The organism is Alloacidobacterium sp. (assembly GCF_035631355.1).
In the GTDB taxonomy this organism is placed as follows: Bacteria; Acidobacteriota; Terriglobia; order Terriglobales; family Acidobacteriaceae; genus Alloacidobacterium.
Window position 1 is genome coordinate 1 of the sequence record NZ_DASQIX010000003.1, and the last position, 57,671, is coordinate 57,671.

The 57,671-nt window shown below is 54.8% G+C and carries 50 protein-coding genes (1 of these 50 running past the window's edge); 22 read left to right on the top strand and 28 right to left on the bottom strand.

Annotated features, from left to right (window positions below; genetic code table 11):
• Positions 1-801: 801 nt before the first annotated feature.
• From VEV40_RS00580 to VEV40_RS00595, 4 genes are all read left to right on the top strand, one after another.
• Positions 802-1,203, top strand: a complete 402-nt coding sequence (locus VEV40_RS00580) for a plasmid mobilization protein (protein WP_324829425.1) — start codon at positions 802-804, stop codon at positions 1,201-1,203.
• A 13-nt stretch (positions 1,204-1,216) separates the two neighbouring features.
• A complete protein-coding gene (locus VEV40_RS00585; protein WP_324829426.1) occupies positions 1,217-2,053 on the top strand; it encodes a hypothetical protein in 837 nt (278 codons plus the stop codon).
• Between the two features lie 420 nt (positions 2,054-2,473).
• Complete coding sequence (mobF, locus tag VEV40_RS00590; RefSeq protein ID WP_324829427.1) at positions 2,474-5,218, top strand: MobF family relaxase; 2,745 nt, start codon at positions 2,474-2,476, stop codon at positions 5,216-5,218.
• Between the two features lie 33 nt (positions 5,219-5,251).
• Positions 5,252-5,494: a helix-turn-helix domain-containing protein gene (locus VEV40_RS00595; protein WP_324829428.1), complete on the top strand. Its 243-nt coding sequence runs from the start codon at positions 5,252-5,254 to the stop codon at positions 5,492-5,494.
• Positions 5,495-5,497: 3 nt separating this feature from the next.
• Here VEV40_RS00595 and VEV40_RS00600 read toward each other — a convergent pair whose 3' ends face one another.
• Positions 5,498-7,042, bottom strand: coding sequence for a Fic family protein (locus tag VEV40_RS00600; RefSeq protein WP_324829429.1), 1,545 nt, complete (start codon positions 7,040-7,042; stop codon positions 5,498-5,500).
• Positions 7,043-7,707: 665 nt separating this feature from the next.
• Positions 7,708-8,229 (bottom strand): hypothetical protein, encoded by a 522-nt coding sequence (locus VEV40_RS00605; RefSeq protein ID WP_324829430.1) that lies wholly within the window; start codon positions 8,227-8,229, stop codon positions 7,708-7,710.
• A gap of 423 nt (positions 8,230-8,652) precedes the next feature.
• Between VEV40_RS00605 and VEV40_RS00610 the strand changes: the two genes are divergently transcribed.
• Entirely contained in the window at positions 8,653-9,162 is a 510-nt protein-coding gene (locus tag VEV40_RS00610) for a hypothetical protein (RefSeq protein ID WP_324829431.1), read from the top strand.
• 305 nt (positions 9,163-9,467) lie between these two features.
• Here the strand turns inward: VEV40_RS00610 and VEV40_RS00615 are convergent, their stop codons facing one another.
• The 21 genes from VEV40_RS00615 to VEV40_RS00715 form a co-directional block, all read right to left on the bottom strand.
• On the bottom strand, positions 9,468-9,767 hold the full coding sequence (locus VEV40_RS00615) for a hypothetical protein (RefSeq protein WP_324829432.1): 300 nt from the start codon (positions 9,765-9,767) through the stop codon (positions 9,468-9,470).
• A gap of 408 nt (positions 9,768-10,175) precedes the next feature.
• Complete coding sequence (locus VEV40_RS00620; RefSeq protein WP_324829433.1) at positions 10,176-11,495, bottom strand: BatD family protein; 1,320 nt, start codon at positions 11,493-11,495, stop codon at positions 10,176-10,178.
• Positions 11,492-12,073, bottom strand: a complete 582-nt coding sequence (locus VEV40_RS00625; RefSeq protein WP_324829434.1) for a tetratricopeptide repeat protein — start codon at positions 12,071-12,073, stop codon at positions 11,492-11,494. The genes VEV40_RS00620 and VEV40_RS00625 overlap by 4 nt, the downstream gene beginning before the upstream one ends.
• Positions 12,057-12,749, bottom strand: coding sequence for a hypothetical protein (locus tag VEV40_RS00630; RefSeq protein WP_324829435.1), 693 nt, complete (start codon positions 12,747-12,749; stop codon positions 12,057-12,059). The genes VEV40_RS00625 and VEV40_RS00630 overlap by 17 nt, the downstream gene beginning before the upstream one ends.
• Positions 12,750-12,773: 24 nt before the next feature.
• Positions 12,774-13,238, bottom strand: a complete 465-nt coding sequence (locus VEV40_RS00635) for an SRPBCC domain-containing protein (protein WP_324829436.1) — start codon at positions 13,236-13,238, stop codon at positions 12,774-12,776.
• Complete coding sequence (locus VEV40_RS00640) at positions 13,235-13,612, bottom strand: metalloregulator ArsR/SmtB family transcription factor (protein ID WP_324829437.1); 378 nt, start codon at positions 13,610-13,612, stop codon at positions 13,235-13,237. The genes VEV40_RS00635 and VEV40_RS00640 overlap by 4 nt, the downstream gene beginning before the upstream one ends.
• Before the next feature lie 104 nt (positions 13,613-13,716).
• Positions 13,717-14,430, bottom strand: coding sequence for a hypothetical protein (locus VEV40_RS00645; protein WP_324829438.1), 714 nt, complete (start codon positions 14,428-14,430; stop codon positions 13,717-13,719).
• 51 nt (positions 14,431-14,481) lie between these two features.
• Complete coding sequence (locus tag VEV40_RS00650; protein WP_324829439.1) at positions 14,482-14,790, bottom strand: antibiotic biosynthesis monooxygenase; 309 nt, start codon at positions 14,788-14,790, stop codon at positions 14,482-14,484.
• Between the two features lie 71 nt (positions 14,791-14,861).
• Positions 14,862-15,305, bottom strand: a complete 444-nt coding sequence (locus VEV40_RS00655; RefSeq protein ID WP_324829440.1) for a hypothetical protein — start codon at positions 15,303-15,305, stop codon at positions 14,862-14,864.
• Positions 15,306-15,409: 104 nt separating this feature from the next.
• Positions 15,410-16,120 carry a hypothetical protein gene (locus VEV40_RS00660; protein WP_324829441.1) on the bottom strand — a complete coding sequence of 237 codons (711 nt, stop codon included), beginning with the start codon at positions 16,118-16,120 and terminating at the stop codon, positions 15,410-15,412.
• On the bottom strand, positions 16,104-16,439 hold the full coding sequence (locus VEV40_RS00665; RefSeq protein ID WP_324829442.1) for a hypothetical protein: 336 nt from the start codon (positions 16,437-16,439) through the stop codon (positions 16,104-16,106). The genes VEV40_RS00660 and VEV40_RS00665 overlap by 17 nt, the downstream gene beginning before the upstream one ends.
• A gap of 99 nt (positions 16,440-16,538) precedes the next feature.
• Entirely contained in the window at positions 16,539-17,108 is a 570-nt protein-coding gene (locus VEV40_RS00670; protein ID WP_324829443.1) for an ATP-grasp domain-containing protein, read from the bottom strand.
• Between the two features lie 18 nt (positions 17,109-17,126).
• On the bottom strand, positions 17,127-17,381 hold the full coding sequence (locus tag VEV40_RS00675; RefSeq protein ID WP_324829444.1) for a hypothetical protein: 255 nt from the start codon (positions 17,379-17,381) through the stop codon (positions 17,127-17,129).
• A 122-nt stretch (positions 17,382-17,503) separates the two neighbouring features.
• Positions 17,504-18,262, bottom strand: coding sequence for a cytochrome c oxidase subunit 3 (locus VEV40_RS00680; RefSeq protein WP_324829445.1), 759 nt, complete (start codon positions 18,260-18,262; stop codon positions 17,504-17,506).
• Positions 18,263-18,287: 25 nt separating this feature from the next.
• Positions 18,288-19,991 carry a cytochrome c oxidase subunit I gene (locus VEV40_RS00685; RefSeq protein WP_324829446.1) on the bottom strand — a complete coding sequence of 568 codons (1,704 nt, stop codon included), beginning with the start codon at positions 19,989-19,991 and terminating at the stop codon, positions 18,288-18,290.
• A complete protein-coding gene (locus tag VEV40_RS00690; protein WP_324829447.1) occupies positions 19,988-20,746 on the bottom strand; it encodes a cytochrome C oxidase subunit II in 759 nt (252 codons plus the stop codon). The genes VEV40_RS00685 and VEV40_RS00690 overlap by 4 nt, the downstream gene beginning before the upstream one ends.
• A 5-nt stretch (positions 20,747-20,751) precedes the next feature.
• On the bottom strand, positions 20,752-21,357 hold the full coding sequence (pdxT, locus tag VEV40_RS00695; RefSeq protein ID WP_324829448.1) for a pyridoxal 5'-phosphate synthase glutaminase subunit PdxT: 606 nt from the start codon (positions 21,355-21,357) through the stop codon (positions 20,752-20,754).
• 147 nt (positions 21,358-21,504) lie between these two features.
• On the bottom strand, positions 21,505-22,452 hold the full coding sequence (pdxS, locus tag VEV40_RS00700; protein WP_324829449.1) for a pyridoxal 5'-phosphate synthase lyase subunit PdxS: 948 nt from the start codon (positions 22,450-22,452) through the stop codon (positions 21,505-21,507).
• Between the two features lie 119 nt (positions 22,453-22,571).
• A complete protein-coding gene (locus VEV40_RS00705; RefSeq protein ID WP_324829450.1) occupies positions 22,572-23,600 on the bottom strand; it encodes a zinc-binding alcohol dehydrogenase family protein in 1,029 nt (342 codons plus the stop codon).
• Positions 23,597-24,040: a PaaI family thioesterase gene (locus VEV40_RS00710; RefSeq protein WP_324829451.1), complete on the bottom strand. Its 444-nt coding sequence runs from the start codon at positions 24,038-24,040 to the stop codon at positions 23,597-23,599. The genes VEV40_RS00705 and VEV40_RS00710 overlap by 4 nt, the downstream gene beginning before the upstream one ends.
• Positions 24,037-24,999, bottom strand: coding sequence for a threonine dehydratase (locus VEV40_RS00715; RefSeq protein WP_324829452.1), 963 nt, complete (start codon positions 24,997-24,999; stop codon positions 24,037-24,039). Before VEV40_RS00715 ends, VEV40_RS00710 begins: the two co-directional genes overlap by 4 nt.
• A 124-nt stretch (positions 25,000-25,123) precedes the next feature.
• On the opposite strand from VEV40_RS00715, the gene miaB reads away from it, so the two are divergent.
• Both miaB and VEV40_RS00725 read left to right on the top strand, forming a co-directional pair.
• Positions 25,124-26,494: a tRNA (N6-isopentenyl adenosine(37)-C2)-methylthiotransferase MiaB gene (gene miaB / locus VEV40_RS00720; RefSeq protein ID WP_324829453.1), complete on the top strand. Its 1,371-nt coding sequence runs from the start codon at positions 25,124-25,126 to the stop codon at positions 26,492-26,494.
• 10 nt (positions 26,495-26,504) lie between these two features.
• Positions 26,505-26,990, top strand: coding sequence for a bifunctional nuclease family protein (locus VEV40_RS00725; RefSeq protein ID WP_324829454.1), 486 nt, complete (start codon positions 26,505-26,507; stop codon positions 26,988-26,990).
• A 12-nt stretch (positions 26,991-27,002) separates the two neighbouring features.
• Here VEV40_RS00725 and VEV40_RS00730 read toward each other — a convergent pair whose 3' ends face one another.
• Positions 27,003-27,836, bottom strand: a complete 834-nt coding sequence (locus tag VEV40_RS00730; RefSeq protein WP_324829455.1) for a retropepsin-like aspartic protease — start codon at positions 27,834-27,836, stop codon at positions 27,003-27,005.
• A gap of 327 nt (positions 27,837-28,163) precedes the next feature.
• Here VEV40_RS00730 and VEV40_RS00735 point away from each other — a divergent pair, with 327 nt between their 5' ends.
• Complete coding sequence (locus VEV40_RS00735) at positions 28,164-30,488, top strand: winged helix-turn-helix domain-containing protein (RefSeq protein ID WP_324829456.1); 2,325 nt, start codon at positions 28,164-28,166, stop codon at positions 30,486-30,488.
• Positions 30,489-30,994: 506 nt separating this feature from the next.
• On the opposite strand, the gene VEV40_RS00740 is transcribed toward VEV40_RS00735, so the two are convergent.
• A complete protein-coding gene (locus tag VEV40_RS00740; protein WP_324829457.1) occupies positions 30,995-31,921 on the bottom strand; it encodes a retropepsin-like aspartic protease in 927 nt (308 codons plus the stop codon).
• Between the two features lie 106 nt (positions 31,922-32,027).
• Between VEV40_RS00740 and VEV40_RS00745 the strand changes: the two genes are divergently transcribed.
• The 10 genes from VEV40_RS00745 to VEV40_RS00790 all read left to right on the top strand — a co-directional run bounded on the left by VEV40_RS00745 (position 32,028) and on the right by VEV40_RS00790 (position 44,682).
• The gene (locus VEV40_RS00745; protein WP_324829458.1) at positions 32,028-34,346 is read left to right on the top strand and encodes a winged helix-turn-helix domain-containing protein; all 2,319 of its coding nucleotides are present in this window, start codon (positions 32,028-32,030) and stop codon (positions 34,344-34,346) included.
• Between the two features lie 100 nt (positions 34,347-34,446).
• Positions 34,447-35,337, top strand: a complete 891-nt coding sequence (locus VEV40_RS00750; protein WP_324829459.1) for a HEAT repeat domain-containing protein — start codon at positions 34,447-34,449, stop codon at positions 35,335-35,337.
• A 296-nt stretch (positions 35,338-35,633) separates the two neighbouring features.
• A complete protein-coding gene (gene hpnA / locus VEV40_RS00755; protein WP_324829460.1) occupies positions 35,634-36,635 on the top strand; it encodes a hopanoid-associated sugar epimerase in 1,002 nt (333 codons plus the stop codon).
• Positions 36,632-37,300 carry a hypothetical protein gene (locus VEV40_RS00760; protein ID WP_324829461.1) on the top strand — a complete coding sequence of 223 codons (669 nt, stop codon included), beginning with the start codon at positions 36,632-36,634 and terminating at the stop codon, positions 37,298-37,300. The genes hpnA and VEV40_RS00760 overlap by 4 nt, the downstream gene beginning before the upstream one ends.
• Positions 37,301-37,314: 14 nt before the next feature.
• Entirely contained in the window at positions 37,315-38,436 is a 1,122-nt protein-coding gene (locus tag VEV40_RS00765) for a zinc-dependent dehydrogenase (protein ID WP_324829462.1), read from the top strand.
• Positions 38,437-38,443: 7 nt separating this feature from the next.
• Positions 38,444-39,487: a zinc-dependent alcohol dehydrogenase gene (locus tag VEV40_RS00770; protein ID WP_324829463.1), complete on the top strand. Its 1,044-nt coding sequence runs from the start codon at positions 38,444-38,446 to the stop codon at positions 39,485-39,487.
• Positions 39,488-39,491: 4 nt separating this feature from the next.
• Positions 39,492-40,445 (top strand): squalene synthase HpnC, encoded by a 954-nt coding sequence (gene hpnC / locus VEV40_RS00775; RefSeq protein ID WP_324829464.1) that lies wholly within the window; start codon positions 39,492-39,494, stop codon positions 40,443-40,445.
• Positions 40,442-41,377 carry a phytoene/squalene synthase family protein gene (locus VEV40_RS00780; RefSeq protein WP_324829465.1) on the top strand — a complete coding sequence of 312 codons (936 nt, stop codon included), beginning with the start codon at positions 40,442-40,444 and terminating at the stop codon, positions 41,375-41,377. The genes hpnC and VEV40_RS00780 overlap by 4 nt, the downstream gene beginning before the upstream one ends.
• A gap of 4 nt (positions 41,378-41,381) precedes the next feature.
• Positions 41,382-42,797, top strand: coding sequence for a hydroxysqualene dehydroxylase HpnE (hpnE, locus tag VEV40_RS00785; protein ID WP_324829466.1), 1,416 nt, complete (start codon positions 41,382-41,384; stop codon positions 42,795-42,797).
• Between the two features lie 61 nt (positions 42,798-42,858).
• Positions 42,859-44,682, top strand: a complete 1,824-nt coding sequence (locus VEV40_RS00790) for a glycoside hydrolase family 15 protein (protein ID WP_324829467.1) — start codon at positions 42,859-42,861, stop codon at positions 44,680-44,682.
• Positions 44,683-44,744: 62 nt separating this feature from the next.
• Here VEV40_RS00790 and VEV40_RS00795 read toward each other — a convergent pair whose 3' ends face one another.
• Entirely contained in the window at positions 44,745-46,832 is a 2,088-nt protein-coding gene (locus tag VEV40_RS00795; protein WP_324829468.1) for a tetratricopeptide repeat protein, read from the bottom strand.
• Positions 46,833-47,013: 181 nt separating this feature from the next.
• Positions 47,014-50,787, bottom strand: a complete 3,774-nt coding sequence (locus VEV40_RS00800) for a carboxypeptidase-like regulatory domain-containing protein (protein ID WP_324829469.1) — start codon at positions 50,785-50,787, stop codon at positions 47,014-47,016.
• A gap of 257 nt (positions 50,788-51,044) precedes the next feature.
• Between VEV40_RS00800 and VEV40_RS00805 the strand changes: the two genes are divergently transcribed.
• The 4 genes from VEV40_RS00805 to VEV40_RS00820 all read left to right on the top strand — a co-directional run bounded on the left by VEV40_RS00805 (position 51,045) and on the right by VEV40_RS00820 (position 56,926).
• Positions 51,045-52,352: a glycosyl hydrolase family 8 gene (locus tag VEV40_RS00805; RefSeq protein ID WP_324829470.1), complete on the top strand. Its 1,308-nt coding sequence runs from the start codon at positions 51,045-51,047 to the stop codon at positions 52,350-52,352.
• 8 nt (positions 52,353-52,360) lie between these two features.
• Positions 52,361-53,635 (top strand): SGNH/GDSL hydrolase family protein, encoded by a 1,275-nt coding sequence (locus VEV40_RS00810; RefSeq protein WP_324829471.1) that lies wholly within the window; start codon positions 52,361-52,363, stop codon positions 53,633-53,635.
• Positions 53,636-53,730: 95 nt separating this feature from the next.
• Entirely contained in the window at positions 53,731-55,263 is a 1,533-nt protein-coding gene (locus VEV40_RS00815) for an acetylxylan esterase (RefSeq protein ID WP_324829472.1), read from the top strand.
• 46 nt (positions 55,264-55,309) lie between these two features.
• Positions 55,310-56,926 carry a DUF5597 domain-containing protein gene (locus tag VEV40_RS00820; protein ID WP_324829473.1) on the top strand — a complete coding sequence of 539 codons (1,617 nt, stop codon included), beginning with the start codon at positions 55,310-55,312 and terminating at the stop codon, positions 56,924-56,926.
• A 13-nt stretch (positions 56,927-56,939) separates the two neighbouring features.
• On the opposite strand, the gene VEV40_RS00825 is transcribed toward VEV40_RS00820, so the two are convergent.
• Positions 56,940-57,671: the 3' end of a winged helix-turn-helix domain-containing protein gene (locus tag VEV40_RS00825; protein WP_324829474.1), read on the bottom strand. It continues 1,284 nt past the right edge of the window; 732 of the gene's 2,016 nt are visible here — the last part of the coding sequence; the start codon falls outside the window, past its right edge; the stop codon is at positions 56,940-56,942.

Genomic DNA, 57,671 nt, shown 5'->3' on the forward strand with positions numbered 1-57,671 from the left:
GGAGACTGCAGGATCTGTGTACGCGCATTAATGGCAAAAAGCGCAGCAAAGAAGATGGCGCAAGAACTAGCCGTTCTGGCGATGTTGCGATCTCTATGTAAATCGGGCTCCACGGACTTCAACCCACAGATCGTGCCTCTAAATACAGTGAAACGCGCCCAGATACAACATTGCCATTGGCATGAACATACATCGTCGATGGCGGTTCTCGCACTCTCCATATTCGTGCTGGGACAGTGCAAAAATAGAAGAGACACTTCTTAGTCTTAAGCACCTAAGATTAAAAGTCAAGCTATCTCTTAAATAATTAAGAGTTGATTCCAAGAACTTTCCAGACGCTAGAGGCTCGAAGCGCGCTTGAATCTGAACTGGTTACGCTGGATCATTCGACAACCCAGTATCCCTAGGCAAAGCGGCATAGCGAGGTCTCAACGCCACCTCTGATCGAAGCGAAATCGAGTGCAATTCGGAGGTCGTCTGGGCCAGTTCGGACTAGGTTCGGCTTTTTGCACGGCATCCGTGGCGATGTGTCGCGCGTAGCGCTGCTTCGCAGCGGCAGTAGAGATGACACGTCATCCCCAACAGGGAGCTGTTGAGCTACTTTTCGGTAGCAATCGGTAACGCGTTTTGTTTTAACGAATTGCGATTTGACGTTTACGGACGTAAACATTGCTGTTTGCTGGAGACGATATAGTGTTTTCGTGCGTGAACACCTTATTTCCGAAAGCAATTATAGAAACCGGCGCTGCGTAGCGCGCATCCAAGCCATGCAACTAGAGTGCCCACACGAGGCCCTTTCCCATGGCTTCTTCTGATACTAAGCAGCAACAGACGATTCCTTCAGCGGCTTCCACCAATTCTCCCAATGAGACTTATCGCGCAAAATCCATCGCTACACGGCTTACAGAGGCCGAGTTTGCGGAGGTGGAATCTGCTGCGACCAAAGCAGGGAAGAAGGTGGCCGAATGGCTTCGCGATGCCGCATTGACACAAGCCCGTGCCTCACAAGCGTCTACCGATACGATCCTGTTGGCTGAGATTATGGGGATGCGTTCTCTAATGCTGAACCTGTTTGCCCGGGCATCCGAGGGTCCCATAAGCGTCGAAGAACTCCGCAAAATGTCCGCACATGCGGACTCTATTAAAGAGCAAAAGGCACTGGAATTCCTGACTCAAAAGCAACTGCAGAGCGGGACGAAATAGGCGGAGATCCATCATGCAATGGCCACCTCTCCCGAGAGCGTTTCCGTTGCGAATTGCGCTCCTCATGTCCGCTGTTCCCGCGATTACGTTGACCATATTTCTGGCATGGTTCGGGTGGGGTCTGCAACCGCTCGAAAGGTATTATCTGATGGCCTATTGGGGGAGTTCGACGAGCGCAAAACAGCCCGGAAGCACCACCCAAATCGAGTGGCTACTCAAGGCGGCTTCGGGGCGGAAGAGCGAGCCCGTTATCGACGTAGACGTGGCCTCTGGAGGGAGGTGGAACCTGTCTCTCGAACTCTCCTCTTCCGCCCACGAAGGGGGCTGGATGAGTCTGGCTAAAAGCCGTCCAGAAGCAGTCAGCTCCGCCGAGTTGGAAGGGCTCTTACAGGAAGCCTTCTATGACAACCGAAGCTTTCGTCAAGTGATAGCCGAGCCGCTGCTTTATGCATCCAGCGTGCCCTTCCTTGTGCTCTTTGTCGCATTCATGATGAAGAGAGAATTGGGGATCGAATGGTACAGGCTTCGCGAGGAGGTTTCGGAGTTGGAATTGACCTTCGATCCGATGGCGGCTTGGAGCCACTTTGCCAGGCGCATTCGGTCATGGATTGGGCAACGGATAGCGGTCGAGAAAGCCCCGCTACAACGAGGCTATTCCGCTATTAAAGCGGTCCCTCATATCGCGGTCATTCCGGGCGTGGTTCAACAGGCGGAAACGAGTCTATTGGCGAGTGAGAAGCAGGGCCTTCAAGAGCCCCCACAAAGGCGCTCTATCTTCCCTGGAGCAGCATCCGTTCACAATGCCAAAGAACAGCCGAAACCGTGGGACGAGTCGCAGTGGATTGACTGAATGAGAGAGTGACAAGAGGTTCTGAATTCGCCAGCCAAGCCTCCCTCCAACTTGGTAGTCATCATTATCGGATACAACTTTCTCAGAAGGTCCCTCTGCATCCGTTTGAGCCGCTGCGAAACGACTCGCGAAGAGTGTGCTTTGAAGGAGTCTAAGGAAGCGCCTTATCTAGGGTTGTAAGTAGTCGTTGATCCTCCATGTAATCGCATAGTGATTATTGTTACTTATAGATGCTTACAGTTGCTTACTATTAGTCATGGTAACGCAGAGTAACATATAGGAATTATCAGTAATTATGCGATATATATCGTAATTAGGTGAAAAATAAATTTCTAATAGAAAAGCTATCTGCAGCAAATCTGAGTTAGTCTAAGCACGTAGTTGCTAGATACTGCCGCTCCTGTAGAAAAGTTGCAGCGTATGCTGACTATCTCCAAAGCGTTGTCCGCAGGACAGGCCCGCACGTATCACGAGCGCGAGTTCATTTCGGAAAAACAAAATTACTGGAGTCGCGATCAGCAGGGTCATAGCGAGTGGCAAGGAGAGCTGGCACATGAATGGGGTTTGCAAGGCGCAGTAAGAGATGAGCACTTTGCACGATTGAGTGAAGGACAGCATCCTGACAATGCCGCACAACTGGTCAAGCATCAACCAGCCAGAACCTACGAAAATGAATATGGCAAGCAGATCACCAGCGCGGAGCATCGCGCCGGATGGGATGCGACATTCTCCGCGCCGAAGTCTGTTTCTCTCACTGCGCTTGTCGGTGGTGATGAGCGCGTGCGCGAAGCGCATCGTGAAAGTGTTCACGTGGCATTGCGAGAACTCGAACGCTACACGCAGGCACGCATCGGCAATATTCATGCACCTGAGACGACCGGTAAATTCATCGCTGCAACCTTTGAGCACGATACTGCTCGTCCAGTTGACGGCTATGCTGCGCCGCAGCTTCATACCCATGCTGTGATCTTCAACGTCACGGAACGCGAGAACGGCCAAACACGCGCGCTTCAAGAACGCAGCCTCTTTCAGTCTCAACACTATGCGACCAGCGTGTATCGCTCGGAACTTGCTATGCGCTTGCAAAGACTCGGCTATGAGATTGAGCGCGGGGAATATGGGCAGCCGGAGATCAAGGGTTATACGCGCGAGTATCTGGACGCATCGAGTTTGCGTCGGGCGCAAATCAAAGAGCATTTGCAGGAGATAGGCAGAGATGGTGCAGGTGCGGCGCAGGTTGCCGCTCATCGCACGAGGGATAGTAAAGACCTGCTCTCGCGTGAAGAGGTATTGCAGCAGCATCGTGAACTCGCTGCAAGGTTCGGTCATCAGGCAGAACGTATCGTTTTGCAGACTCAAGAGCAGACACGACGCCATGCGATGCAACCGGAGAAGACAGCGCAACAGTCCGTGACCTACTCACGCCATCATGTCTTTGAGCGTTCGGCTGTGCAGGATGAGCGAACCATCCTACAAGCCGCAATCGACCGCAGTATGGGAGAAGTCACCTATAGCCAGGTACGGCAGGAGTTTGAGCAGAGAGTCATGCAAGGCGAGTTTCGCCGTGTGGAACGTATGGACGGCAGAGCGGCGCCGCAGTACACGACCGCTGAGATGGTTCGTCTGGAGCGGGAGATTGTCGGTGCCATGCGGCAAGGCAAGCAACGCAGCTTTGAGAACTCGATGCTGGTTTCGCCTCCATTGCGAATACGGATCGAGGACCAACACCCGGAGTTGAGCAAGGCACAACTGAATGCAGTCGATGATATTTTCCTGAGCCGGGAAAAGATAGTCGGTTTGGACGGCGTTGCTGGCGCGGGAAAGACAACGACGCTAGCCGTCATCCGTGAAGGCGCAGAGGCACAGGGATACACGGTCGAAGGGTTTGCTCCGACATCCCGAGCTGCGCAGAAGCTGTCCGAAGCTGGCATGAGGACTTCAACCCTCCAGAGCCACCTTGTTCGAGGGGAGCAGCCGGACACAGGCGAGAAGAGACTGTTTGTGGTCGACGAATCATCGCTGGCTTCAACGCGACAGATGTACGAGTTTGTGGCGCACCTTCACCGGAATGACCGCGCTCTGCTGGTTGGAGACACTCGTCAGCATGAGGGTGTCGAAGCTGGCCGTCCCTTCGCGCAGCTTCAGGAAGCAGGTATGAAGACTGCGAAGCTGGATGAGATTCTTCGCCAGCGTGATCCTGAGTTGAAACACGCCGTCGAGCAATTAGCCCGTGGGCAGGTAGGAGCCGCAGTCGAGAGTCTGGATCAGCAAGGCCGCGTACATGAGCTGAAGGAGCGCGGGGATCGCATCGCTGCTATCGCTCGTGAATATGCCTCGTCGCCGGAAAACACGCTGGTTGTCTCACCTGACAACCGTTCGCGTATTGAGATCAACCGGCAAATCCATGAGGAGTTGCAATCACGCGGCATCGTGAGCACGCAGGAACATTCTATGCAAATGCTTGTCCCGCGCCAGGAGATGACCGGCGCAGATCGGAGTTGGACGCAGCAGTATCAGATCGACGATATCCTGCGCTATTCGCGAGCATCGAAGGAGACCGGGATTGGTAAAGGAGAATACGCGCGCGTGATTGCCGTCCATGGTCAGGAAAATACGCTGACCGTTCTGCGAGCCAATGGAGTGCGGACGACCTACGACCCGCGCCGTCAGATGGGCGTCTCTGTCTACCGAGAGCATGAGACGGCATTTTCAATTGGTGATCGCGTGCAGTTCACCGCGCCAAATCAGGAGTTGAAGATTGCTAATCGTGAGTTGGGAACGGTAGAGAACATCGCACAGGATGGCGCGCTGCGGTTGAAGCTGGACAGTGGGCGCAGCGTGGATTTCGCGCCTGAAAGGTTTCCCCACTTGGACCACGGCTATGCAGTCACCAGTCATTCGAGCCAAGGACAGACTGCGGAGCGTGTGCTTATCCATGTAGACACAGAGCTTGGCGCAAAGGACCTGCTGAACAACCGCATGGCCTATGTCTCGGTTTCGCGCGGCCAGTGGGACGCCCAGATTTTCACGAATGATCGCGAGAAGCTGTCACAGGTGCTCGGCCATGACGTTTCGCATCAGAGCGCCTACAAGCCGGAACAGAAGATCGCTCCATCACCAGCACAGGGACTGGAACAGGGTATTGGGTTAGGGCTAGGGATGTGAGCAGAACGGAATCTCTATTGAAGGAGTACATCAATGCAAACAATCAACGGCGTTCGCAAGAAGCAGCCGGGAAGAGTCGTCGTCGCACCGGACGCAAAGCTGCTGGTAAGCCGCGAAGAGGCAGCCCAGCTCCTTTCCATCAGCCAGCGTGGACTCGATTACCTCATAGCGAATCGGAGACTGCCAACCAGAAGAATTGGTGGAAGGGTTCTGATTCCAGTAGCTGACCTGCGCAAGTACGCGCGTGGCGATCATCCCGAACGAATTGTGATGTAAGCTCTACACCTTCGCTTTCTTGAGCGACCTGCGCACCCGCTCTGCGATGAAGCTGGCGAAGGTTTGCAAATTAAGGTCGATACTCGCACGGTCGAGTGCGTGCAGATAATCGGCGCGGTCTTCCACGCGAATTACAGTCCAGGGATACCCCCCTGATGCCAGCAGGACGTTCATCAAGAAGCGTGCCATTCGCCCATTGCCATCCAGGTAGGGATGAATATAGCCGAAAAGCCAATGTCCAAGAACTGCTCGAACTGAAGGCTCTGGTTCCGTCTCGATCAAGTCGAACAGGGCGGGCATAGCGTCACGGACAGTCTCCCAGCGCGGAGGGACATAGCGTGAATTCCTTAAATAGACGGCATCATTGCGGTAGCCGGCAAGGGCAGAAGCGGAGATCAGCCCCGATGCGACATTGGGCTCAAACAATTCTCTGTACCATTCCCTGTGATCCACTCTGACAATCGCTCCAACATTTTCACCCGCGAGCGCCTTTGACACGCTTACCTTCACTCGTTGGAATGCCTGCCAATAACCACGAGCTGGGAGCGCATCGCGGTTTTGCCGGTCCGCTTCATGGTGTTGCGGGTCCCACTTGCCCGACATGACGCGCTCAATCAAGTCAGGGCTCACTCGGAAGCCTTCGATGGAAAGCGAGTGGTAGGCATCATTTTTGTAGATCTCATCCACTTGGGAGAGATATGCCCTTTTGTTTTTGGGCAATCCTGGCGGTGGGGGAAAGCTCTTGAGCACTGCATCGCGTGAAGCAGCCCACATCGCTTGCAGCCTGCCGACAATGGGTACCTCCGGTGGTCTGCTAATCGCAAAGACGCTTTGCTTGTTCTCGAAGGGGTCTGATTCTCGAACGTCGTACCCGGCAGCTCTCATCACTGAGAGGATTTCGTCCGCCTGTTCTGACCGACCCGCGCGCCGCAGTGCACCTGCAAGCCTGCCTGCAATCGCCGAATGACCTCCATCGAGCAAGATGCGAAGGATATTTGAGGCATCGGTGACTCCGGCAAGAATGACTTGCATTTCGATTTGATTGCGGCGAAAGAATGGTTCGGGCACACGCACCAAAGCGGCGTCTTGCGAAAAAAGGCGCAGCCCATCCCGAACGACCATTTGATTGCGTGGAGGCAATTCTGACTGTTTCAGATCGTAGAGCGATGTGTGAAATGGCAGCTTGATCGTATTGTTGTGCCCCTTCCGGCTATAGACAATGGTCTGAGCTGGCACAACGGAATTCTCGGCATGGAGCAGGAGTGATTGCTCCGGTGAGAGGTGCCAGTCCGTTTCGAAGCGTTGATTGCAATAGGCAGCACAGAACTCCCAAAAGGACGCGAACCACGCGGTGCTGTCCCCAGGTCTTGTGCCGGGGCTGGCCGACATCAGCCATCCTTTGATCACCGGCTGCAGGAAGCCATTCTTGACCAGCCGGTCGCGGTGTACCCTACTCAGTTGCCCCGATCGGAAGATGTGCCGTCCTTCCTTCTGGAGATCATGGAGGACCTCCAACGAGGCCGCGAGTTTTTCATTTGGTTTCGCCATGTTCTCTGCGTGGCAGTACACGTTCATTGTGTCGTGCGAATACAAGTATATTGTGATGTGTTATTACAAGTAAATATTGCTGCGCGGCAACAAGTTTATTGTGTAACAAATCTCATGTTTGGGGGGATGATTTAGGTGCGACGCAGTGCGCTACGCGTAAACTTTTGGTGCGCTACGGATCGTAATACACCGCATTTCGATCTGATTTTGGTGGCTGTTTTGATGGCTGTTCGTTTCCGACATTTGTGCATTTTCGTGCGACGCACTGCAAGACAAATCGTACGTTTATATAAATGATTATAAATAACTTATGCGGATATTTGCGACTCACTGCGAGCCTCTGCAAAACTGCAAAAAACGGACTTAAAATCCGCAGGCCGCAAGGCCGTGGGGGTTCAAGTCCCCCTCCGGGCACCACCCCTAAGCCTAGCCGTTTCAGTCACTTCACATCACCCTCCCGGTTCGCTTCTCGTTGTCTTTCCGCCCCTGCGGACGGGAGAACGGGGCCGAAACTCGTCCGCTCCAGCGCCTCGAGACGGCCCGTTGGTCGGCGGAAGAGAAGATGGCGTAGCGGCGGAACATGCTGGGCGTTTTCCATCCCGCAAGCTGGAAAAACACACTTCTGGTTACAAACCCCTCTATCTGGCCCGAAAAACGAATCCTTGTTATAGCTTTAACCAGAAGCCGACAATGAGACCCACCATTCCACAAGCCCAATGCTTCTCTGTTGGATTGGATTTCTTTCTCACAATGATGATGAGCGAGACTCCACCGAAAAGAATGCTGACGATCACTTGCATCCCAAGTTTAACCTTGAGTTGTAGCAATGCTAAGGGGCTTGTGGAGATGTCTGCTGTAATGGGTGGTGGTGTCAACGCGCTCGACGAGGTGGAAGAAGCTTTGTCTTTTGGAATGGGGATAACACTTCTGACGGCAATTTGCTTTCCTTCTATAAGTTCAGCCCTCTGCTTGCCGGTCAAAACGATGTTGTGCTTGTCAGATTCAGCCTTGCCCTTGAGGGGGCTGGCGATGGCTAGCTCCCTTTCACTTTCTTGAGCCACTAGATCCGGATTCCAATGTTCCACCAGAATTGGGGCAGTGAGGGATATGACATACATAAGCCCCAGGAAAAGAAAAGGCAGTAATTCGACAATGTGGATTTCAAAGTGGTGCGGATCTCTCTTCATAAAGGTAGTAAGGTTAAAAAGACCCCTCGCGCCTTGGGGGCAGAGAATAATAAGCTCTAGGTGATGAGCGAGGCCATTCTCCCTCTTGTTCTCAATCTTGACCAGATTACTTCGGTTACGGCGTTTTTCATCGCACCTTCGCTTCGCCGAGTTGTGCAATGGAAGTAATAACGCGCTTATGCTTCGTATTTCTTAGTTCCGCACCCCAGCATACACCCTACCCGGCGTCGCGGCGCCCGGCTGAGAGTGCTAAATCCTAAACTCTACTGCGGCGCCTCTAGCAACTGGTGGTAGGCTCAACCCGATACCGCTATGGATAATCCTTGGCTCAATTTGAATTCGTCGGGGCCTCCTTATCTTCTTGGGATGGACAGCGAATATGTACAGCGACACAACGAACGCGCGGGTACGGAAAACATGCTCATGCTGAATGCGATTCCCGAGCCGTTTATTGGAAATCCCAATACTGCGAAAGTCGTCTTGCTGAACATCAATCCGAGCTACGACGATACGGTCCCCGAGACTCATGGTCGTCCCGACATCAAGGAAGCCATATTCCGCAATTTGCGTCATGAACACCAGGATTATCCGTTTTACGCCTTTAATCCGACGTTCCAGGGAACCGGCGTCTCCAATTATTGGCGCGAGTACACGCAAGAATTGCAAGGACAGGTGGGTTTAGATGACCGCCAATTTGCAAAGCGGCTGCTCGCAATCGAATGGTTTCCTTATGCTGCGAGACACTGCACACTGTACAAACGTCTTCGCAGGTCGAAGGAATGTTTTTGCGAATCGCAGAATTATTCGTTCCAGCTTGCGAAACTGATGCTGACGAAACAAGGGGTGCAGGTAGTCGGGACTCATGGGATGAGCCGTTGGAAAGAAGTTGATTCTGAATTGTTTGATCGAGTCCCGTTTTTGAATACTAGCTAACGAGCTTGGATTACAAGAGGCAACATGGACGCCCGCGTCTTTGATCGCGTTGTCCAATTGCTCAGTGAAGACGATTGAGACTTCGTAGTGGCCCTAGATCGTTCGTAGCTCCGGGCTGCCTTCACGCGAAAACCACCCTGCCTGACGTCGTCACGCCCGGCTACAAGGTAAGAAGAACGGGGCCGGAAACGGGGCTGAATTTCGCCCATTCGCGGATATCTAAGTCGATGATTCGGCAGGCTACAGAAAAATAACGGCTAGGCGGGAGAACTTAAAATCCGCAGGAGCTTACCCTCCGTGGGGGTTCAAGTCCCCCTCCAGGCACCAGAAAATAAAGGACTTATAAGGATAGCTTCTCGGACAATCTCGGCGTTGCTTTTGTAATTCCGATTGTCCTTGTGGTGTGCCACGAATTCGAGAGCATCGTCGATCAGTTCGCTGACAGTCACCACTTTGGAATTACGCAGTTCAGGCAGCTTGCGGCCTGCCGACGCATCGGCCTTGCGTGACTGGTACAGCTTGATGGCGTCCGACTTGCGCCCTATCTTCTCGCAGTGGCGCTTTCCCGCCGCGTAATAATGAATCCACCAAATGCCGCTGCCCAAGGGAGTCTCGTATACGCCTCGCATTGAAGATACTCCGATGGCTGTTCTATCGGACTAATTTTATTCTCTAGTCCGATGCAGAGATAACAATCGATCAAAAAGCACACCCATACCACTTAGAGACCGAAAGTGGCCAGTTCGTGCCGTTAGAATTCCGAAGCTTCGAATAGCTGGCTGGTTTAGTAGAACATCTGCCTGTCTGCTGGAGACCGCGGGTTCCAGTAGCTCCTGCCAGAATTTCGAGGCCTAGGCTCACGTTTCGGAAAAATAAACCCTAGTCTAGCCGACTCGCGGGGACGTATTGGGGCTGATGAGCACATCGACGATCTTGCAACAAATGAGAATAGTCAGGACTGCCGAAGGCATGCAAGTGACCCCAAACTGAGCCACATCCATTGACTAAAGAATTCATGGATTGAGCTTCATGAGCTCGCGATGTTTCGCTAAAGATGCAATTTGAGTATCGCGATGTCGTTTCAGAAGCTGAGCCATTCTTTTGTTGTCCCATTGTTGACGATTGCCTATCGCAAAGAGAGAAGCACCTAGATTCTCTGTTTCCGACGCAAGACGGGGGTCTGACACTCCCCTCAAGAATTTATGGACGCTTACGCCCGGATGCGCGATGGTAGTCCAGTTCAATAAGCACTGGTACGCTTGCATTGAACGCCCACGTCTGCATGCACGCTGAAGATTGCGAAAATACGCCGCCTCAGATTGTTCGCGCCCCTCTCGCCATGCTCTCAATCTGCGATAGATGCGCGGCAGATAGTGCCAACCTATCCAGACTAAAAAAAGAAATGCGATGCAGCATGGAGCTATCATTCGAATCCAGAACTTATATTTTGCCCACAGGCTCATGTGTTTAGGCTGCGCTACGGGTGCCGGCTCTGGTTCCGGTGGAAGCTCTGCTACATAGTTTGGATTCGAGGCAGCCGTAAAGTGAACGGCCGGCAAAACAGCTGTAACCAGGCGGTTCGTGGAGAGATTCCACCACTTCAGCTCAATCGCGGGCAGCGTGTAATCGCCTTCTTTTTGGATGAAGTATTTTGTGGATTCAATCCGGCGCCCCTGCACAAATTCGCCGCGGTCAGTCTTCTGATCCTGCACGGATGGCTCTTCCTGATAAACGCGGATTCCATCCGGCGCCTCAAACGGCAAAGGTGGAATGAGCATGGCCTGCATCTTCATTGCGCTCACAGTAACGGTGCGCGTAATAGTATCGCCTGCGCGTAGCCCCTTCAGCTGCGACGACCATTTCTGCTGCATGGTCAGCTGAGTGGTCGGCAGAAAGTAGCTGAGGTCTTGCGCCGCTGCTGGAATCTCCGCATGAAACATCAGTTGCGGCAACAACACCCGCGCTACGGTCATCTTTGGCGGAGCGTTGGCATATGGGACGGAAATTTGCGCGGGTGGCAAGCTGAAATCGCCAGGCTGCTGCGGATACAGCGTGTATGTCTCCGTAATTCCGGCATACGTCTCGACTCCAATCTGCTCATTTGAGTTCTGCGGAGTTTCCTGCGGGAGCACGACAATTGCGTTATTCAACTCGAACTCAGGAAAGTCGGGACTTCCTGTGAAATAGTTTGGGACAAGAACCTCGACAACAAGCCGAACAGGCTGGCCAACAATAATTCCACTCGGCGGCACGAGCTTCGCGCGAACAACCGGTTCCTGCGCAACTGCGCCTGTCGCAAGCAATATCAACAGGCTAAGAATGACGCGTCTCATTGCTGTTTCTCCTGCGCGGCCTGCATCTCGAAGCGCCGCCGAAGAAAATCCGCTGGAGTCGTCTGGATGTTCCGCATCCATATCTCGGCCAGCTTCTTCGGGTCCATCTTGGCCACTTGTACCTGTGTCTTCTTTCCTTTTTTGCCCTGCTTATCGAACTTCACCTGATCTGGCGGAAGGTTCGTTGCTTCCTCCTGCTCTTCGTTGTCCTTGTTTTTTGCTTTTGGAATAAGCGATTCAACCAGCTCAAGGTTCTCCTGCGCCTCAGTCCACGGATGGCGACGCGCCAACGGCTGCTGATAGGCCTGCACCGCTTCCGGATACTTGCCCAGGTGCGCGAGCGCATTGCCCTGGTTGTACCAGGCCTCCGCAGAATCGCTCAGAGCGAAGGCATTCAGCGCATCTTCGTAGTCTCCTGCGCAGGCAAGAGAAAGCCCTTTCCAGAGTGGGTCCTCAAATTTTCCTGCCGCCTTCTGGTACTCGCCGCGCTCGAAGTAGTAGCGTCCCTGCTGGTCATGCGTCAGCCACAAATCCATCCACGAGAACCCCGACTGGTCTGAGCTATCTCGTCCGTGCATGAACCGCCAGGCTGTGGTCCACGGGAATCACAGTAAGCGCAAATGGTGTTCCTGCATCGGAAGCGACGACCGGCAACATATCGTTGCCCGAGTTGTCTCCAAGCATTGCATCTGTGTAGTACGGCGTGAATACCATCATGTGCGGATGCCACGCCCCCGCCGGTCCCAGTTTTTGATCAGCAGAGAACATGTATGCGAACGCAACTGCCTCCATCCGGGGCAAATCGCCTTTGACATAAGCTCGCTCAACCACAGCAGCAATCTCATCGGGCGATTTCCCTTCCATGCCTAACTTTGTCCGCAGTTCCTCGTATGGCAGAACTGTGCGCACGGCAACCGGATTGAAGCATATCGGCGCACGTAGCTGCGAGTCGTAAACGAGGTTGCGGTCAGCTTCAGGCGTGAATGTGGGAGCGGTCCATCCCCGCATCACGATACACACGAACCCATTGTCGCCCGGCGCTGCGGTCTTGTATCCCGACGCTGTGAGCAACATGACTGTGGCATGTTCGGAGACATTCTCCGGCGCTGCGCTTTTGGCCAGGGCCATTTCTGCTTCAGGGGCCATCATGTACTCGCTCAGTGGAGGATACTTTGGACTCTGAGCTTGCAAGGCGATTGAGATAAGCCCGGCAAACAACGCAATCATTCCAATTCTGGTCTTGCAGGGAATCATAGAGTTTCCTTTCGATGTAATGTTCTACCTCAACCGCCATTCCACGCCGGCGCGCAGCTTGGCAAAGTAGTTCACCCAGCCCGCGGTCACGGCCGCTCCGTCCCGAAGCTCATCTGGAATCAATCCAACAGCCCGGTGAGAAAAATCAATGCGCGTCAGGCCGCCCGCCTCCGTTAAACGAAATGTCGCATGCGAGATCACAGCCGCGGAAAACATCATCGGCCCATGAAGCTCCAACAGCTCCGGTGGCTGGATCGATTGCACATGCCCCCACAATTGCCCGGTGTTGTTCCCCAGGTCACGAAACCAGCGCCCGCCCGGCCACGGCTCCAGCTTCATGTCCAGTATGGGATGGTCCTTGCCGCAGGTAAGCAGCGGACCAAGCTGCTCCAACACTGTCTCCCACACAACGTCAATGGTGGCGGCAACTTCGATATCGAGGGTAACTTCGAGTAACTCCACTTGCTGCTCTGATATTTTCGAACTCATTTTCCCTCCGTTTTTCTGTTGATTTGGTTCTCGCGGGCGATCCGCTCCATCGTCTTCTGCTCGGCGCGAAGCTTGATGCGGTCGAGCTGATGCGCCCAGAAGCGCTCAAAGGCTTTTACCCAGTCATGCACAGGCTTCAACTCCTTCGCATTCAGGCGATACAGACGCATCTGCCCGCGCTTGCTCACTGTGACCACGCCCACTCTGCGCAACACACCCAGATGCTTCGATACCGCTGGCTGCGGCATCCGCAGCCGCAGCACTACATCACCCACGGCATGCTCATTGCCATCTGAAAGCATGGCGATAATTTCCCGCCGCCGTGGCTCGGCAATCGCATTGAAGACGTCGGCGGTGGTTGCGGCTCTGGCCATGTGGAAACATATATTCTTATATAGGAATATATGTCAAACCACCACCTTGAAATTCTCTCTTTTGAAAGGGAGAAACTCTGTGTTTTGTGGCTGGAAATTGGTGGTTAGTCCGCCACCATCAACTCGCCTGGCAAAATCGGACGCGTTCGCGGCAACCAACCAAAGGCAGCCGCAAGTGCTACGCCTCCAAGCACCGCGACATAAACCATGAGTTTCACCAAATCCGTCGCGTGGTTCTTAGGCAGAGTCTTCCAAAGAACGAGCAGCACGGTTTGTGCCAGCGTGACCACCCAAACCGAGCCATAGAAATATCGACGCTCCGTGCCTTCGCCTTTTGTTGATCTTCGAACGCGCGGCAATATGCCAAACAACCCTGCCAGCAGGATCAAAACACAAAGAGGGAAATATCCATAGCGGTAAATCTGCATCATGTGCCAGCGCCGATTCATAACTGCATCCACCAGCCCTGCCAGATTCAGCAATGCAAAATTCAGCACCGCATTCCACGCAAAGGTATAGCAAATCTTGCGATACAGCGGATTCGGTCTGTCTTCATCGAATCGCAAAATATAAGGCGCGGGCTCGGCTCCGGGCAGCTTGCCGCGATACGCAGCGATCCCCGTACCTACCAGCACCGCACCAAGCCACAACAAGTTACGCACGCTTCCGCCCGCGGCAAACAAATCAAACGTCAGCCACCCGGGAGCAAGAAAGAAAACCCATATCCAGATCGGCCAATGCGCCAGCCGATACAGCTGCGTATTGCGCTCGCGCATCCTGCGATGCGCCGCATATTCAACCTTGATCGAATAGGCCATGATTTAGTGGGAGCAGTCTTTCAACAGCGCGCCGCACAGTCAAGCCGGCAACTAAGCTGCCAGCGTTTTCGCGGCTATCACGTCAATTTTCGAAACACGCGGCTCGTCGGCCAGCAGGGCCTTCGTCTTTTCGCTGAATAATGCTTTCGCGATCTCACCATTCAGATGCGCTTCGCGCCCAGCCTCGGTGATGAATGTATCAAAGATACCGAAACTGCCCGGCCCCATCCTTACCACATACCACGTGATCGTTTCCTTTTCCTGCTCCGCCACCGATTGTGCTGATCTCAAAAAGTCCTCGACTTCCTGCTCCTTTCCCGGCTTCGCGTTCACAGTGGCCCAGATCGAATACTTGACCATAGAAATCTCCTTCCTCGTTGGATGGCCCTCCATCCTACAGAGTTTCGTCAGATTCACGCCTTGCGGAGATACTAACCGTCCTTGGTTGCTAGTGCACCCGCCAGCAGTAGAGCACCACCTGCAAGTCCCATGTCCTTCAGGCAATTCCCTCCGGCAATGTCCTGAGGATGCGCCGCCAGCCATGGTACCCAGACAATCAACGCAAAAAGCAAGACCACTACTCCCAGCAGCGTTGCCGCCAGCCGGATCTTACTGCTAAGAAAAATCGCGGCCGCTGCTGCTAGAAACGCAAAGCCCGTAAAGTAAGACCATATTGGCTGAGCAGGGATAAGGACCTTCACTATCATAGATATCGGCTCGATGTTTGGCGCAAACGGGAAATAGATAAAATGCAGCACGCCCAAGGTTCCAGCGGTGATCGCAAATAACACGCGTCCAATGGTAAAGAGCTTGTTCTTGCTAAAAGCTGGATTGTCAGCGGGCTGATTACCTCCCGTCGCTCTTGCACGGGCCATAGCGCCACCTCGCAGCTATCGAACATCGCGCGAGGCCACGCTGTCCAAAGTTTTGCGCCTGATTGGTTATGAATTTCGTTCAGTGGAGAGGAGGGCCCGCCAGCTTATTTCTTCGTCGGACTAGCTGGTGAAGAAGCCCCGGGGGTTGCAGGCGCGGCCATACATGGCGGCGTCACCGGCTGGGGAGACTTATTCCACGGTTTAGTTGCCCAGATTGTGATGAGGGCGACCATAACTGCAAAAAGCCCGCTAATAAGCGCACCGATAATGCCTCCTAGAAAAGCTCGCCGGGATCGCGCTTCCTCCCCAGCGATTATTCTTCGCGTTTCGTAGAACTTTAGTCTCAGGTCAGCGATGATATTCCGCATAGGTTTCTCACCGCCTGCACGAAGGCCCATGGCTTTATCAATCTGATCAAGCATTGCTTCATCGTCAAGCGCCGCTGCCGCAAGATGTGGTTCGTTCCTCAGCCATGTTTTGTATGCGCGAATGGAATAATAGAGCGGCATCGTGCTGGAGGCTATGCCAGGAGGAGTACGCTGTACTCTTACCCATTCATCCTCGATAGCCTTGGCGCGGCTGCTCAATGTACTTACTATCTCTTCGTGTTCCACCATCAGGTGCGCCGCAATGCGGGCCAATACCATGTTGCTTGACTGGCACTTCCTATAGCTGGCTATGGTCCGCTCTACGCCCGATCGAATGCGCTCTTCAAGCGCTCTTACCTGGTTCTTTCGCTGTTCGGAAGTCGTGTCGTTAATCGGGATCTTCTCAAAATCTTCAAATTCCTTTTGCAGTTCATCGAAGTTGGTCATAATAACCCTCCTCGAACAGGGGGATCATTCCCCTGCTCAAAACTCTCACACCTGAGGCCTCCTCCATCAGAAACTCTGCGCAGGAGTGCGTCAGAGGCATCCCACAAAGTCCCTCAAGGAATAGAAACTGCCCCTGCGGATTCACCTCAAACCAGACCGGCTGGCCTTCATCCGCTAATTTCATATCGAAGATTCCCATCCGCAACTGCAACGCATCGAGCACTTCCAGCAGCCTTCGTTGCGTATTGCCGTCTAGGTCAACCGGCTCGATTGAACCATCCAGCGGATACCGCCAGTCCAGACGCTCAGCTGTAATCATCGCCGTGTACAACCGCTGCCCAAAGAAGCAGATACGCAAATGCCGGTTCCCCGGAACCAGTTCCTGATAAATTGCTGGACAACAACTCAGCGAAGCATCTTATGCTAGCATCTCAGGCATTATTTTCCCGGCAAGAAGCGGCGTCATCGGAGTGCCGGCGACAGTCTTCACCACCACGCAATAATCAAGTTCTTCGCAAAACTGCCGGATCCGTGCCGGGTCCTGGCTTACCAGTGTGCGCGGAACTCGCAGTCCAGCGTGATGCCCCGCATTCAACTGAAGAACTTTATTCTCAGCCAGCCGCGTCGCTTCAGGATGGCTCACCCACTGGCCCTTGAACGCAGACAGAAACAAGCCGGCGAGGGTAGCGCGGCAATCGCGGGTGATCAGGTCGCGAGCAGCCTTATCCTGCACCGATACCGGCAGCTGCGGGTCACCTGTCAGCCGCCGCCACCACACCGCGTCAAGCGATGCGACATCAACTATGTGGTCCTCAGCATCGCGAATCGTGGCATGCGCCAGGCCGCCGGAAGCAGACCATGACAGGCATCCTCTTCCGGCAAGCCGGTCGGTTTCGACAATGACACACTCCACTCCCTGCGCCCGCAAAGCATCGCAGACAACAAGAGCATGAAAGTCGTCTTTTCTTGTCAGAATTGCAATCCGCACTGGTGTCTGGCTCGTGCTCTACCAGTAATAGGAGTCAACCAAACCATCGTATGAACCGGAGATTGTCGCAGTTGGATGCCAGCTTGGACGCCCTGTCTTCAAAATGGACAAATCAGGAAGATGCCCGCAATTCTTGAGCGTAAGGGCCTCCCAGTCCTTCAGGTGTTCCGGAGCAACTTTCAGATACTTGGTCGAACGAAAATGAAACACAACCGGACCCGAACTCGAGTCCGTAAGATCAACTACGTGGCCCCACTTCTCGGAAGCTTTCATACGTACCCTCCTCAATGGGAATCGCAAGTGAATATCACAGCCGAAAATCAACTGTCCATAGAAAGTTCAAGAGAATGAGATACAAGGTGGTGTTTATTCGCTCGCGAGCGCAACATGACGACCTATTGGAAGCAGGTCAGCAGGACAAATAGAAATACCCAGAAAATACCCATGGTGTGCCAATACCATGCCGTGCAGTCAACCACAATCTGACGCATCTCCACGCGCCGCAGCAGGAAAAGAGCTCCAAGAGCAATCATCAGAGCAAGAATGCCGAGAAAGAGATGGAGAGCGTGCGTGGCAGTTATGAGATAGAAGAAATGGCTGTTCTGGTTCGTGGCGAAAAACAGACCCTGCGACGAGAGTTGCTGCCATGCGATCCACTGGCCGGCGAGAAACATCAGGCCGAGAACGACCGTCCCAACAAGCCAGGGCGCTGCGCGCCGCACCGCAGGACGGCCAAGCCCAAGCCACTCCTCCATCACATCCACTTCATGAAAGAGATGCTGGCGCGCAACCTCCATCGAAAGGCTGCTTAAGAGCAGAACCGCGGTGTTGATCCAGAGAATCGGCGGGATAGAGAACGGATGCCAATCGGAGACATAGTTGTCGCGCGGATCGAAATGCCCGGCATTCTGGCGCACAAAAAAAGTGCTCACCAGCGCGATAAAAAACATCAGGTCGCCGGCAAGGGCAAAAAAAAGACCAAGCCTGTAGCGTGTCAGTAGCTCGCGCGGGCCGCGCCTGCCTTGTGGATGATTGTCCCAATTGTCGTCGCCCCCGCCTCCACCCGTTGGCCGTCTGTCGACTGGCGGCTTGCCGCCAATTCCAGTGTCTTTCCTGTCGATTTCAGCCGGGGTACGAGTAAAGGTAGCGGGCATCGCGCGAATCCCTCTCGCGTACAGCTTACTCCTGTTCCGTCTCTGTGGCACACTGCGGAGCAAAGCAGGATAAATTTCCATCAAAATATTCATAAGGACCGCAGGCAACTCTGCACTCGGTGTCATTCGGCGCCCACTCCATAGTTGTGGCCTGCCAGGGATTCATTCCTGCAATCCGGCCCCGGCGTGCGCTCCAGACAAGGTTGAAGAGGAAGACCAACTGCGCCGTCGCCAGAAACAGCGCCGCATGGGTGATGCCCTTTTGCAACGGCAGCAGCGAAGCCAGCGTCGAAGTGCTGCCCGTAAGCTGCGCGTAGTGCCGCGGCTGCCCGGCCAGTCCGGCAAAGTGCATCGGGAAAAATGTCCCGTAGGCGCCAATGAGTGACAGCCAGAAGTGCCACTTGCCCAACCGCTCGTTCATCAACCGGCCAGTCATCAAGGGAAACCAGTAATAGACTGCGGCAAAAAGCGAAAACATCCCCGCCATAGCCATGACCAGATGAAAATGCGCAACTACGAAATATGTGTTGTGCAGATAGGCGTCGAGCACAGGCTGCGCCAGAATCGGCCCGGTAAGGCCGCCGGCAATGAAGAAGGATAAAAATCCCAGCGTGAACAGCATGGGCGTGGGCAGTGGATGGACGCGGCTGTCGCGCCCGCGCAGCAGCATGGCCAGCCAGCCAAGGACCTTCGCCGAGCTGGGCACCGCGATGGCCATAGTCGTGAGTGCAAATGCCGTTCCGGCATAGGGATTCATGCCACTCACAAACATGTGGTGTCCCCAGACCAACAGGCCGAAGAATCCAATGGCCAGCGTGGTCGCGACCATGAACTTGTAGCCCAGAACAGGCCGCCGCGTAAAGTTTGCCAGCAAAGAAGAAGTCAGCCCCATCGCCGGCAGAATGGCGATATACACCTCGGGATGTCCGAAGAACCAGAAGAGATGCAGCCACAGCATCGGCGACCCATCGGCATGAGCGCGGCTGATGACCCCATTGATCACCTCTCCCGGCGGCACAAAGAAGCTCGTCGCCAAATGCCGGTCGCTCAAAAGCATTACTACCGCGGCAAACAGAATGCTGAAGGCAAAGACAATCAGAGCGGCTGTTACGAGCCATGCCCATACGGTTAGCGGCATCCGCATCAGCGTCATGCCTGCACAGCGCTTGCTGATGATCGTGGTCAACAGATTGACCGCGCCCAGCACTGCAGCGAAACAGAAAATGCCGATGCTTACGAGCCACAAGTCCATCCCTGTAGCCTGTCCGGGTCCGGCGGCGGCAATCGCGCTCAATGGCGGATAGTTTGTCCATCCGGAAATGGGCGCGCCGCCGCGAACGAAGAACGCGGCCAGCAACACGAGAAATGAAACCACTGTGGACCAAAGCGAAATGGCATTCAGCAACGGCAGGGCCATCCGCTTCGCGCCGATCTGCGCCGGAAGGACGAGGCTGGCGAAGCCGTTTACCGGGGCTGTCGTCAGCACAAAGAAAACCATCAGCGTGCCATGCATCGTCACCAGTGCCAGATAGCCTTCGGGCGGCACCACGCCCCAGAACGGCAGTTTCAGATCGGGCGCGATGATGTGGATCCGCATGAAGACCGACAACACCGTGCCTACCGCGACTGCGGCAAGCGAGAGCAGCAGATACCAGACGCCAAGTATTCGATGGTCAGTGGTAAAGAGCAGCCGGCGCTGAGCAGCTTCTGTTTGAACATCCTGACTCATGGCGCTGCTCCGCTGGTGTGTTGCGGCTCGTGACTTGCGTGCCATGCCGCATATTCGCCTGCCGGGACAACCCGCAGGTGCGCCTGCATACGTGCATGCCCCAGGCCGCAGACCTGAGAACAGAGAATTGAGTAATCGCCCGCGACAATAGGTGTGAAGTGAATATGCATCTCCATACCCGGAACCGCGTTCTGCTTGAGCCTCATGCCAGGAATGAAGAATCCGTGAATCACGTCAATGGAGCGGATGCCGAGATCGACCTCGCGTCCCACAGGCAGCACCAGCGCGCTTGAAACAATGTCGTCATTTCCGCGCGGATCAGTCCGATCAAGTCCCAGAGGATTCCCGGCAGGCGCACTAATAAGGTCCGGCCTTGTATTTCCGAATACCCCGTCAGCGCCCGGATAGCGAAAGTACCATTGGAACTGTTCACCTGTAACTTCCACTTGAAGAGCGCCGGGCGCGGCGCCCTGATAACGAATTGTGGCCCACAGTCGCTGCGCGCTGATCGCCATCCACGCATACATGAGCGTGAGACCAGCCAGTCCGATCCATTCTTTCCGCAGAGAGGATCGAGGCTGCGCGTGCGCCTTCTTTCTGTGAACCATAGCTGCGAAGAGAAGAACGTGCGCAGCGACGAACAGCAGGCCCAACGCGACCAGATTCCACCACATGAGCCGATCAATGGCGATGCCGTGCAACGCGCCGTCGGGAGGCATCCACCATACGCGTGCCGCGCTCAACATTGCGCTCATCTCACTCATTGTCGCGCAGCGCGAACCAGATCAACGAAGAGCCGGTGCACGCGGCGGTCCGAGGAAAGTTCAGGGTGAAAAGTGGCGGCGAGAATGTGCCCCTGCCGTATCAGGACCGGGAAGCCGTCGCGCAGCGCCAGCACCTCGACTGCGGGACCTGTCTTCACGATGCGTGGGGCGCGGATAAAGACCATCTCCAGCGGGCCGCCTGCCAGTCCGGTCTCCGCCTCAAGAATTGCGCTGTCAATCTGCCGCCCATAGGCGTTGCGCTCCACGGTTGCATCGAGTACGGCAAGGCTCTCCTGCGGGGGGTTCCGAACTTCTTTTGCCAGCAGAATGCATCCGGCGCAAGTGCCGAAGGTCGGCTTCTGCCGCACGAAGTCCTGTAATGCGTTCAGGAATCCATCACGCGCTAGAAATTTCAGAAAAGTCGTCGATTCGCCGCCGGGAATAATCAATCCGTCAATCGTCGCCAGTTCTTCCGGTTTGCGAACAAGCACCGTCTCCGCACCAGCATCCCGCAATGCAGCGGCATGAGCGTCGTAGTCACCCTGAATGGCCAGCACGGCAATGCGCGGAGTCACTGTGGTTTTGGTTGGTGTTGTCGACACGTTCAGAGAGTTACCTCGGAATCAGGCGGCCATAACAAAGATGTCATCCTGACGCTGACTCTGAGTGCGACGAAGAGGAAGCGGAAGGATCTGCCTTTTCAAAGGCTGGGTGCCCCAGGTCTCGATTTTGAGATCTGGGGTTATTTGCTACCAACCCCGCGTCTGCAGTAACTGACCTTCTTCCAGAGCAGAAACGGCCAACCCCTTCATCGTCCCCGTCACCTGCTCTGAAGCTTCGGCGACAACCTTCGCGTCGTTGTAATGCGTCGTAGCAATTACAATGGCGCGTGCACGGGAGACGGCTTCGGCGCGTTCCTCCGGATCATGTTCTACATCAAGCGGAGTGGCGCGCTCCTTCATGAAAATTCCCGAACCCACAAAGACGCTCTCCGCCCCAAGCTGCATCATCAACGCCGCATCTGCCGGAGTGGCAATGCCGCCTGCGGAAAAATTCGGGACCGGTAGCTTGCCCGCCTTCGCCACCATGCGGACCAGTTCATACGGAGCGCGATGCTCCTTTGCCGCAACGTAAAGCTCCTCATCGGAAAGCACCGTCAGAGCGCGCATCTCGCGAACAATCTGACGCATGTGCTTCACTGCGTGGACCACATCCCCTGTTCCCGCCTCACCCTTGGTGCGAATCATCGCTGCACCCTCGGCAATGCGGCGAAGAGCTTCGCCGAGGTCGCGCGCGCCGCAGACAAACGGCGTCGTGAAAGCGTGCTTGTCGATATGGTGGGCTTCGTCGGCAGGCGTCAACACCTCAGACTCGTCGATGAAGTCCACGCCGATTTCCTGCAGTACCTGCGCTTCGGCAAAGTGACCGATGCGCGCTTTGGCCATCACCGGAATCGAAACCGCAGCCATGATTTCCTTGATGAGCTTGGGGTTCGCCATGCGCGCTACGCCGCCCTCGGCGCGGATCATCGCAGGCACGCGCTCGAGCGCCATAACGGATACCGCGCCCGCTTCTTCGGCGATGCGCGCCTGCTCGACGTTCATGACGTCCATAATCACTCCACCCTTCAGCATCTCCGCCAGGCCGACTTTGAGGCGCAGACCGGTGCCGGTGTTACTGCCGTTATTTGTGCTCATTGTGTATTCCTCCCGGCGCCGCTTATCAGCGTTTGCAGATGTACGCCCAATTCAAGAATGTCTGTGAACACCACAGTTTAGCAGTTTTTAGAGGGAAGATTCAGCCCTAAGCCCAGCCACTAGCGCAATGAAACCATGATCTTGCTGTAGCTCGACGGATTTGCCGCCCACTGTCCAATCAACTGCGGCGCATCGTCCATGCCTATAGTCACGCTGATGGCGTCCTCCACAGGAAACCGTCTGGCTTCGAGCATCTGAATGACCGTCCGAAAGTCTTCCGGAAGAGCATTGCGCGAGCCAAGTATGTCCAGCTCTTTCTGCACAAATAACTTCGTTTCGTAAGCTACCGGTACTTTGGCATATCCGATATACACAACGCGCCCGGTGAAGGTGACCTCTTCTACAGCCAGGCGAAATGTCTGCGGCAAACCAATCGCCTCGACAAACACATCCGGCCCCTGTCCGTTTGTCAGATCGCGCAAAGCTTCATGACAGTCCTGCATCTGACTGTTGATGCAATGCCGCGCGCCCGCCTTGCGCGCAATCTCCAGCTTCCTGTCATCAACGTCAATCGCAACCGCAGCGGCCCCGGCAAAGCTCGCAGCTGCGATAGCGCCCAGTCCAACCCCGCCGCAGCCAAGAACGGCAACCGTATCTTTTGCCGTTACCCGTCCGCGAGCAATTGCGTGGAACCCAATGGAGAGTGGCTCGACCAGGCACAGTTCCTTCAAGCTCAGATTTCCACGCACAATCTTCGCCGCGGGAACGGAAATGTATTCCGTCAGCGCCCCATCGCGCTGTACGCCCATCGTCTGGTTGAACTGGCATGCATTTGGCCGCTGACGCAGGCACGAAGCGCACTTGCCGCAACTTGTATAAGGCATCAGCGTCACATCAGTTCCCACAGGGAAGTCGTCATTCGCACCGCCGGTGTCTTCCACCGTCGCGGCAATCTCATGACCGAGTATGCGCGGATAGGAAATCAGCGGATTCGTGCCGCGAAAAGAATTAAGATCGCTGCCGCAGAGTCCCACCAATTGCACGCGCAGCAGAACTTCATCTGATGACTGCGCAGGCGGCGGACAGGTTCCAACCACCAGCTTTCCCGGACCTTCAAGAATCAGCGCTTTCATCGATCTACGCTTCACCTCAGTAGCTTCAGTATGCGCCGGTCAACGGCAATGAACAGAGCCTTACTGCGAGCCAGCACAGCCCCTTTCTGATTTACGATCTCAGCCTCGCAATAATTCTTGTGGCCGTCATGTGATGTGCGCCGACCGATCAGCATAATCGGTACCCCCAGAGGAACAGGCCGGAGATACTCAACCTCCATCTGCCGCGTCATCGCCACCACATCATGCACGCGATTGGATTTGCTCATGGCCTCATCCAGCAGCGTGGCGATGATGCCGCCGTGAGCATGCCCCGGCGGCCCCGCAAAACGCGGCGCCAACCGCGTGTTGCAAACCACCTGCTTCTGCTGATCGACAAAAAACTTCAGCCGCAGCCCGGAGTGGTTTGTCTCGCCACATCCGAAGCAGTGGTGTGGCGCGCCATGCGAGAAAGGCGTGAGTGTCTTGGTCTTCATATGTTCTTCAGCGTATCCAGAAAAAGTTCGCGGTCTACATTGCCGCCGGTGAGCACCACGCCTGCGCGCTTTCCGCACAAAGCATCTCGCTCCTTCAATAAGGCAGCCAGGCCCGCGCCTGCCGCCCCTTCGGCAACATTGTGCGTGTCTTCGTAGTATGCGCGCATAGCCGTGGCAATTTCGCCTTCGCTTACTTCCACAATATGATCGACATTGGCCAGCATGATCTCCAGCGCCTCCGGAACCGGCACGCGGCATGAAAGCCCATCAGCGAGCCGCGAATTTGCAACCGCTGAAACAGCCTTCTTCTCGCGGAACGAGACCGCGTAAGCCGGCGCATCTTCCGCCACTACACCAATAATCTTTGACTTCAGCCCCAGCGCATTGCGGACTGCAATCATTCCGCAGATCGAAGAACCAAGCCCAATCGGCACATAGACCGCGTCCAGCCCAGGCGCACCCTTCAGAAACTCCAGCGCATAGGTAGCCGTGCCGTGCACCAGCAACGGATGAAACGATGGCACCGGGTGCAGCCTACGAGTCTCAGCCAGGTTCCGCGAATATTCGAGCGCCGCCTGAAAGTCATCGCCGTGCTCGATCAACTCCGCGCCCAGCGACCGCATGGCGCGATTCTTCTCACGGCTGTTGCCATGCGGCACAACGATCACCGAAGTCAGTTCCAGACGCGAAGCAGCCAGTGCCACACCCTGTCCATGATTCCCGCGTGTGGCCCCAATCACACCTTTTACTGCTGGCTGGGTTTTCTTAAGCCAGTCCATGTAGACAAGAGCTCCGCGCAGCTTGAAAGCTCCCACAGGCGAGTGGTTCTCATGCTTCACCCAAACTTCCGTTTTGGAGCGCGCATTCAGCAGAGGCCAACTATACTGCGGGGTAGGCGGCATCACAGCGCGAACAAGTTGCGTCGCGTTGTGAATCTCTTCAAGCGAAGGCAGTTGCATGGAAAATGGATGAGAAGCTTCATTGTTAAGCTAACAAATTTATTACTGAGTGGATGTGGGTGCCCCAGGTCTCGCAGAGACCTGGGATTCTTGCATACCTGCGGGCGATATAATCAAACCAGTTATGCCCGATTTCACCATCCTCGATGCGCCTCCGCAACAAAACGCAAACGCCGCGCATCAAAAGACCTTCTACCTGGAAACTTTCGGCTGCCAGATGAACGTGCATGACTCGGAGAAAGTCATCGGCACACTGACGCAGCAGGGCTACCAGCAGGTCGAAACCGAGGAGGCCGCCGACCTCATCCTCTATAACACCTGCTCCATCCGCGACAAGGCCGAGCAGAAGGTTTTCAACCGCCTCAATGACTATAAAAAGCTCGTCCGGCAGGGCAAGCGCTTCGGCGTCCTCGGCTGCGTGGCGCAGCAGGAAGGCGAGCACATCTTCGAGCGCGCGCCTTACGTTTCGCTTGTCTCCGGATCAGCATCGTATCGCAAGCTGCCCGAGATGCTCGTCCGCCTCGAACAGGGCGAGAAGCGCATCACCGGCCTCGACGACCGCCAGACCGAAGAGACCTTTGAAACCGAGTTCACCGCGCGCAGCAACCCGCATCGCGGCTACATCACCATCATCGAGGGATGCGACAAGTTCTGTGCTTACTGTGTCGTGCCCTACACGCGCGGCAAAGAGCGCAGCCGCACTTCAACTTCAGTCCTGGCAGAAGCGCAGCGCATGGCCGATAGCGGCTACACCGAAATCCAACTCCTCGGCCAGAACGTCAACAGCTACCGCGATCCGGAAAGGAAGAAGTCTTTCGCCGAACTCCTCGCGGCGGTCGGTGAAATTCCCGGCATTCGCCGCGTGCGCTTTACCACCTCACATCCGCGCGATTTTACCCGCGACATCGTCGAGGCCATCGATGCGGTGCCGTCGCTCTGCGACCACGTCCACTTGCCGGTCCAGAGCGGCTCATCCGACGTCCTCCACATGATGCAGCGCGAATATACCCGCGACTGGTATCTGGAACGCATCTCATGGATCAAGGCGGCAAAGCGCCCGATCAGCATGACGACGGACATCATTGTGGGATTCCCCGGCGAAACTCCGGCAGACTTTGAGCAGACCATCACGCTTTTGCATGAAGTCCAGTACGATGGCGTTTTTGCCTTCAAGTATTCGCCGCGCCCGAATACGCCTGCCGTAAACTTGCCGGATTCGATCTCTGACGAGATGAAATCCGAGCGCCTGCAAATCCTGCTCGAACGCCAGCGAGAGATCCAGAGACAAAACTACAGCAGACACATAGGAGAAGTTCTTGAAGTAATGGTTGAAGGTCACAACCGGGCGCGCGGACAGGTCATAGGCCGCACCTCGCAGAACAAAACGTTGAACTTTACCACCGCGCAGCCTATTCTTCCCGCTACAGGCAGCTACCTGCCGGTACGGGTGACCACGAGTTTTCCCAACAGCCTGGTAGGCGAAGCTGTAGCGTAAGGGGCACTGCATGGAAATCGAAATGAAAATCCGGGGACTGATGGTCGATCCGTCGACCAACGCGCCGATCGTCATTCTGAAAGACGTGCAGGGAGAGACCGTGCTGCCCATCTGGGTCGGCCTTTATGAGGCCAATGCCATTGCGCTCGAAGTCGAGAAGGCAACCACGCCACGCCCCATGACGCACGACCTGCTCAAGAATCTGGTCCAGGGCCTCAATGCCACCGTGCAGCGTGTCGTTGTTACCGAACTAAAAAATGACACTTTCTACGCAGTCTTGTGGCTGGAGCAGGACGGCGAACAAGTCACCATTGATTGCCGCCCATCCGACGCGCTGGCGCTCGCCCTTCGCGCCGACTGCCCGATTTTTGTTGATGAAGACGTCCTGCGCGTCGCCAAGGTCATTCCTAACCCCACCGATCAGGCAACGCAGGAAGAACTGCGGCGCTGGCTGGAAAACCTGAACGACGAAGACCTGGGCCGCTACAAAATGTAGTTGGTGCCATCCTTACTGTGGTTCCAGAACCGCAAAGTGGTCCGCATAGCTGATAAAGACGCTCCGAAACAGGCTCGTCGGCAGCACTCCATCCACGTCAGGCTTCACCGGAATATCCCTGCCTGCAGCCAGCGGCGTAACAAAAGAAACTTGACGAAAGAAATGATTACCAACCCGCATATCCTGCGGCGGGAGTACTGCGAATGCCTGGCTCACTTCATCAGGATTGCGATGATTCTGGGATGAGCCAATAGTCTGCACCCGCGTCAACTGCTTTCCGTACTCAAACAGAAGTAGAACATCGATTCCCGAATCCAGTTGCAACAGCAGTGGCCGGTCAGCGACTCCGGAAACACGAGTCGAAACAATCATCGGCTGAGTAAATGGCTGATACTGGTCCGCGTGCGGAACGGGCATCAACGCAATACGCTCCCCCTTGACTTTTTCCTGAAGTTGCTTCGTCTCATCCAGGCACAGAATGCGGTGCGCATAGTCGATCAGCAAATCGTAATGCTCCAGAAAATTCTCGCCCAGAATCCCGCGAATGCGCGCGTCAGTCTGCTGTATCTGTTTCAGGTCCTGAATCAAAATGAGTGGGTTTTTAATGAAATACATTCCTGCCTGCAATAGTTCCAATTGCGCGTAAGCAGCCTGAGAATATGTTCCGGCGCCGGTCACATGCGTTGCGCCTAACGGTACAGGATGAAGTTGCGCCGCCAGCACCGGATCGATGGTAGTAATCTGCGCGCCTGTGTCCAGCACAAAGTCATAGGGGCCAGTGTTGTCGAGCATGACGGGAACAGTAATTAGAGAGCTGCCAACGAATCGCGGGCGTATACTTGCCACATTTCCCGGGCAGTGCGGTTCTGCCTGAAGCGCGGGAAACATGACCACGGCGAGAATGGCGAGTGCAAGCCATCGAAGAATTGTCCGGTGACTTGGGTTGATTTTGCTTTGAAAGGGCACGGCTTTAGCCGTGCCGCAATGAGTTGGAATCGAAAGGGGCTTTAGCCCCTGAGGGACTGTCTCAAATCCGGGACCCTTGAAAGTTGTCACTGAAGATCACCTCAGCCTGGTTGGCTGGGTGAACATTCCGCCCGCGTCGCTGCACGGTCATGATGGGCCCCTGATCACTCTCTGATCATTCCCTGAAGGGTGTGTGTGATGAGTTCAATGACAGAACGTAAGTGCCTTGTTTTCAGCTTTGCTGATATTGAAGTCCGAGAGAGTGAATTCTGCATCATTAGGGGCGGCGAAGTCCTCGCCGTCGAGCCGAGGGCCTTTCGCGTCCTCGTCTTCCTGCTGCGCAACCCGCAAAAGCTGATCACCAAAGGAGAGCTCCTCGATGCCGTTTGGGGCGACATCGCCGTCTCTGAGAACTCCCTGACCCGCAGCGTCGCGCTCCTGCGCAAGCTGCTCGGCGATGACACGCACGAGCCGCGCTTCATTGCCACTGTGCCGACTGTCGGCTATCGCTTCCTCTGCGATGTGCAGATCACGGAAGATGGCTTCGCTTCCAGCCATGCCGGAAGTGGGATCAGGAAATCCTCTGCCGAACCAGCCTCGGAGGCCCTTCCGCCGCCCCGGACTGAAGAGAACAGCAGGCTGCGAATCAGCCTCCTGCTGGTTGCGCTCGTGGCATGCATCCTGCTGGTTGGCGCAGGATGGTTTGCCTACAGAAGATGGCGTGCCACAATCCCAGCCCCACCCGTCCAGCGCGCCCTCACCCGCCTCACATCAGACGACGGCCTCCAGACCGGCGCGACGTGGTCGCCAGATGGACGCTTCATCGCCTACAGTTCCGACCGCGGCGGAAAGTACGAGATCTGGATCCAGCAGATCAGCGGCGGCGATCCGATTCAGATCACAAAGGGGCCCGAACAGAACTGGATGCCTGATTGGTCACCCGATGGCAAGTACATCGCCTATCGCTCCGAAGAAGGCGAAGGCGGAATATACATCACACCCGCTCTGGGCGGAGTAGGGCAGCAACGCAAGCTTGCTTCGTTCGGCTACTATCCCCACTGGTCGCCGGACAGTTCGCATATTCTCTTTCAGCCTGGCTTCGGTTTTCTTGGCAAGAACCTCTATGTCGTGGGCTTGGACGGGAGTCCACCTCGTGAAGTTATGACCGATCATTCTCCGCACACCATCGACATGTTTGCGACGTGGCACCCGGACGGCAAGAGAATTACTACATGGATTTTTGATTACGCAAAGGTTATCGGCAATCCCGGTTCTCCCACTCCCAATTTCTTGACGAAAGCCGTTGACGGGGGGCCGGCGATCGAATCGAGGTTTCCACCCGAACTCCAGAAGCAGATAGAAGCCGTTGCCGCCGCGCCCGGCATCGCAGAGTGGAGAATGGATTTCCGGTTCGCCTGGGCACCATCGGGCAGGGCAATTTACTTCGAACGCACGTTTCGCGGAGCAAGGAATGTCTGGCGTATGACGGTTGACCCCGTCACACTGCAGGCCACCAGAGTCGAGCGTTTGACAACCTCTCCGGGACTCGATGCCGAACTCTCCATCTCTCCAGATGGGAGCAGGCTCGCATTTACAAGCGAGCGCCAGCAGGTCCGCGCCTGGGTATTTCCTTTCGACGCGAATCACGGGCAAGTTACGGGCCCAGGCCAGCCAGTTACTTCTCCCGGAATCGAAGCCTGGTCATTGAACCTCTCGCGAGATGGCACGAGGTTGATGGTCGGGGGCAACCATGATGGCCAGGGAGGAACATGGGAAACGCTGCTCCCAAATGGACGTGAAGAGCCGCTTGTGGCGGACGATTCCTACAATCGAGACGCTCCGATATGGTCGCCAGACGGGAAGCGCGCAGCATATGTCCGTTGGCAAAGCAATTCCGACAAAGTCCAGGTCGTCGTGTGGTCAAGCGATCATCGCAATGAAGATCCAGTTGAAGCGGGGCGTTCAGCTCCCGCAATAGTGTTCGACTGGTTTCCCAACGGAAAGTCAGTGCTCATGTCGTATTGGAATACCCCTACAGATCGGCCTTCAATCTGGCAGCTATTCGTCGACCCTTCTTTAACCGGGGAATCCTCCGCGCACGAAATCGCTTCTGACCCGAACTATGACCTGTACCAACCTCACATTTCACCAGATGGCAGGTGGATTGTCTTCGAAGCGGTACAGGGTCTCTTGAATTCCGCGCTCTTCGTGATCCCGGCGGCCGGCGGACCCTGGGTTCGAATCACGGATGGCAGGCAGTGGGACGATAAACCGCGATGGTCCCCGGATGGAAAAACAATCTATTACCTCTCAGGGCGAAAGAGCTTCTTTAATGTGTGGGGTGTTCACTTCGATCCCGCGAAAGGCAAGCCACAGGGCGAACCGTTTCAGGTAACTACATTTGAGACCCCGACTCTGATGATTCCCAAACACATGCCCTCCGTCGAGTTTTCATTGACTGATGGTCGCCTCGTGTTACCCATGGCGCAAACATCCGGCAACATCTGGATACTCGACAACGTGGACCAATGAAAGTTCTTGCTGCCACCACTAAATCCTGATAAGAAAGCTAAACATTTGTCTTACGGGTTCCTCTCGTTTCTCAACTATCAGGAAAGGAAAGCCGCGATGAGTCGCTCCGCAAAAAGAACGCTGAGAAGTGCTTTCAGGCAGTTTCCCGTGTTCTTCTGCATCGGAATAGTTGTTTTCCCTTGTCCTTCCTGCGCAAACCCAGGCGCGTGAGATGGAGGCGTTGGGTTCTGGCCTCTTGGTTGAGTTGAGCAAATGCTGTCGTCGGCGTTCCGGTTCGGTACGCCCAACGCCCAGCACTCTACTCCGTGGAGATTCTGGTAGGCAAGGAAGATTCATGGCTGGAAAAAGTCCAAAAAACACTGCGGCAGCAAAAGAAAATTTGAAGTTTTCTATGGTATTTCAAGTGTTAGGCGCGGTCGTTTCGTTTACCCACTCCTGCCTATGAGAACCCATGCAGTCTAGTTTCTAGACTGACATGCTGGTTGAACCAGTACGCACCCTTTATCTCAACGGAATGGCCGGGACAAGGCCACCGATAGCGTGCTCCCCGAAGGTTTTTGGATACGCGGGTTGACGATCGCATAAGCCTCTGCGTGACTGATGAACAATCGATCAAACATACTGATTGGCAATGTCCCATCCATATCCAAGTTGTCGCGTGTGACACCCTCGTAGGAAGCAAGCCTCTGATTATGAAAGGTGCTCTTACCTATTTTTAGCGTTACGAAATCAATACGGCACTGGCTATTCCCCTTAGGCGTGGTGATCGTTTCGCGGAATGCGCCAGGGCCGATATAGGGCACCGCCTTCGAAGGAAAAAATGTCGCCGAATTGGTTCCACTGTCCAATTGGAAATGCAATTTTTCGATCGAAAATAGTTTTACGTTAAGCACCAGCCTGTCTACGGTAGACTGATCGCCACGTCGCCCGGAAAACGAAAGCGGCAGATGCTCTCCGCTCAACGAATGGGCAAGATCGGCAGAGTCATCGAGCGTCAGGGTCTTCACATGATTATCGATAAGAACATCGAAATGTTTGAGGAAGTCTTCGCCAAGAACACCCTGAACGAAAGCCGATATTCTGGCAAGTTGGTCGTCGTCAATCCCCTCAACCTCAAGATCGTTGACACTCAAGCCGGCGACGGCTACGCTTTTCGCGACTGCCTCACGAGTGTAGATCACCCCGTTGGTCATGTTGAGGGGGACCACTCTTGTGGAGGAGATCCTCAACGTTTCCAGAAGGGTGTTCCGGATCAGGGTCCGGTTGGATCCGGTATCGAGAATGAACGAGTAGGGGCCGGATCCGGTGATGGAAACCGGAACGATGAGAAAGTTGCCATTGACAGTATTCAGTTTTGTGACGGTTTGAGCGCCAAAGCAAACAGGAGAAAAGAAGGCGCAGAGGAAGGTCGTTGTGTACCATGCCAACCGCATCGGAACCTCCATAGAACGCGGTAGAGCATGCGTCCGCTGGGGCCAGTAAGTCGTTGTTTCCGGGCTGGTGCTTTTGTGAAGTTTTTCTGAGGTTCTGTGGGGAGCTATGCCAAGCTACCGGTTCCTCGAATTCGAACTGAGTGAGGAAGATTTCCGCCTCGTCCGTAGCGGCCAGCACATCGCGCTGGAACCAAAAGCGTTGCGCGTTCTGATAATGCTGACGAGTCGTGCGGGGCACTTGGTGGACAAGCAGGAACTGCTGGAGTCGGTCTGGCCTAATACCTTCGTCGAAGAGAACACGCTAACCAAAACAATCGGCATCCTTCGGCGGGAACTGGGTGACACCAGTCGGGATTCAAAGTTGATCGAAACGGTACCGACTCGCGGTTATCGGTTCATTGCGCCAGTCGAAGTTCTGCCGGAGGCACCTTCTTCGCCGTTTCAGACCGTTGGAGTGTCAGGAGAATCACCTGCCGCGCCAATTTCATCAGCCTCTCATTTGCCACAGGCAAAAAGCGGCAGGCTGAAAGGAAGATACCTGCTCGTTGCGCTTGCCGCGCTCATTCTGTTCATCGGCGCAGGATGGCTAATCTACAAAAAATGGCGTACCTCAATTCCAGTGACGCCCGCCCAGCGCACACTCACCCGCCTCACGTCAGACGAAGGCCTGCAGGCCGGTGCGACTTGGTCGCCAGACGGACGCTTCATCGCCTACAGCTCCGACCGCGGCGGAAAATATGATATCTGGGTCCAGCAAATCAGCGGCGGCGATCCCATTCAGATCACAAAAGGCCCCCACCAAAATTGGCAGCCGGACTGGTCCCCCGACGGCAAGTACATCGCTTATCGCTCTGAGGAGGGCGACGGTGGAATCTACGTCACACCCGCTCTGGGCGGAGAGGGTCAGCAGCGCAAAATCGCATCCTTCGGCTACAGCCCTCTTTGGTCGCCGGATAGTTCGATGATCTTGTTACAGCAGACCGGTTTTCTGGGTAAAAAGATTTATGTCGTAGGCCTCGACGGAAGCCCACCCCGTGAGGTGCTGACCGATCAGGAAAGAGACAACGCCGTGATGTTCTCTACATGGCATCCCGATGGCCGGAGAATTACGTCCTGGGTCGTGAATGAGGCCACGAATATCTTCTCTGCTACCATTCCACAACTTTGGACAGCGCCTGTTGACGGCGGTCCGGCGGTCGAAACGAGATTTCCGCCTGAACTCCAGAAGCAGATTGAAGCCCTGGCAGCGGTGCCCGGTAGTACCGAGTTCAGAACGGATTTCAGGTTCGCCTGGGCGCCATCGGGCAAGGCAATTTACTTCGAACGCACCTTTCGAGGAGCAAGAAATGTCTGGCGCATAACTGTTGACCCTGTCACATTGCAGGCCATTAACTTTGAGCGCGTTACGACCTCTCCGGGACTCGATGCCGAGTTCGCCATCTCTCGAGATGGAAGCAAGCTGGCCTTCACAAGCGCGCACCAGCAGATTCGCGGCTGGGAATTTCCCATCGATGCCAATGCAGGGCGTGTCACAGGTCCGGGCCGCGCCGTCACCTCTCCCGGAATTGAAGCGTGGGGTTTAGATCTCTCGCCAGACGGTCGCAAATTAGCTGTGGGGGGCAATCGTGACGGTCGGGTGGGAATATGGGATACGTCTCCGGATGGGCGCGAAGAACCAATGATGCCGGATGATTCCTACCTGCGAAGTGGTCCGATATGGTCTCCTGACGGCAAGCGGGCAGCTTACACGCGCTCCCCGGCTTCAGATTCTTCCAACACCAGCCAAGTCGCAGTATGGTCAGGCGAGAACCGCACCGAATCTTTCGTTGGACCGGAGACCCCATACTTCAGAATCGTGTCTGACTGGTTCCGCGACGGGAACTCGCTACTCATCGTGCTATCGGATTACTCAAATCGATCTGAAATATGGCAGTTGCCCATTGACGGCCCTGAATCCGGGAAGTCCTCGGCCCGAAGAATTGCTTTTGATCCAAACCACGCGCTATGGCAACCTCACATGTCGCCTGACGGCCGCTGGATTGTTTTCGAAGCCGTAAGCTTCCAGTCTCATAATGCGGAGTCCACAATCTATACCATTCCGTCTGCCGGCGGCCCCCCCGGATCATGGACCCGCATTACGGATAGCAAACAGTGGGACGACAAGCCACGATGGTCTCCCGACGGCAAGACGATCTATTACCTCTCCGAACGGAAGGGCTATTTCAATCTGTGGGGCATTCGCTTCGATCCAGTAAAGGGAAGGCCGCAGGGCGAACCTTTTCAAGTGACTTCGTTTGCGAGTCCCACACTTATGGTCCCCAGGCAAATACCGCCGGTCGATATTTCAATTACCGCCGATCGCCTCGTGCTGCCCCTTGCGCAAACATCCGGCAACATCTGGATACTCGACAACGTGGAACGATGAAAGTTCTTGCTGCTATCCCTAAATCCTGATAAGAAAGCTAAGCACTTGCCTTACGGGCTCCTCTCGTTCCTCAACGAAGCATCAGGAAAGGAAGGCCGTGATGAATCGCTCCACAAAAAGAACGCTGAAAAGTGGCAAGTCTGGTATTAGCTTCAGGCAATTTCCCGTGTTCTTCTGCATCGGAATAGCTGTTCCCCTTGTTTTTCCTGCGCAAACCCAGGCACAGGCTCCTGCCGATAAAGCCTGGACAGTATTACAGTCCGGACTCTCCGCAGGCGGTGGCGACAAAGTGACCGCGGTAAGGGTACTGGGATTAATCGAAAAAGACCAAAAAGCAGAGCAATTGGCCCTTACCGCACTTGGCGATTCGAACTCAGAAGTTCGCGCTGCGGCAGCCGAGGCGTTAGGGCAGATGCAAGCCAAATCAGCCGCGCCACAAATTGAGACAACTCTTAAAGCCGAGCAGGACGTAGGCGTCATCGTATCGTGTGCTCGCGCCCTGGTTGCCCTGGGTGATCCCTTGGGATTTGGCGTCTACTATGCCGTTCTCACCGGCGAAAGGAAAAGCGGGGCATTACTGGATAGTCAGAAGAAGATGCTCAAAGACCCCAAGAAAATGGCCCAGTTCGGCTTTGAGACGGGAATCGGCTTTGTCCCATTTGCCAGCGTTGGGCTGGGCGCATTCAAGGCGCTCACCAAAGATGACTCTTCCCCCGTCCGCGCCGCCGCTGCCCGGATTCTGGCCAAAGACCCTGATCCTAAAACGCGCGATGCCCTTGTTCAGGCAACATCGGACAAAAGCTGGCTGGTCCGCGCGGCCGCCCTCGATTCCCTCTCCCATCGCAACGATCCCAGCGTGATCGCCAAAATAGAACCCAGTCTCGACGACGAGAAAACCGCCGTCCGTCTAACCGGCGCAGCCGCGATTGTTCACCTTCAGGATGTTCAGGAGCATACACCGGAAACGAAACCGATCAGCAAACACAAATAATGGCCAACTGGAGGTGCTCGCCTGTTATCCATTTGGAAGCTTGTCAAGTACCTTTTGATTAATGCTCTTCTAACTCACTCAATAGAAAGCGCTTTCGTCTGAGAGCACTTGACCTGTTTTCTTGCCAAATCAGGTATCCTAGAAATAGGGAGCCCTTTTTTGAGCTCTCGAGTGTTACTACGCATAAGTGGTTGAAAACAAACAATCTCCGTACAGAATCGCCCACCCAAACTGTTGAAAACAAAAGATCTCCGTACAAAATAGGGGCAGGGGTACCTCAGAGATCAAAAGACCGAATGAAAGTTTTCGTCACAGGTTCCACCGGATTTGTCGGCAGCCATGTAGCCAAAGTCCTCGCCCAGCGGGGAGCAGACCTTCGTCTCCTTGTTCGCAAATCGAGTAATATGGCGAACTTGTCCGGAATGCACGCGCCGCCGTCGTTGACTACCATTACTGGTGATCTGCTTGACCCAGAATCGCTCCGTCCCGGCATCCATGGCTGTGATTTCGTCTTCCATGTCGCCGCCGACTACCGCCTCTGGGTGCGAGACCCGAAGCAGATGTATGCGGCAAATGTAGACGGTACCCGCGAACTGCTTCGCATCGCCCGCGAAGAAGGCGTCCGCCGCGTGATTTACACCTCAAGCGTGGCTACGATGGGCTTCAAGACTGACGGCAGCATCGTCGACGAGAACACGCCAGTCTCGCTCGCCGATATGGTCGGTCACTACAAGCGGTCAAAGTTCCTTGCCGAGCAGGAAGCGCTCAAAGCCGCCTATGACGGCCAGGAAGTAATGATCCTGAACCCCACCACCCCGATCGGACCCGGCGACATCAAACCCACCCCCACTGGCCGTATCATTGTCGACTTCCTCAACAGGAAGTTCCCTGCCTATGTGGACACTGGCCTTAATCTCGTTGATGTAGAAGAAGTTGCACATGCACATGTCGCTGCCATTGAGAAAGGAACTCCCGGTGAGCGCTATATCCTGGGCGGCGAAAACCTGACCCTCAAGCAGATACTCGACAAGATGTCAGCGATCACTGGCCTGCCCTCGCCGACCACCAAAGTCCCTCATGCTGTAGCTATGATCTTCGCCTTCTTCGACGAAACCATCACGGGCCGTATTCTCGGAAAAGAGCCGCGCGCAACAGTAGAAGCCGTCCGCATGGGCAAGAAGAAAATGTTCGCGTCATCCGCCAAAGCCACGCGAGAATTGGGTTTTCGCCAGATTCCCGTCTACCAGGCCATGCGTGCCGCCATTGACTGGTTCCGCGCTAACGAATACGCACCATGAAACGTGTGGGTATCATTGCCGCATTACCGGGTGAGCTCAAACCTCTCATCCGAGGCTGGCAGCAGCGCAGATCACTTTATTTCGGCCGAATTGGCGAAACTGAGTGCATTGCCATCGCCGGCGGAATGGGCGCTGAGGCCGCGGCACGCGCTTGCGAATTGGTACTCGCCGAAGACAAGCTTGACGCGTTGGTTTCAATTGGCTGGGCCGGGGCGCTTTCCTGCGGGCTTAAGCCTCGAACAGCCTGCGCTATCTACGATGTCATCGACAGTGCGACAGGCGAGCGCTTCGTCACCGACTTTCCTACCGGCCAACGTCTGCTAACTCTGGATCACGTTGCCTGCCATGATGAGAAACGCGAGCTCGCCGAGAAATATAAGGCCCCGCTAGTTGATATGGAGGCCGCAACTGTGGCCCGCATCGCTGCAGCACGAGATTTGGCGTTCTTTTGCTTTAAAGGCATCTCTGATGGCGCCAACGACAAGCTGCCTAACTTCAACCGCTTCCTCGGCAAAGATGGACAGTTGCGAATGCCGCTGTTTATCACCTATGCTTTGCTGCATCCGAAGTACTGGCCGGCGCTGAGGCAGCTGGACACACAGAGCCAGGCCGCAGCCCGCAATCTCGCATCCATCGTCACTGAGTCTCTGCGTCGTCCGCTGTAATCTAGTACAAGCACATGGCCACCATCACCAGCAATGAGTCCACTGCGGCAAGCGACGTTATACCCGCGACCATGAACGCCGCAGTCTACCGTGCCGTCAACGACGTGCGCGTCGAGACCATACCAGTCCCGGAAATAGGTCCCGGCGAGCTCCTCATTCGCGTCCACTCCTGCGGCATTTGCGGGACCGACTTAAAGAAGATCCATACTGGCTCGCACTCGGCTCCGCGCATCTTCGGCCATGAGACGGCCGGAATGATTGTCAAGACCGGCGGAGACGTGAATAACTTCGCCCTCGGCGACCGGGTCATGGTCTTCCATCACATTCCATGTGGCAAGTGCTACTACTGTCGCAAGAAGACCTTCGCGCAATGCCCGATCTACAAGAAGGTTGGCTGCACCGCAGGTTTCGAGCCTTCAGGTGGTGGCTTTGCTGAATACGTCCGCGTCATGCCCTGGATTGTCTCTATGGGAGGCGTAGTCCAGATCCCCGATGGCGTCCCCTTTGAGCAGGCCGCGTTCGTCGAGCCAGTCAACACCTGCCTCAAGGCCATTAAGAACCTGAACCTCGCTCCCGATGAAACGGTGCTGGTCATCGGCCAGGGTCCGATTGGAATTATGCTGGCCGCGTTGGCTGCGCGCACCGGGGCCAAAGTCCTCACATCTGATCTCTATCCGGAGCGCCACGCAATCGCAGAAGTCTACGGCCTTAAACACCATATTGACGCCGGCAAGGAAAATGTAGTCGAAGTAGCGAAGCGCGAGTCCGAAGGACGTGGAGCCGACGCCGTCATCCTCGCCGTCGGTGGGAACGCGCTCATTCGCACAGCGATGGACGCTGCCCGCCCCGGTGGCCGCGTACTACTTTTCGCTCAAACTCAGCACGGCGATGCGACCATCGACCCGGCGGCCATTTGCATGGAAGAAAAAACGCTGCTCGGCTCCTACAGCGCCTCAATCGATATTCAGGACGCGGGCGCAAACCTGGTCTTCGATGGCTACAGCAACGGATTTGACCTGACCAGGCTCATTTCTCACCAGTTCCCTTTGGAACAGACGCTGGAAGCCATAGAAATAGCATCCAACCCAACGGCAGCATCGATGAAAGTATTTATTCAGCCAAATCTGAGAAAATAGAAAAGATATGGCGAACCAAATGACGGCCGCTGTGCTCTACGGGAAAGAAGACCTGCGTATCGAGCAGGTGCCCGTGCCGTCCGCCGGTCCCGGCGAGATCGTTGTCAGCGTCGCCGCGGCGCTTACCTGCGGCACTGATCTCAAGGTATATCGCCGCGGCTATCATGCCAAAATGCTGAAGCCTCCCATTCCTTTCGGACATGAGTTGGCCGGCGTAGTAGTTGAAGTCGACAAGAGTGTGAAAGTCTTTCGCGCAGGCGACCGCGTGGTTGCACTCAACTCAGCGCCATGCGATGCCTGCTATTACTGCAAGCACAACCAGCAAAATCTTTGCGACGATCTGCTCTTCAACAATGGCGCTTATGCTGAGTACCTTCGTATCCCATCGCGAATAGTTGAGAAGAACACACTGCACGTTCCTGATGGCGTTCCTCTTGAACACGCGGCTCTTACTGAACCTCTGGCCTGCGTGGTTCGCGGCCTCGAAGAAACGAATGCGCAACCCGGTGACACAGTTGTCGTGATCGGAGCCGGCCCGATTGGCCTGATGTTCATCCATACGGCGCACCTGGCCGGCATGCACGTTATCGCAGTCGTCAAGCGCGATGAGCAAGTAGAAGCGGCAAAGACCTTCGGTGGGGAGCATGTGATCCAGACAACCGTTACAAAAGATGTGGTCGCTGCCGTTCGCGGCCTTACTCCTAAGAATCGCGGTGTTGATGTGGCCATCGAAGCTGTCGCGGTTCCAGCAACCTGGCAACAGGCAGTGGAGATGGTCCGTAAGGGCGGAGTTGTCAACTTCTTTGGCGGATGCGCCGCCGGAACGAAAGTTGAGCTGGACACAAACCGTTTGCATTACAACGACATCACGCTGAAGGCCAGCTTCCATCACACGCCGTCGACTGCGCGCAGAGCATTTGAACTGATCACCAGCGGACGCTTCAATTGCCGCGAATACATCACAGGACGCGCGCCGCTGGCCAGTCTTGATGAGGTTTTCCGCAAGCTGATGGACCGCTCGAATGACATCAAGACGGCCATCATCCCCTGAACCAATGACTGCAAAAACCGCACAGAGTGAATTGATCGAAAAGGGCTGGGCGGCGCTTCCAGCGGAATACCGCATCCCTGACAAAGCACCCACGCTCGAAGAAGCTCGCACCTACTGCCAACGTCTTGCCGAAACTCACTATGAGAATTTCCATGTAGCGTCATGGTTTTTGCCGAAACGCCTGCGTCCGCACTTTCACAGTATTTATGCCTATTGCCGCATCTCCGATGATCTGGGAGACGAGGTCAGCAATCGTGAACAGGCGCTCGCGCTGCTCAATCTCTGGGGCGAAGAACTCGACGCCTGCTATCGCGGCGAGGCGCGCCATCCCGTATTTGTAGCGCTCGCTGAGACGATTCGCGCCTGCGACATTCCGAAAGAACCGTTCGCCGACCTGCTCGTCGCCTTCCGTCAGGACCAGACCGTTACACGCTTCGAGACGATAGACGACGTTCTCGGTTATTGCCACTATTCGGCGAATCCGGTCGGCCATCTTGTGCTGTACGCCTGTGGCTACCGTGATGTTGAGCGCTTCGCTTTATCTGACTACACATGCTCTGCGCTCCAACTGGCCAATTTCTGGCAGGACGTAACTGTTGATTATGCTAAAGGCCGCATTTACTTCCCCCTTACTGACATGCAGCGTTTCGGAGTCGATGAAGCGACCATCGCAAATCGCAGTTTTACGCCGCAATTCCGCGAGTTGATGCGCTATGAAGTTGAATATGCGCGGCAAATGTTCGCGAAAGGCCTGTCGCTGATCCGGATGGTTGATAGCGAGCTTGCCATCGATCTCGACCTCTTCAGTCGCGGTGGTCTCGAAATCCTTAATGCGATTGAACAGCAGGAATACAACGTGCTCCGAGCACGTCCCGCCATCTCGAAGGGCAGGAAAGCGGCACTGCTTCTGCGCGCACTGAGTGGAAAGTTTTTCGGGCGGAGCGCTGCGTGGTCGTGAGCGTCGAGCAGGCGTATGCGGTCTGCCGCAAGATCGCACGCCACGAAGCTAAAAACTTTTACTACGCCTTCGTAGCACTTCCTAGAGCGAAGCGTAACGCCATCTGCGCTGTCTACGCCTTCATGCGTCACGCCGATGACCTGTCTGACGATGAAACAAAATCGCGCGAAGCGCGGCGCAGCAATCTTGATGCGTGGCTCGAGTCATGGCATAAGGCATCGCATGGAGAGACAACCGAGGACCCGGTCTTCATCGCCCTGCGGGACGCGCAGTCGCGCTTTCATATAACGACTGACCTATTGGATCAACTCGTCCAAGGGACGGCGATGGACCTGCATCCGTCGCACGTTAATCACAGCACACCCGGAAGCGAGGCCGTCCATCCACTATGCTTTGATACTTATGCGACCTTCGATGATCTCTATCAGTACTGCTACTATGTTGCGTCAGTTGTAGGATTGGTCTGCATTCGCATCTTTGAATACAGCGACACGCGTGCGGAAAAACTGGCTGAGGAAACCGGTATCGCCTTCCAGCTTACCAACATCCTGCGCGACGTGCGCGAAGACGCCGAGCGCGACCGCATCTATCTGCCGCTTGAAGACCTTGAGCGCTTCGGCGTCACCATTAATGAGCTCCAGCAACTGAAGAACCGCCAGCATCTCACTCTGAACCAGCGCGAGTTGTTGGAGTTCGAAGCAAATCGTGCTGAACACTATTACAAATCAGGCGAAGCTCTATTGCCGCTCATAGCAGCCGATGCGCGCCCGGCGCTGTGGGTCCTCATCACCATCTACCACCGCCTGCTTCAACGTATCGAAAGAAAGAATTTCGACGTATTCACGGAACGCGTTTCGGTACCAACCCTCACCAAACTGGCCATCCTGGCGCGAGGAATGCTCCGCACGCTGGCCAACCGGCTGCGAGGCTAAAGCAATGGCTGCACCGAACCGCAGCATCGAGTCAGTCGTGGTGATCGGCGGTGGCGCTGCCGGACTTGCGGCCTCGCAGGCGCTCGCCGATTCCGGATACAAAGTGCGTCTCATCGAGCGCAAATCCTACGTCGGCGGACGCGCATCGTCCTATGAACATCCCGGCACTGGCGAAATTATTGACAACTGCCAGCATCTGCTCTTCGGCTGCTGCACCAACCTTATAGACCTTTTTCGCCGTATCCGCGCATTCGATAAGCTCCGTTGGTTCGACGACATTACGATGATCGAGCCCGGAGGGCGATGCAGCATGCTGCGCTCTTCATCGCTGCCGGCTCCCCTGCATGCCAGCCCAGGATTCCTCAAGGCACACGCATTTTCGCTTGCAGATAAGCTGGCTATAGCGCGCGGCCTGAACTCTTTCATCACTGGCATACCTGAAGATACGGAAGAAAACTTCTCTCACTGGCTCGTCCGCCACAAGCAGACTCAAGGCGCCATCAAGCGTTTCTGGGAGCCTGTGCTCTTCGCGGCATTGAATGAAGAGCTGGACAAGACTTCAGTCCATTACGCGGCAAAAGTCTGCCGCGAATTGTTTCTGCGCTCACCTGAAGCAGGCCGCATGGCCATTCCATCTATCCCGCTTAGTGATCTCTACGGTTACGCCCTCGAATCGCTCAAAGCGCGTGGCGCTATTATCAATCTTCGCACCAGCGTAACGCGCGTCACATGGGATGAAAGTCAAAAACAATGGGCTGTCGAAACCGAACCTGACCGCTTCTTTAGCGATGCCATCATCTTTGCGGTGCCGTTTGAAGCGATGGCCAGGCTGCTGCCGACACTGCCAGATGCGCCAGGAAAAGAAGCGCTCGCTGCGCAAGTGAGCCAGTTCAGTCATGCGCCCATCGCAGCGATTCATCTCTGGTTTGATCGTGAAATTACCGGCCTTGAGCACGCATCGTTGCTTGACACCACCATCCAGTGGCTCTTCAACAAATCAAAGCTGCAATCGCAACGTTCTGCGCGGCGGGAGCAGTATCTCGAACTGGTGATTAGTGTTCTCCGCTCGGTCATTCCTATGCAGAGACAGGAACTGATCGATCTCGCCATGCGCGAACTGGCGTTGTTTTTCCCGGTTGTGCGAGAAGCAAAATTATTGAAAGCGGCGGTGACGAAGGAAGTCCGCGCAACTTTCTCCATTCGGCCGCAGCTCGATAAGATTCGCCCTACAGCGCAAAGCCCCTGGCCCAACATATTTCTTGCCGGTGACTGGACGGCGACTGACTGGCCCGCGACGATGGAAGGCGCCGCGCGCAGCGGCTATCTTGCGGCGGAAGCGCTGACGCAGTCCGCAGGCAACGCGCAGAAATTCCTCCAGCCTGATCTGCCGTCTACCGGATTCATGCGCCTCTTCCGCTAAGAGTTGAGGCCATCCTCAGCCCTCCCTGGAACATCTAACCGCAAAGATTTACTAAGATCAAATGGCCCAACAGCCAATTGAAAATTACGGCATCGTCGGAAACATGCGCTCTACGGCGCTCATCAGTATGGAAGGCTCAATTGACTTCTTCTGCTTTCCTGATTTTGATTCCCCCACAGTCTTTGCATCTTTACTTGACCCCCAAGGTGGCTCTTTTCGCATACAGGCCGAACTTGATGACCAACGCTTCAAACAACTTTATCTGCCCGACACAAACATTTTGCTCACCCGCTTTCTCTCCGGCTCGGGGGTCGCCGAGATTACTGATTTCATGCCCATCCTCGCCGGCCAAGAAGGCGAAATATATGCTCACCAGATCATTCGCATGGTGCGCGTTATCAAAGGCGAAGTCCAGTTTCGCATGTGTTGCGCTCCGCGCTTCAACTATGTGCGTAGCAGTCATGTCACGCGCGCCGCGCATAACTGCATTCATTTCGAACCAGAATGTGCTTCATGCCTGCGAATGACGCTGCACTCCACTGTGCCAGTCACGGCTGAAGGCAGTGATGCCATCGCTAACTTCACTCTCGAGGCAGGCCAGACTGCCACCTTCACCTTCGGCGAAGCCGCGCCCGATACGAGAATTCTTGATCCGGAAGCCATTGAAAACCATTTCCGCCAAACCGCAAGCTATTGGCGCGACTGGATTGCCCGCTCCAACTACTCAGGGCGGTGGCGCGAAATGGTGAATCGATCCGCATTGGCCTTGAAGCTGCTTTGCAGCCAGGAATACGGCTCCCTCATTGCGGCGCCAACCTTCGGTTTACCTGAGCGAATTGGAGGCGAGCGCAACTGGGATTACCGCTACACATGGCTGCGTGATGCAGCCTTCAGCCTCTACGCTTTTATGCGTCTTGGGTTCACTGAAGAAGCGCAGGCATTCACCAACTGGCTGCATGACCGCCTACACGATGACGCAGAGCACGGCCCGCTCCAGGTCATGTACCGCATGGATGGCCGCCAGGAACTCGATGAGTCTGTTCTGGAGAACTTCAAGGGCTATAAGTGCTCGCGGCCTGTCCGTATCGGCAATGCCGCGTCAAAGCAACTGCAACTCGACATTTATGGCGAAATCATGGATGCCATCTATCTTGCCAATAAATATGGCGACCCCATTTCGCACGATGACTGGGATGGGGTTCGTCGCATTCTTGAATGGCTGGAAAAGAATTGGAAGCGTCCTGATGAAGGCATCTGGGAGGTGCGTGGTGGAAGAAAGAAATTCCTGCACTCTCGTCTCATGTGCTGGGTGGCCTTCGACCGTGCCAGCCGTCTCGCCGGAAAGAGGTCGCTCCCAGGCCCGCTGGAGAACTGGCTGACTACGCGCGACGCAATCTCAGAAGATATCTTCACCAACTTTTGGGACGACTCCCAGAAATCGTTCGTGCAGTATCAAGGCTCTAACTGCCTCGATGCGTCGTCTCTACTGATGCCACTCATGCGTTTCATCAGCCCTGTCGATCCACGCTGGCTTTCCACTATGGAGGCCCTCGAAAAAACGCTGACTGAAGACAGCCTCGTTTATCGCTACGATACAAGAGAAAACTCTGTTGACGGATTGCCAGGCAGGGAAGGCAGTTTCACCGCATGCTCATTTTGGTTCATTGAGTGCCTGGCACGCTCACATCAGTTGGAAAAAGCGCGTTTGCTCTTCGACAAGATGCTCGGCTATGCAAACCACCTCGGTTTGTATTCAGAACAGTTAGGCAGCAGTGGAGAGCATTTGGGAAATTTTCCTCAGGCATTCACGCATCTGGCGTTGATTAGTGCCGCAACATATCTCGACCGCGCTCTGAGCGGAAAAGACAATGCAACTTGGCGCTGACAACATAAGGTGCTCGATACTCTGTGTCACATCCAGCATCTGGATAAATACTCGGAGCAGATTTACTGCTCGTGAGTGACATTCTGGTTTGTTGCAGCACCGTTTTGTGTGCGCGTCCTGAGCATGTTGCCGGTTTCAATCTCTTTCCGCGCATCTGCAGAACGGTGGGCCGCCGTGTAGGCATCAGCCAATTCCTGGTGGAATCTCAGGCTATCCGGCAACAGCCGCACCGCCATCTCTAGTTCTTGAATCGCGGTGGGGTCTCCGCTATCAAGTTTCATTTTGCCGAGATCATAATACGACTCAGCATCGCGTGGATTCAGTTGAACTGCGGTCTGGAATTCCTCAAGCGCCTTTTGCTCCTGTCCCTGCTGCTCCAGCGCTTCGCCAAGAGAGCGATGTAAGTCAGGAATTTCTGGATGCAGCTTTTCCAGAAGCTCTAGTTGCCTCATACCAGAGTCGATTTGCCCCGTACTGATCATCGACTCGGCGTAGTAGTACTCTACCTGGGGAACGAGGTCTGCCTTTCCGATTACAGGCTGCAGTGTCTCAATGCAACCATGGTAGTCACCAGTCATGAACTGACTGATGGCTAGGACGCTGCGGCCGCCAGTATCATCCGGGTGTGTTTTTACATATCGTGATAGAGGCGAAATGGCGTCCGCAAATTGCGACCCTGCAAATGCCGCCCGTCCCCAGTTATAGTCGAGTCCATCGAGCGAAGGATTCCACACGGCGGCGCGCTTAAAGTAGGCAACAGCGCCCGCATAATCGCTGTTTGTTGCGGTAATGGCGCCCAGGTTGTTATAGCTGTCAGCTATCGCGGACCCAACTTGCGCCTTCAGTACTTCAACCTTGCGCAGGGCCACAGGGTCCGCTGTCGTAGCATGAGATACGTCAGTTTCTGCAGCAGATGCCTGTAAATCCTGAGACCCTGACGTATCAATTAGCGCCGCGAGCTTGCTTTTGTCCTGCGACAGCGTTTTGTTAGCCAATTCGCGCGCTGTTTTCATCTCGGCGTGCGCTGCTTCAGTTTGTCCCTTCTGCATCAGGATTCTGCCTAAAAGAAAATGAGCATTCTGAACCTGATACCGATTCCGCGAAACATCTGTCGTAAGACGGATACATTGATGAAGAGCAGTTTCCGCCTCATCGTTACGGTTCATATTGAAATACATTTGCCCCAGATACAGATAGGCGTCAGGGCTTTGCGGTGCGAGCGCGACCGCCTTTTTCAGATATGTTTCCGCCTCAGGATAGTGATTGCGATTTGCCGCAATTTTTCCGAGCGCCGCGTAAGTCATGGCATCATTCGGAGAAATGGCCAACTCCTTCTTTAACTCTGCTTCGGCACTTTCCATGTGGCTTTCATCGCCACCCGTTGCTATCAAGATCGTGGCGAGTGAATAATGCGCTCCAGGCAGACGAGGGTTTTCTTCGATGGTTCGCTTGAATTCCGTTAGCGCCTGGGACTGGAAATCCGATTCAGCATATGCGTGACCGAACGCCATGTGGATTTCCGGAGTGTCCCCGAATGACTTTTCCATCTCATTGAATATCTGCGCAGCGCACTTTTCGTCTTCGAGATCGAGACACGCGACGGCCAGATCATAGCCATTAGGAAAAGTCGGATCCAAGGCCACCGCTGCTTCCAGTTCCTTCCTTGCTTCCTGATCCCGATCAAGCTTCAGAAACGCTCGTCCAAGCACTTGATGGGCCTGAGCAAGCTCTTCACGATCACCGGGATATTTCTGTATGAATTCCGAAGCCAGCGTCTTCGCATGGTCGGGATTGCCCAGCACCAGCGCCATTTGCGCATAGTCAAGAAGCAAAGACATGGAATTGGGCTCAAAAGTCAGAGCTTCATCAAACAATGGTGCGGCGTCCGTATAATCCTTCGCCAGGCCGTATCCCATCGCCAACTCGCCAAGCGCATCTGCAAGAAATGCGCGATATTGCTCCGCCGCCTCGCTGAGCTTGCCAGTCCGTTGCAGCTCCTGGGCGTGGTTGTAGTACTGCTGTAACGATCCGTTGTCTCTAGTCTGTCCGTTGAGAGCTGCAGCAGAAATCAATATGAGAATGAGGCATGTGCTACGAAGCGTGGATTGAACATACATGATGGCGCCAGGTATCGATGCAATATCCACCATCGATTTCAAATCGTACCACCCAGCCATAAGCAGCCGATACGGCACATGCCGTCAGTCCAACGCACTGCGATATGAACCCGAACGGAATTTCATGCTTTCGCGCATAAATATTGCTTTGTTTCATGAAACAAAAAAGCGGAAGGCGGACGATTTCGTCCACCTTCCGGTTGGGAAGCAGATGCTAGAAGAAATACTTGACGTTCAATTCGATAATGCGTTGGTATGGAGCGCCTGTTTTGTTGTCCATAACACCGAAGGTGCTGGTGTTGTAGTTTCGGGTGATGGCTTTGCTGGCATAGTCCACGTTGTAACTCAACGTAAGCGGATTCAGCGAGCTGTAACCTGGCAGCGGATGGTTCATCCAATTAAAAGCACTGATCCGGAACTGGATTTGTTGCTGCTCATGGATTGGGAACGACCTGTAAAGCGCCAGATCATTATTAAAGTAAGCGCCGGCGCTCATGTAGGGATAGTTCTTGCCGCCCTGTGACCCCACTGGTGGCGCGATGAAACAGTTCCCATTGACACGCTGATAGTGGCTCAGGCTGGTGGTTGGGTTGCAGGTCAGCACAGGCATAATAGGAACACTGGCATCTGTACCAAAGTAGGTAGCATCGCCGATGTTCTTGTTGATGCCTTGTGCCTTCGCGTCTGCTGGTAGGCCGGTAGCATATGTCAACCCAAGTCCGAAGTTCGGCACTCCGTTTCCAAGTTGAGCCGGAATGTAGCCGCCCGCTTGCCAGGTAGAAATGCCGGAGATCGTCCACCCTCCCAGCAGCCCATTCACAAATCGATTGAAGTCATGAATGGCCCCAGTCTGGTAGGTATAGGAGGCATTGAAAACGAACGGCCGGTCAACAGAGGTAGGACCGTAGTTCAAGTTAATATCAAACGGGTTCGTCTGCAGGCTTGTGCCCAGCGTTCTAGACCAGGTGCCGTTCAGGTTGAAATTGAGGTGGCCCGATGTCTTGATCCACGCCACCTGCAGTCCGTTGTAGTTGGTGTAAGAGGTGCTTTGGTTCATTAAAACGGTAGAGGTACCGTACGCATAACCGTAAGGGTGGTAATCCGCTGCCGTGTTCCCGGTTGGAGTTCCGCCGCCAGGACCAGGGTTCGTTCCCAGGTTTTCCGGGTTAGTGGACAGCACTCCGGTGACCGGATCGGGCTTGAAGAAAGCTCCGATTGGAGTTTTATTCTGATCGGCGAGTGCGGAGAAGTTACTGCCTTCGATGCCCTCGCTGTTGTCAGAAAGCTGGCTGGTCTGGCTGCCGACATAGGCAATATCGAGCAGAGAGTTCCACTTCAATCTCTGGTCAATCGTGAGGTTATAGGCATACGTAAGCGGTTGTCCGTAGTCAGTCGGATCGAAGCCCGTCTGTGATCCACTTACACACTGGACCGTGCAGGGTTTATATGCCAGTTGGCTAAGTTGCGAAAGCATGACGGTCTTTTGACCAGGGAGGTTATAGCCGAGTACGTGCTGAGCGGTCACCAGCGGAGCCGCAACATCGTTCACCTGAGTAACGAAGCGGTAAGCACCCCATCCGCCGCGCAGCACGGTGTTACCGGTGCCGAATACATCGTAGGCAAGTCCAAACCGTGGATCGAAATAGGCAAAGCGATTCGGCTGACCGTTCAGCGGAACGCCGGCATCGATGGCATGCCAGTAGTATCCCGGTGCGTACTTGCCGCTGTTGAAGTCAGACAATACGCGATCAGGATAGAAGACCGCCATACCAACACGGCCACGGTCATACCAGTGGCCAATATGCTCCACGCGTGCGCCCAGGTTCAGGGTCAGTCGGCTCGTTGTTTTCCAGGTATCATCCACGAAGAATGCCGTTGCCTGGTAAGCGGTGTCGGCAATTGGAGATGCGTTGTTTTCACTGTAGCCCGTCAGCACGCCCATCGTGAAGTTGGCCACAGGGTTATAGGAGCCGAGCTGATTTCCGGTAATGATATTTGCCGCCTGGCCACTACGAATGGTGAGGCTCCCGTCCTGGAAGGTGCTGAAGGTACTTTGATAGTTATCGGTGTTCTGGGTAAATGCACCCATTTTTACTGTGTGAGCGCCCCAGACCTTGGTCAACACATCATTGAACTGCGGAGCTTCCTTCTTGACTGCATACTTCCCTGGAGGGTTCTCAAAGATAGAAGCTTGCGAGAAGTCCGGGAAGGTGAAATTCCCGGCGCTGCTGTAGGCAGGGATGTTGAGAGAAGTTGTCTGAAAGACCTTGCCGTAAGGATAACCAAGTGTTGTCCTTGAGGCAGCGGAGGGATTCGGCTGGACAAAGGGGAAGCTGCCAAAAGCCCATGCCGCCATGAAGTCATTAGTCGTTGTTGAGTTGAAGTTGTGAACAAAATGTCCGGCCAGCGATTTGCCGTAGAATGCCTCGGACTCGCCGCCGCCCGGGTAGGGGATAGCATTGCCCGGCGTCCAGTACAGGTGCGCGCCATTGCCCTGCGCCAGTTGCGCGTCATATGCCTGCTGGTAGGACCCGTAAATCTTCGTGTTCTCACCTAATTGATAATCGATGCGAAAGCGATAAATCCACCCATTGTTGATGTTCTCAATGGGCTGGTAGTAGTTGTATCCGCCGGGAGTGGTTGCTGGATTCGCATTGGCCTTAGGCCAGATCTTGGCCAGCGCCTGTGCACCCGGATCGATGAATTGAGCTGGTATTTTGTTGCCGGAGTTGGGAGCGGCGGAATTGTTACTGGCGACGCTGCTGCCATCCGGGAAAATTGTTCCCGAAAGATCGTTGCACCATGCGCCCTGTGGATACTTGCCTGTCGGACTCCCGTAAAACCCGCTGGGGCAAAGAACATTATTGTCTGCGTTATCGGTAGTAAAGTCGCCAGCCATCATTTCGGGGCTGGGGATGTACGACTTCAGCACGTTCGCGTTGCCCTGGTTTTGCAGCCATCTTTCGTAGCCGCCCCAGAAGAACAGCTTCTTATTCGTGCCCGGCACCGGGCCGCCAAAGTTGCCGCCGGGATAGTAATAATGCTGAGCCCCTTGGGCGATCCCCTGATGATTGCTCTGCCAGTCGTTTGCGTTCAGAACGCTGTTTCGCGCGTCGAAGTATGCTTCGCCGTGATAGCGATCGCTTCCCGATTTACTGATCGTGCTCACGACGACTGGGCCAAACGGAGTATCTGCGCTGAAGTTCGATGCCTGCACACTTACTTCCGCGGTCATTTCCGGATTAACGACCGAGACTGACGACGCCATGTTACCCGGATCAATGATGTTGGCTCCATCGGCCAATAATGCCGTGCCGCCACGATTCACCGCGCCGTTAATGTCGATGCCGTTACCGATCGCGCTTTGTTGTACCGATGTATTCAGATCGTTGTACATGGGACTGTTTTGGGTAAGACCGGAGGAGACACTTGTCGCGCCCGGCAGCACCTTCAACAGTTCTGTTGTGTCGCGGCCCACAAGAGCCAGGTTTTGGATTTGTTTGCTATCCAAAACGTTAGTGCGCTGTCCGCTTTCCGTGGGAATCATTTCGCTGGCCGCATTGACGGTGACCGTTGTTGCCTCAGATCCCACTACGAGAGTAAACGCTGGGACGGCGCGGATATCTCCGGCGTGCAGGGTAATTCCGGTAACCTCTTTCGCCTGGAAACCTTTTGCGTTGACCTTTACCGTGTAGGAACCTGGCACCAGCGCGGGAAAGGCATACAACCCCTGGCCATTAGTTTGTACGACGCGCGAGCTAGCGGTCGATTCATTGATAAGGGTCACCTGTGCCCCGGGGATTACACCGCCTGTGCTGTCTTGCACGGTCCCCGTCAACTGGGCCGTGGTTTGCGCGTGGGTCGAAGGCCCAGACAAAAACAAGAATGCCATTCCGATAAGAGAAAGGAGCCAATACCCCTTTCCACGGAGTTGATGCAGTTCTTGTTTGAGTCCTCGCCTCGTATGAACGCGAGAAATGGTATTCATTTTTTACACCGCCTCCTGAAAAATTCACTAACAAATGAGCCTCTATGGGGAGTCCCCGATATGTGGATTTCAAATTCAGCTCATGATTTTGTTAGCGACAAAAACTATAGAGGCAGAAATTTTGCACTGTCAAGCATAAATTTCCTTAAGTAAATTGAATTAGTAGATTCGATATGAAATGACAATTAAAGTCTATATAATCGGCGAAAATAATTGATGAAACAATGAAACCGTTATCACGATAGGAGAAATTCCAGGTGAAAATATCGCTGCTGCTTTTCTGCTGCCTGCTTCTGTCTGCAGGCGCTGATTCGCATTGTTCTGCTGAGAAAACACCAGGACCAGGCGATCATCACTATCGCAATCTATTTGCAGAAAACGGGCATTCGCAAAAGGAAGTGGAACGGAAAATTCAGGCCGCCTACCAGCAGCTCTTTCATGGCGATCCGCAAACCCAGGCTGTGTATTTCGAGGCAGGAAAGAATGCCAATGGCAAGCTTGCGTACATCACGGACTGGGCTAATCACGATGTCCGCACCGAAGGCATGAGCTACGGAATGATGATCGCTGTCCAACTGGATGACAAGGAGGTCTTCGATACGTTATGGAACTGGGCGATGACCTACATGTATATATCAGAACCGAAGCATCCATCCCACGGCTATTTTTCGTGGTCGTGCAAAACAAATGGCACCCCTAATGAGGAGACTCCAGCGCCAGATGGCGAAGAGTATTTCGCGATGGCCCTGTTGTTCGCCGCGAACCGCTGGCCGGGCGGAACCGGCATCTATGATTATCATGCTCATGCGGAAGCTCTGCTGCATGACATGGTGCATCGTGAAGTGCTCTCCGGCATGACGCGCTTCGGTATGCGCACTGTTGGGCCGGAAATGGACAAACAGCACACCATGGTTTTGTTTGTGCCCGGCATTATGCCTCACCCATTTACGGATCCGTCATATCATCTCCCTGCCTTCTACCAGCTCTTCGCTCTTTGGGGACCACCGGAGGACCGCGATTTTTGGAGGCAGGCGGCTGATGTCAGCCGGCACTTCTTTGAGAAGACAACTAATCCCATAACAGGACTGGCGCCATCTTATGCCAACTTTGACGGCACGCCGCATATGACGCGATTTCCGCAATCCGAAGAATTCGGTTACGATGCCTGGCGGGTTGCTTCAAACTGGTCCGTAGATTGGTCATGGTGGCATAAAGCGCCTGCGGAGCAGGAACTGAGCGACCGCATCCAGAGGTTTTTCCTGTCGCAAGGTATTGCCAATTACGGTCCTGTATATACGGTCGATGGCAAGCCTCTCGGCGCAACTCCCGGACTCACATTCGAGAGCCATCCCATTGGATTGATGGGCACGAATGCCGTAGCAAGTCTGGCAGCGAAGAATCGAACTAACGCGAAGCAGTTTGTAGAAGCCCTCTGGAATGCCCCCATCCCGAGCGGACAAAACCGTTACTACGACGGAATGCTCTATCTGATGAATCTCATGCACTGCGCAGGTAAATTCAAAATCATCATGCCCGTGCAGCCGGCCAACACGCACACTCATTGACACAGCCCATGACACCCAGACGCACAAGAAGCTTTTTTGCGATTATTCTCCTTTCCGCGGCAGCATTTACCGCGCAAGGTCAGGTCCCGAACGGGATAGCACACCCAGATCCCGCTCATGCTCCGAACTGGGTTGGCTCATGGGCCGCCTCGCAGCAGATCCCGGAGCCGAACAATGCAGTACCGCTCGATAGCCTCCACCATGCGACTCTCCGACAGATTGTGCATCTCTCGATCGGCGGCCCGGCGATCCGGGTGCGAGTCTCGAACGCATTCGGTACAGCCCCGTTGCACCTTATTACAATGCATGTCGCCCGTCCATTGTCCCCGGCCAAGAGCCACATCGATGCTGCCTCCGATCGAGCTGTCACTTTCAACGGACGCGCGGATGTTTTAATTCCGATGGGCGCCGAGTACATTTCTGATCCGCTCAACTACCCTGTAGCAGCGTTATCAGATCTCGCCATCACAATGCAGATTGAAGAAGCGCCGGGACAGGAAACTGGTCACCCGGGGTCTCGCACCACTTCGTATTTGGCCACGGGACTACCCGCTTCAGCAACTGAACTGACGGGAGCGCAAATCATCGATCACTGGTACTTTTTTTCCGGAATCGATGTATCGGCTCCTGCCGATACATCGTCCATCGTAGCTCTCGGTGATTCCATTACTGACGGCCACGGCGCGACAACAAACGGCAACGATCGATGGACTGACGATCTCGCCTCGCGCTTACAACATTCCGCAGCCACGAGTAGCATCGCTGTGCTCAATGAAGGCATTGGCGGAAACCGGCTGCTCCTGGACGGATTAGGTCCGAATGCACTTGCGCGCTTCGATCGCGATGTTCTCGCTCAGAACGGGGTTCGCTATCTTATCGTGCTCGAAGGCATTAACGATATCGGCATGTTGACGCACACGACTGTCGCCTCGGAAGCGCAGCATGAATACCTGGTTCACCAGATGATCGGAGCCTACCAGCAGATCATCCTGCGCGCGCATGCGCATGGCATCAAGGTCATTGGTGGAACCATCATGCCGTTTATTGGCTCTGCCTTTTATCACCCTGATGAATCGAACGAGTCCGACCGGCAGGTAGTCAATGCCTGGATTCGGACCGCAGGACACTTCGATGCGGTAATTGATTTCGACAAAATCATGGCAGACCCTGCTCACCCTGACCATTTGCGGCCTGATTATGACAGCGGTGACCATCTGCATCCATCCCCCGCTGGGTACCGTGCCATGGCTGAAGCAATTCCGCTCACGCTTTTTCAGAAATAAACAAGTGAATGCAGATGCTGAGGCTCAAAGAGACTAAGATGAATTCCGGAGTAAATCGCTTTTCCAGAATGAACAGAATATGTCGATCTGTGAGGATGCCTGTGCGTCATTTTCTTGCAGTCTCTTTTGTTGCTCTCGTCACTGTGTGTCCGGCAGCTTTTGGCCAGAGTTCCTCCGCTCCTCCTCCAGTTACGTTTACCGCCGAGCAGGATCACCAAAACATGATGGACCAGCAGGGCATCAAGGCCCTGCGTCCTGGGCCGAGTGGCGATGAAAAGGCCCCGAACCATGCCAACTATGATGAGTCGAAAGCGAACCCATATCCAAATCTGCCTGATCCGCTGACCCTTAATAACGGCGAGAAAGTGACGACGGCGAAGGTATGGTGGGAGAAACGCCGTCCGGAAATCGTCGACATGTACGAGAAGTATGTCTATGGCCGGATTCCGGATAATGTACCGAAAGTGACATGGACTGTAAACATCACCGACCATGAAATGATTGGGTTCCGGCCTGTGCTTGCGAAAGACTTGATCGGGCACGTCGACAACACCTCATACCCGCAGATCAACGTCAACATTCATATGATGCTGGTTACACCGGCAAATGCCAAAGGCCCCGTTCCTGTCCTGATGATGTTCGGCCGCTCCGAATTTCCCGCGCCGAATGAGCCAAAGGGCGAAGATATGGATCGTATCAACAACGCATGGAAATCGCTGCTGATACAGCAGGACCCGTCGCTCAAACAGGTCTTCGAGCAGCATCCGGCATGGGAGCCGGTCAGGAACACACCTTTTCAATTCCCGCAACTTAACGTTGACGGCGGGCTGCCCAATACTTGGCAGTTAATTGCAGACGGATGGGGTTTCGCGCTTCTTGATCCGGCTAGCGTGCAGGCTGATGACGGGGCTGGTGTTACGCGAGGCATCATCGGGCTAGTGAACAAAGGCCAGCCGCGTAAGCCTGAAGACTGGGGAGCATTGCGCGCATGGGCCTGGGGCGCCGCGCGGGCGCTGGACTATCTTGAAACCGATCCAGCGATCGATGCAAAACACGTCGGCATCGAAGGGGTCTCGCGTTATGGCAAAGCAGCCCTCGTAACGATGGCCTTTGATCAGCGCTTTGCCATGGTGCTGGTCGGATCATCAGGAAAAGGCGGCGCAACGCTGCTGCGTCGCAACTATGGAGAAGCAGTCGAAAGCCTGACAGGTGGCGAATACTACTGGATGGCCGGGAATTTCATGAAGTATGGCGCTTCCGAGGCCACTTTCGGCAGCATGAATCCAGGCGACATTCCCGTCGATTCCAACGAACTCATTGCGCTCTGCGCTCCGCGGCTTACGTTTATCAGCTATGGCATTCCTGAAAAAGGCGATGCGCACTGGCTTGATCACGAGGGCAGCTTTATGGCTACTGTAGATGCGGGCCGGGTATTCGATTTGCTCGGCGCGAAGGGGCTCGACGTACAGGGCGATTACCACACAGCGGAAATGCCCCCTGTGAATCAGGGTTTGCTGGATGGTCAGCTTGCCTGGCGGCAGCATGACGGCGGCCACACCGATGCGCCCAACATGAAGTACTTTATCGAATGGGCCGACAAGTTCATCGGACACAAGCCTCCGGAATAAGAAGCCGGTTACGATGGCCCAGAGTTTGATTTGGAGAGTTTCGTTGATGCTGCGCTGGATTGTTGTTCCGTTGGTTTTTGCTCTTATAGCGCCAGCCAGTATTGGTCAGGTCAACCAGGCGCAAGTCCGCGTAGATAAAGCCAGCGGACAGCTACTGGTCCAAGAGAAGCCATTTCTCATTCTGGGCGGCGAACTAGGCAACTCGTCTGCTGGAACGTCGGTACAGGCCGATGCGATTCTCCCTGCAATAGCAAAACTCCACCTGAACACAGTCCTTATGCCAGTGGCATGGGAGCAGGTAGAGCCTCAGGAAGGCACATTCGATTTCAGCATCCTCGACCACTGGATCGACGTGGCGCGCCAGCAGAACCTGCATCTCGTGCTTTTATGGTTTGGCAGCTGGAAGAACGCCTTCTCTGAATATGCTCCCGCGTGGGTTAAGTCTGACACGAAGCGCTTCCCCAGGGCGATAGGTGCAGACGGCGCGCCGCTTGAAATCCTCTCAACATTCGGAACGGAAACTGCTCGATGCGATGCCCGCGCATTTGCCGCGCTCATGGCCAATGTGCGCGAAAAGGACCGCGAGCAGCAGACGGTACTGATGGTGCAGCTTGAGAACGAAGTTGGATACCTTGGGCCAGAAAGAGACCGCTCGCCGGAAGCAAATCGTGAGTTCGCGGACCCAGTTCCACGAGCATTGATGCAGAAGCTGATTGCCAATCGCACGAATTTGTCCCGGCAACTTGCCGCACATTTCAACCCGCAGGGCAAAACATGGCGCGAAGTCTTTGGCGAAGCCGCGAATGAAGTTTTTATGGCCTGGCGCTATGCAACCTACATTGACTCCGTGGCCGAAGCAGGCAAGAAGGAATACCCACTTCCCATGTATATGAATGCGCAGCTGCCAGCTTTCCTTGAACGGGCAGGAGAATATCCAAGCGGCGGACCGCATCCCTACTACATTAACATCTATCGCGCGCTGGCCACACATATCGACTTCTACTCTCCTGATATTTACTGGCCTGAGTTTGCGTATTGGGTGAGGAAATATCAAATGCCCGGGAATCCAATCTTTATTCCTGAAGCTCGATTGGAGACTGCGCCGTACAATGCGCTCTACGCCTATGGTGCCGCAAAAGCATTCGGATTTTGCCCCTTCGGCATCGACAGTCTCCACGCTCCGGAGAAACCTGGTGACCCTGAGCCAGCAGTCATGCAGGTGTATGCGGCACTCGACAGCCTGGGACAGATTCTGATCGACGCGCAAGCCGCGAATCGAACCCGCGGCATGGTTCTCCACGCAAACAGCCCGCGCGGCACACAGACCGTTGACCTCGGCGGGTATCTTTTTCAGGGAAGTTTGTCGCGCGCATGGTCGACCGGCGCGCTACAGGTCAATGACGGAGCCATGCTTTTGCTGGAATCCTCGTCAAATGAGTTTTTTGTTGTCGGCACGGGGCTTACTGTAAAAATGACACGCGATCCCGACACGGACACCAACATCGCGAGCATTGCAAGCATTGAGGAGATAGTAAGAGTAGGTTCGCAATGGAAAGTCGTTGAGCGGGAAAACGGCGATCAGAGCAATCAGGGACGGCAACTCACGATGGATCCTCATCAGGTGCGTATATATCGCCTGCGGCTATATGCAATTTCCCGGTAGGATATGGCTTTGATCAGTTCTGCTTAATTGGTAACTGATTGCCTCCGGCTACACTTGTGCCAACAAAACTGCTCTTGAATGTTATGTATCTTTTCCGCGCGATATTTATAAGTTGCGAAAAAGCCGGCTCATTGCGGATATTCTCTAACAGCGGATCGGCGGCCAAATAGGGGTACGGGAAAAACCCGTGCTCAATGCTGTAGCGCAGCATACGCAGAGACGAAGCTTTATCGCCCAGGACTGCATAACCTTGTGCGATCTTGTAGGTTCCTTCGGGATCGCCTACTCCACGTTGTTGAATTTTGTTCTCCAATTGGCGCAGTATCTCCAGTCCCTCTGGATCTCTGCGGGCAATCGAATAACTAAAGGCCTTTCCAATCTGGGTATATAGGGTCGGATCGAGGCTGTAAGCGCGATCAAAGTCACTGGCTGCCAAGTCCCATTTCTTTTCGTGGTATTCGCCAAATCCGCGATAGAAAACAAAGATTGAGTCGTTCACGTCAGGCAGACTTTGAAGGAACTTGTCGTACTCCCCAAGATAAAGATAAGCATTGAGCGCCGATCCATTGGATTTCACCAATGGATCGATCTGGCGTGCAAGTTCACATTCCGCCACCGACTCGTTCAGCATACCAGCAAAGCGGTAGGCGTATCCGAGTTCCCAATGCACAGCGGCGTTGTTCGGGTTGTTTCTCAGCGCACCCCGTAGCAGAGGCACAGCTTGCTCAACCTTGCCTGTATCGAC

Coding starts and splice junctions, on each gene's coding strand:
- VEV40_RS00580 (WP_324829425.1), top strand. CDS start 802: ATGGCTTCTTCTGATACTAAGCAGCAACAGACGATTCCTTCAGCGGCT.
- VEV40_RS00585 (WP_324829426.1), top strand. CDS start 1,217: ATGCAATGGCCACCTCTCCCGAGAGCGTTTCCGTTGCGAATTGCGCTC.
- mobF (WP_324829427.1), top strand. CDS start 2,474: ATGCTGACTATCTCCAAAGCGTTGTCCGCAGGACAGGCCCGCACGTAT.
- VEV40_RS00595 (WP_324829428.1), top strand. CDS start 5,252: ATGCAAACAATCAACGGCGTTCGCAAGAAGCAGCCGGGAAGAGTCGTC.
- VEV40_RS00600 (WP_324829429.1), bottom strand. CDS start 7,042: ATGGCGAAACCAAATGAAAAACTCGCGGCCTCGTTGGAGGTCCTCCAT.
- VEV40_RS00605 (WP_324829430.1), bottom strand. CDS start 8,229: ATGAAGAGAGATCCGCACCACTTTGAAATCCACATTGTCGAATTACTG.
- VEV40_RS00610 (WP_324829431.1), top strand. CDS start 8,653: ATGCTGAATGCGATTCCCGAGCCGTTTATTGGAAATCCCAATACTGCG.
- VEV40_RS00620 (WP_324829433.1), bottom strand. CDS start 11,495: ATGAGACGCGTCATTCTTAGCCTGTTGATATTGCTTGCGACAGGCGCA.
- VEV40_RS00625 (WP_324829434.1), bottom strand. CDS start 12,073: ATGCACGGACGAGATAGCTCAGACCAGTCGGGGTTCTCGTGGATGGAT.
- VEV40_RS00630 (WP_324829435.1), bottom strand. CDS start 12,749: ATGATTCCCTGCAAGACCAGAATTGGAATGATTGCGTTGTTTGCCGGG.
- VEV40_RS00635 (WP_324829436.1), bottom strand. CDS start 13,238: ATGAGTTCGAAAATATCAGAGCAGCAAGTGGAGTTACTCGAAGTTACC.
- VEV40_RS00640 (WP_324829437.1), bottom strand. CDS start 13,612: ATGGCCAGAGCCGCAACCACCGCCGACGTCTTCAATGCGATTGCCGAG.
- VEV40_RS00645 (WP_324829438.1), bottom strand. CDS start 14,430: ATGGCCTATTCGATCAAGGTTGAATATGCGGCGCATCGCAGGATGCGC.
- VEV40_RS00650 (WP_324829439.1), bottom strand. CDS start 14,790: ATGGTCAAGTATTCGATCTGGGCCACTGTGAACGCGAAGCCGGGAAAG.
- VEV40_RS00655 (WP_324829440.1), bottom strand. CDS start 15,305: ATGGCCCGTGCAAGAGCGACGGGAGGTAATCAGCCCGCTGACAATCCA.
- VEV40_RS00660 (WP_324829441.1), bottom strand. CDS start 16,120: ATGACCAACTTCGATGAACTGCAAAAGGAATTTGAAGATTTTGAGAAG.
- VEV40_RS00665 (WP_324829442.1), bottom strand. CDS start 16,439: ATGATTACAGCTGAGCGTCTGGACTGGCGGTATCCGCTGGATGGTTCA.
- VEV40_RS00675 (WP_324829444.1), bottom strand. CDS start 17,381: ATGAAAGCTTCCGAGAAGTGGGGCCACGTAGTTGATCTTACGGACTCG.
- VEV40_RS00680 (WP_324829445.1), bottom strand. CDS start 18,262: ATGCCCGCTACCTTTACTCGTACCCCGGCTGAAATCGACAGGAAAGAC.
- VEV40_RS00685 (WP_324829446.1), bottom strand. CDS start 19,991: ATGAGTCAGGATGTTCAAACAGAAGCTGCTCAGCGCCGGCTGCTCTTT.
- VEV40_RS00690 (WP_324829447.1), bottom strand. CDS start 20,746: ATGAGCGCAATGTTGAGCGCGGCACGCGTATGGTGGATGCCTCCCGAC.
- pdxS (WP_324829449.1), bottom strand. CDS start 22,452: ATGAGCACAAATAACGGCAGTAACACCGGCACCGGTCTGCGCCTCAAA.
- VEV40_RS00710 (WP_324829451.1), bottom strand. CDS start 24,040: ATGAAGACCAAGACACTCACGCCTTTCTCGCATGGCGCGCCACACCAC.
- VEV40_RS00715 (WP_324829452.1), bottom strand. CDS start 24,999: ATGCAACTGCCTTCGCTTGAAGAGATTCACAACGCGACGCAACTTGTT.
- miaB (WP_324829453.1), top strand. CDS start 25,124: ATGCCCGATTTCACCATCCTCGATGCGCCTCCGCAACAAAACGCAAAC.
- VEV40_RS00725 (WP_324829454.1), top strand. CDS start 26,505: ATGGAAATCGAAATGAAAATCCGGGGACTGATGGTCGATCCGTCGACC.
- VEV40_RS00735 (WP_324829456.1), top strand. CDS start 28,164: ATGACAGAACGTAAGTGCCTTGTTTTCAGCTTTGCTGATATTGAAGTC.
- VEV40_RS00740 (WP_324829457.1), bottom strand. CDS start 31,921: ATGCGGTTGGCATGGTACACAACGACCTTCCTCTGCGCCTTCTTTTCT.
- VEV40_RS00745 (WP_324829458.1), top strand. CDS start 32,028: ATGCCAAGCTACCGGTTCCTCGAATTCGAACTGAGTGAGGAAGATTTC.
- VEV40_RS00750 (WP_324829459.1), top strand. CDS start 34,447: ATGAATCGCTCCACAAAAAGAACGCTGAAAAGTGGCAAGTCTGGTATT.
- hpnA (WP_324829460.1), top strand. CDS start 35,634: ATGAAAGTTTTCGTCACAGGTTCCACCGGATTTGTCGGCAGCCATGTA.
- VEV40_RS00760 (WP_324829461.1), top strand. CDS start 36,632: ATGAAACGTGTGGGTATCATTGCCGCATTACCGGGTGAGCTCAAACCT.
- VEV40_RS00765 (WP_324829462.1), top strand. CDS start 37,315: ATGGCCACCATCACCAGCAATGAGTCCACTGCGGCAAGCGACGTTATA.
- VEV40_RS00770 (WP_324829463.1), top strand. CDS start 38,444: ATGGCGAACCAAATGACGGCCGCTGTGCTCTACGGGAAAGAAGACCTG.
- hpnC (WP_324829464.1), top strand. CDS start 39,492: ATGACTGCAAAAACCGCACAGAGTGAATTGATCGAAAAGGGCTGGGCG.
- hpnE (WP_324829466.1), top strand. CDS start 41,382: ATGGCTGCACCGAACCGCAGCATCGAGTCAGTCGTGGTGATCGGCGGT.
- VEV40_RS00790 (WP_324829467.1), top strand. CDS start 42,859: ATGGCCCAACAGCCAATTGAAAATTACGGCATCGTCGGAAACATGCGC.
- VEV40_RS00795 (WP_324829468.1), bottom strand. CDS start 46,832: ATGGTGGATATTGCATCGATACCTGGCGCCATCATGTATGTTCAATCC.
- VEV40_RS00800 (WP_324829469.1), bottom strand. CDS start 50,787: ATGAATACCATTTCTCGCGTTCATACGAGGCGAGGACTCAAACAAGAA.
- VEV40_RS00810 (WP_324829471.1), top strand. CDS start 52,361: ATGACACCCAGACGCACAAGAAGCTTTTTTGCGATTATTCTCCTTTCC.
- VEV40_RS00815 (WP_324829472.1), top strand. CDS start 53,731: ATGCCTGTGCGTCATTTTCTTGCAGTCTCTTTTGTTGCTCTCGTCACT.
- VEV40_RS00820 (WP_324829473.1), top strand. CDS start 55,310: ATGCTGCGCTGGATTGTTGTTCCGTTGGTTTTTGCTCTTATAGCGCCA.